General features: G+C 70.0%; 52 protein-coding genes and 1 pseudogene. 22 read left to right on the top strand and 31 right to left on the bottom strand.

Annotated features, from left to right (window positions below):
* Positions 1–24 precede the first annotated feature (24 nt).
* On the bottom strand, positions 25–321 hold the full coding sequence (locus AB0H81_RS18750) for a hypothetical protein (RefSeq protein ID WP_358375896.1): 297 nt from the start codon (positions 319–321) through the stop codon (positions 25–27).
* Positions 322–900: 579 nt separating this feature from the next.
* A complete protein-coding gene (locus AB0H81_RS18755; protein WP_358375898.1) occupies positions 901–1,023 on the bottom strand; it encodes a hypothetical protein in 123 nt (40 codons plus the stop codon).
* Positions 1,024–1,057: 34 nt separating this feature from the next.
* On the opposite strand from AB0H81_RS18755, the gene AB0H81_RS18760 reads away from it, so the two are divergent.
* Genes AB0H81_RS18760 through AB0H81_RS18770 form a run of 3 tightly spaced genes read left to right on the top strand, consistent with a single transcriptional unit; the run spans position 1,058 to position 3,671 of the window.
* Entirely contained in the window at positions 1,058–1,963 is a 906-nt protein-coding gene (locus AB0H81_RS18760; RefSeq protein WP_358375900.1) for a hypothetical protein, read from the top strand.
* Entirely contained in the window at positions 1,960–2,502 is a 543-nt protein-coding gene (locus AB0H81_RS18765) for a GNAT family N-acetyltransferase (RefSeq protein ID WP_358375902.1), read from the top strand. The genes AB0H81_RS18760 and AB0H81_RS18765 overlap by 4 nt, the downstream gene beginning before the upstream one ends.
* A 32-nt stretch (positions 2,503–2,534) precedes the next feature.
* Positions 2,535–3,671: a hypothetical protein gene (locus AB0H81_RS18770; protein WP_358375903.1), complete on the top strand. Its 1,137-nt coding sequence runs from the start codon at positions 2,535–2,537 to the stop codon at positions 3,669–3,671.
* 15 nt (positions 3,672–3,686) lie between these two features.
* Here the strand turns inward: AB0H81_RS18770 and AB0H81_RS18775 are convergent, their stop codons facing one another.
* Positions 3,687–4,694, bottom strand: coding sequence for a LacI family DNA-binding transcriptional regulator (locus tag AB0H81_RS18775; protein ID WP_358375905.1), 1,008 nt, complete (start codon positions 4,692–4,694; stop codon positions 3,687–3,689).
* A gap of 373 nt (positions 4,695–5,067) precedes the next feature.
* Between AB0H81_RS18775 and AB0H81_RS18780 the strand changes: the two genes are divergently transcribed.
* The 5 genes and pseudogenes from AB0H81_RS18780 (at position 5,068) to AB0H81_RS18800 (ending at position 9,480) form a co-directional block, all read left to right on the top strand.
* The gene (locus AB0H81_RS18780) at positions 5,068–7,404 is read left to right on the top strand and encodes a glycoside hydrolase family 3 N-terminal domain-containing protein (protein WP_358375907.1); all 2,337 of its coding nucleotides are present in this window, start codon (positions 5,068–5,070) and stop codon (positions 7,402–7,404) included.
* Positions 7,405–7,609: 205 nt separating this feature from the next.
* The gene (locus tag AB0H81_RS18785) at positions 7,610–7,753 is read left to right on the top strand and encodes a hypothetical protein (protein ID WP_358375909.1); all 144 of its coding nucleotides are present in this window, start codon (positions 7,610–7,612) and stop codon (positions 7,751–7,753) included.
* Between the two features lie 12 nt (positions 7,754–7,765).
* Positions 7,766–7,915 (top strand): annotated as a pseudogene (locus tag AB0H81_RS18790) (hypothetical protein); the annotation flags it as partial.
* An 83-nt stretch (positions 7,916–7,998) separates the two neighbouring features.
* The gene (locus tag AB0H81_RS18795; protein WP_358375910.1) at positions 7,999–8,574 is read left to right on the top strand and encodes an AMP-binding protein; all 576 of its coding nucleotides are present in this window, start codon (positions 7,999–8,001) and stop codon (positions 8,572–8,574) included.
* Positions 8,575–8,655: 81 nt separating this feature from the next.
* Positions 8,656–9,480, top strand: a complete 825-nt coding sequence (locus AB0H81_RS18800) for a PIG-L family deacetylase (RefSeq protein ID WP_358375913.1) — start codon at positions 8,656–8,658, stop codon at positions 9,478–9,480.
* Positions 9,481–9,549: 69 nt separating this feature from the next.
* Here AB0H81_RS18800 and AB0H81_RS18805 read toward each other — a convergent pair whose 3' ends face one another.
* From AB0H81_RS18805 to AB0H81_RS18815, 3 genes are all read right to left on the bottom strand, one after another.
* Complete coding sequence (locus tag AB0H81_RS18805) at positions 9,550–9,720, bottom strand: hypothetical protein (RefSeq protein WP_358375914.1); 171 nt, start codon at positions 9,718–9,720, stop codon at positions 9,550–9,552.
* Between the two features lie 151 nt (positions 9,721–9,871).
* Complete coding sequence (locus AB0H81_RS18810; RefSeq protein WP_358375916.1) at positions 9,872–10,624, bottom strand: DNA-formamidopyrimidine glycosylase family protein; 753 nt, start codon at positions 10,622–10,624, stop codon at positions 9,872–9,874.
* Positions 10,625–10,746: 122 nt separating this feature from the next.
* The gene (locus AB0H81_RS18815) at positions 10,747–11,433 is read right to left on the bottom strand and encodes an SDR family oxidoreductase (protein ID WP_358375918.1); all 687 of its coding nucleotides are present in this window, start codon (positions 11,431–11,433) and stop codon (positions 10,747–10,749) included.
* 81 nt (positions 11,434–11,514) lie between these two features.
* Between AB0H81_RS18815 and AB0H81_RS18820 the strand changes: the two genes are divergently transcribed.
* Positions 11,515–12,183 (top strand): TetR/AcrR family transcriptional regulator, encoded by a 669-nt coding sequence (locus tag AB0H81_RS18820; protein WP_358375920.1) that lies wholly within the window; start codon positions 11,515–11,517, stop codon positions 12,181–12,183.
* A 4-nt stretch (positions 12,184–12,187) separates the two neighbouring features.
* On the opposite strand, the gene AB0H81_RS18825 is transcribed toward AB0H81_RS18820, so the two are convergent.
* The 5 genes from AB0H81_RS18825 to AB0H81_RS18845 all read right to left on the bottom strand — a co-directional run bounded on the left by AB0H81_RS18825 (position 12,188) and on the right by AB0H81_RS18845 (position 16,908).
* Positions 12,188–12,709 carry a hypothetical protein gene (locus AB0H81_RS18825; protein ID WP_358375921.1) on the bottom strand — a complete coding sequence of 174 codons (522 nt, stop codon included), beginning with the start codon at positions 12,707–12,709 and terminating at the stop codon, positions 12,188–12,190.
* 397 nt (positions 12,710–13,106) lie between these two features.
* Entirely contained in the window at positions 13,107–14,120 is a 1,014-nt protein-coding gene (locus AB0H81_RS18830) for a LacI family DNA-binding transcriptional regulator (protein ID WP_358375922.1), read from the bottom strand.
* A gap of 19 nt (positions 14,121–14,139) precedes the next feature.
* Positions 14,140–14,949: an ATP-binding cassette domain-containing protein gene (locus AB0H81_RS18835; RefSeq protein WP_358375923.1), complete on the bottom strand. Its 810-nt coding sequence runs from the start codon at positions 14,947–14,949 to the stop codon at positions 14,140–14,142.
* Entirely contained in the window at positions 14,946–15,908 is a 963-nt protein-coding gene (locus AB0H81_RS18840) for an ABC transporter permease (protein ID WP_358375925.1), read from the bottom strand. The genes AB0H81_RS18835 and AB0H81_RS18840 overlap by 4 nt, the downstream gene beginning before the upstream one ends.
* A 10-nt stretch (positions 15,909–15,918) precedes the next feature.
* A complete protein-coding gene (locus AB0H81_RS18845; protein WP_358375926.1) occupies positions 15,919–16,908 on the bottom strand; it encodes a sugar ABC transporter substrate-binding protein in 990 nt (329 codons plus the stop codon).
* A gap of 203 nt (positions 16,909–17,111) precedes the next feature.
* On the opposite strand from AB0H81_RS18845, the gene AB0H81_RS18850 reads away from it, so the two are divergent.
* Together AB0H81_RS18850 and AB0H81_RS18855 are read left to right on the top strand one after the other, a co-directional pair.
* Positions 17,112–18,092, top strand: coding sequence for a carbohydrate kinase (locus AB0H81_RS18850; protein ID WP_358375928.1), 981 nt, complete (start codon positions 17,112–17,114; stop codon positions 18,090–18,092).
* Positions 18,093–18,186: 94 nt separating this feature from the next.
* A complete protein-coding gene (locus AB0H81_RS18855; protein WP_358375930.1) occupies positions 18,187–18,603 on the top strand; it encodes an SRPBCC family protein in 417 nt (138 codons plus the stop codon).
* A 69-nt stretch (positions 18,604–18,672) separates the two neighbouring features.
* Here the strand turns inward: AB0H81_RS18855 and AB0H81_RS18860 are convergent, their stop codons facing one another.
* From AB0H81_RS18860 to AB0H81_RS18890, 7 genes are all read right to left on the bottom strand, one after another.
* Complete coding sequence (locus tag AB0H81_RS18860; protein ID WP_358375931.1) at positions 18,673–19,041, bottom strand: hypothetical protein; 369 nt, start codon at positions 19,039–19,041, stop codon at positions 18,673–18,675.
* A 235-nt stretch (positions 19,042–19,276) separates the two neighbouring features.
* On the bottom strand, positions 19,277–19,777 hold the full coding sequence (locus tag AB0H81_RS18865) for a DUF6328 family protein (RefSeq protein WP_358375933.1): 501 nt from the start codon (positions 19,775–19,777) through the stop codon (positions 19,277–19,279).
* Between the two features lie 193 nt (positions 19,778–19,970).
* A complete protein-coding gene (locus tag AB0H81_RS18870) occupies positions 19,971–20,582 on the bottom strand; it encodes a hypothetical protein (protein WP_358375935.1) in 612 nt (203 codons plus the stop codon).
* 105 nt (positions 20,583–20,687) lie between these two features.
* Positions 20,688–21,464, bottom strand: a complete 777-nt coding sequence (locus AB0H81_RS18875; protein WP_358375937.1) for a hypothetical protein — start codon at positions 21,462–21,464, stop codon at positions 20,688–20,690.
* Positions 21,461–22,684: a divalent metal cation transporter gene (locus AB0H81_RS18880; protein WP_358375939.1), complete on the bottom strand. Its 1,224-nt coding sequence runs from the start codon at positions 22,682–22,684 to the stop codon at positions 21,461–21,463. Before AB0H81_RS18880 ends, AB0H81_RS18875 begins: the two co-directional genes overlap by 4 nt.
* On the bottom strand, positions 22,681–23,091 hold the full coding sequence (locus AB0H81_RS18885; protein ID WP_358375940.1) for a hypothetical protein: 411 nt from the start codon (positions 23,089–23,091) through the stop codon (positions 22,681–22,683). Before AB0H81_RS18885 ends, AB0H81_RS18880 begins: the two co-directional genes overlap by 4 nt.
* A 337-nt stretch (positions 23,092–23,428) precedes the next feature.
* Positions 23,429–23,605 carry a DUF1508 domain-containing protein gene (locus AB0H81_RS18890; RefSeq protein ID WP_253780095.1) on the bottom strand — a complete coding sequence of 59 codons (177 nt, stop codon included), beginning with the start codon at positions 23,603–23,605 and terminating at the stop codon, positions 23,429–23,431.
* A 312-nt stretch (positions 23,606–23,917) separates the two neighbouring features.
* Between AB0H81_RS18890 and AB0H81_RS18895 the strand changes: the two genes are divergently transcribed.
* The 3 genes from AB0H81_RS18895 to AB0H81_RS18905 are packed head-to-tail and all read left to right on the top strand — an operon-like array spanning position 23,918 to position 26,539.
* The gene (locus AB0H81_RS18895; protein WP_358375942.1) at positions 23,918–24,685 is read left to right on the top strand and encodes an SDR family oxidoreductase; all 768 of its coding nucleotides are present in this window, start codon (positions 23,918–23,920) and stop codon (positions 24,683–24,685) included.
* A gap of 36 nt (positions 24,686–24,721) precedes the next feature.
* A complete protein-coding gene (locus AB0H81_RS18900) occupies positions 24,722–25,855 on the top strand; it encodes a mandelate racemase/muconate lactonizing enzyme family protein (protein WP_358375944.1) in 1,134 nt (377 codons plus the stop codon).
* Positions 25,856–25,858: 3 nt separating this feature from the next.
* Entirely contained in the window at positions 25,859–26,539 is a 681-nt protein-coding gene (locus tag AB0H81_RS18905) for a FadR/GntR family transcriptional regulator (protein ID WP_358375946.1), read from the top strand.
* Positions 26,540–27,021: 482 nt separating this feature from the next.
* On the opposite strand, the gene AB0H81_RS18910 is transcribed toward AB0H81_RS18905, so the two are convergent.
* The 3 genes from AB0H81_RS18910 to vanY-N form a co-directional block, all read right to left on the bottom strand.
* Positions 27,022–27,618 (bottom strand): hypothetical protein, encoded by a 597-nt coding sequence (locus tag AB0H81_RS18910; protein WP_358375948.1) that lies wholly within the window; start codon positions 27,616–27,618, stop codon positions 27,022–27,024.
* A 197-nt stretch (positions 27,619–27,815) separates the two neighbouring features.
* Positions 27,816–28,751, bottom strand: coding sequence for a hypothetical protein (locus tag AB0H81_RS18915; protein WP_358375950.1), 936 nt, complete (start codon positions 28,749–28,751; stop codon positions 27,816–27,818).
* Between the two features lie 258 nt (positions 28,752–29,009).
* Entirely contained in the window at positions 29,010–29,582 is a 573-nt protein-coding gene (gene vanY-N, locus AB0H81_RS18920) for a D,D-peptidase/D,D-carboxypeptidase VanY-N (protein ID WP_358375952.1), read from the bottom strand.
* Positions 29,583–29,772: 190 nt separating this feature from the next.
* Here vanY-N and AB0H81_RS18925 point away from each other — a divergent pair, with 190 nt between their 5' ends.
* Genes AB0H81_RS18925 through AB0H81_RS18935 form a run of 3 tightly spaced genes read left to right on the top strand, consistent with a single transcriptional unit; the run spans position 29,773 to position 32,440 of the window.
* Entirely contained in the window at positions 29,773–30,447 is a 675-nt protein-coding gene (locus tag AB0H81_RS18925) for a response regulator transcription factor (RefSeq protein WP_358375954.1), read from the top strand.
* 8 nt (positions 30,448–30,455) lie between these two features.
* Positions 30,456–31,946: a HAMP domain-containing sensor histidine kinase gene (locus AB0H81_RS18930; RefSeq protein WP_358375955.1), complete on the top strand. Its 1,491-nt coding sequence runs from the start codon at positions 30,456–30,458 to the stop codon at positions 31,944–31,946.
* The gene (locus AB0H81_RS18935; protein WP_358375957.1) at positions 31,943–32,440 is read left to right on the top strand and encodes a hypothetical protein; all 498 of its coding nucleotides are present in this window, start codon (positions 31,943–31,945) and stop codon (positions 32,438–32,440) included. Before AB0H81_RS18930 ends, AB0H81_RS18935 begins: the two co-directional genes overlap by 4 nt.
* Before the next feature lie 107 nt (positions 32,441–32,547).
* Here AB0H81_RS18935 and AB0H81_RS18940 read toward each other — a convergent pair whose 3' ends face one another.
* A complete protein-coding gene (locus AB0H81_RS18940) occupies positions 32,548–32,823 on the bottom strand; it encodes a hypothetical protein (protein ID WP_358375958.1) in 276 nt (91 codons plus the stop codon).
* A 315-nt stretch (positions 32,824–33,138) separates the two neighbouring features.
* Between AB0H81_RS18940 and AB0H81_RS18945 the strand changes: the two genes are divergently transcribed.
* The 3 genes from AB0H81_RS18945 (at position 33,139) to AB0H81_RS18955 (ending at position 36,374) form a co-directional block, all read left to right on the top strand.
* Positions 33,139–34,431, top strand: coding sequence for a sensor histidine kinase (locus AB0H81_RS18945; protein WP_358375960.1), 1,293 nt, complete (start codon positions 33,139–33,141; stop codon positions 34,429–34,431).
* Complete coding sequence (locus tag AB0H81_RS18950; protein WP_358375962.1) at positions 34,428–35,111, top strand: response regulator transcription factor; 684 nt, start codon at positions 34,428–34,430, stop codon at positions 35,109–35,111. The genes AB0H81_RS18945 and AB0H81_RS18950 overlap by 4 nt, the downstream gene beginning before the upstream one ends.
* A gap of 93 nt (positions 35,112–35,204) precedes the next feature.
* Entirely contained in the window at positions 35,205–36,374 is a 1,170-nt protein-coding gene (locus tag AB0H81_RS18955) for a histidine kinase (protein ID WP_358375964.1), read from the top strand.
* Positions 36,375–36,433: 59 nt separating this feature from the next.
* Here AB0H81_RS18955 and AB0H81_RS18960 read toward each other — a convergent pair whose 3' ends face one another.
* The gene (locus AB0H81_RS18960) at positions 36,434–37,621 is read right to left on the bottom strand and encodes a hypothetical protein (protein WP_358375966.1); all 1,188 of its coding nucleotides are present in this window, start codon (positions 37,619–37,621) and stop codon (positions 36,434–36,436) included.
* A 372-nt stretch (positions 37,622–37,993) separates the two neighbouring features.
* On the opposite strand from AB0H81_RS18960, the gene AB0H81_RS18965 reads away from it, so the two are divergent.
* On the top strand, positions 37,994–39,679 hold the full coding sequence (locus AB0H81_RS18965; RefSeq protein WP_358375968.1) for an RICIN domain-containing protein: 1,686 nt from the start codon (positions 37,994–37,996) through the stop codon (positions 39,677–39,679).
* A gap of 138 nt (positions 39,680–39,817) precedes the next feature.
* Here the strand turns inward: AB0H81_RS18965 and AB0H81_RS18970 are convergent, their stop codons facing one another.
* From AB0H81_RS18970 to AB0H81_RS19005, 8 genes are all read right to left on the bottom strand, one after another.
* Positions 39,818–40,234, bottom strand: coding sequence for an NUDIX domain-containing protein (locus AB0H81_RS18970; protein WP_358375970.1), 417 nt, complete (start codon positions 40,232–40,234; stop codon positions 39,818–39,820).
* 164 nt (positions 40,235–40,398) lie between these two features.
* Positions 40,399–42,030 (bottom strand): serine/threonine-protein kinase, encoded by a 1,632-nt coding sequence (locus tag AB0H81_RS18975; protein ID WP_358375972.1) that lies wholly within the window; start codon positions 42,028–42,030, stop codon positions 40,399–40,401.
* Between the two features lie 425 nt (positions 42,031–42,455).
* Positions 42,456–43,217 (bottom strand): class I SAM-dependent methyltransferase, encoded by a 762-nt coding sequence (locus AB0H81_RS18980; protein WP_358375973.1) that lies wholly within the window; start codon positions 43,215–43,217, stop codon positions 42,456–42,458.
* Between the two features lie 351 nt (positions 43,218–43,568).
* Complete coding sequence (locus tag AB0H81_RS18985) at positions 43,569–44,135, bottom strand: helix-turn-helix domain-containing protein (protein ID WP_358375975.1); 567 nt, start codon at positions 44,133–44,135, stop codon at positions 43,569–43,571.
* 480 nt (positions 44,136–44,615) lie between these two features.
* The gene (locus tag AB0H81_RS18990; RefSeq protein ID WP_358375977.1) at positions 44,616–45,068 is read right to left on the bottom strand and encodes a DUF4158 domain-containing protein; all 453 of its coding nucleotides are present in this window, start codon (positions 45,066–45,068) and stop codon (positions 44,616–44,618) included.
* A gap of 317 nt (positions 45,069–45,385) precedes the next feature.
* The gene (locus AB0H81_RS18995) at positions 45,386–45,883 is read right to left on the bottom strand and encodes a hypothetical protein (RefSeq protein WP_358375979.1); all 498 of its coding nucleotides are present in this window, start codon (positions 45,881–45,883) and stop codon (positions 45,386–45,388) included.
* Positions 45,884–45,996: 113 nt separating this feature from the next.
* Complete coding sequence (locus AB0H81_RS19000; protein WP_358375981.1) at positions 45,997–46,725, bottom strand: hypothetical protein; 729 nt, start codon at positions 46,723–46,725, stop codon at positions 45,997–45,999.
* 427 nt (positions 46,726–47,152) lie between these two features.
* Positions 47,153–47,842 (bottom strand): hypothetical protein, encoded by a 690-nt coding sequence (locus AB0H81_RS19005; protein WP_358375983.1) that lies wholly within the window; start codon positions 47,840–47,842, stop codon positions 47,153–47,155.
* Between the two features lie 1,157 nt (positions 47,843–48,999).
* On the opposite strand from AB0H81_RS19005, the gene AB0H81_RS19010 reads away from it, so the two are divergent.
* A partial coding sequence (locus AB0H81_RS19010; RefSeq protein WP_358375985.1) for a TetR family transcriptional regulator occupies positions 49,000–49,276 on the top strand: 277 nt, incomplete at its 3' end.

A 49,276-nucleotide genomic window follows, 5' to 3' on the forward strand; every position in this document is an offset into this window, starting at 1 on the left:
GCGCCCGCCCGGCCGGCCCGCCGCTCAGAGGGGGCCGACGGCGAGCGCGACCTGCGCGATGATCGCCATGGCGGCCAGCGCGCCGAACGCGGTGAGCGCGATCAGCACGAGCAGCACGCGCAGCAGGGTGGACACGACCCGGGACGCCTGGCGGATCAACATGATCATGACCCAGAAGGACACGGCCGCGAGCAGGTAGAGCACGCCGCGCGCGGCGGTGACCCCTTCGGGGCTGGCCATGGTGGCCGTGGTCGCCACCCACGCGAAGGGACCGGCCAGCGCCGTTGCCAGGACGGTGGGGAGGGTTGAGGTTGCAGACATCGAGGTTCCTGAGATGTGACGCGCCGATGGGGGCCTGGACGAGTGCGGGCACTCCTGGTGATCGTTGCGCCGACACGCGGGTGCCTGCCTTCTGGTGAGTGCTCAGCCCGCGCCTGATCCGGCGACTTGGGGGACTTCTCGCACGCATGACTCCTCCGCCAGATTCAGGACTTCAGACCAAGTACAGTGAATCTGCTGAATAAAAGCTTTCCCGCCCCGTCGTCCGGCCAACCGCCGACACTGGCCCGCGTTGCGCCATCTCCGTCCCGCCGGCCAAGCAGATGTCCCGGCGACCTGGAGCTTCGCACGGGAGGCAGACGACTGAGGCCTGCGCTCGCCCCCATTCACGTCTGCCTGTATCGCCCCTTAACTGTGCCCCCCAAACGCGAAAACCTTCGGGAACTTCACCGGAGACCTCCACTCCCCACCCCCCGCGCGAACTGTCTTCGAGGAGTTCATTGAATTCAATGAAGATCGGGTGAAGGATGTCACCGTGGAACCAGAGAAAGATCCTCGCCAGGCCCTTGCGCAACGACTCAGGTCCTTGCGCGGGAGCCTGGGGTCCCACGTCAGGATCACTCAGCCGCTGCTGGCACGCGCCCTGAACGTGAGCGTCCCCCTGATCTCGTCGTGGGAGTCGGCCACCAGCCCTGCCCTGCCTCCCCGAGGGCGCCTGGAGGCGTACGCGACACTCTTCAGCACGAGCCGCTCCCTGCAAGAGGGCACCCTGCGGCTCATGGAGATCTCCGAGCTCACCGAGGACGAGCTTCGCCACCGGAGTGCGCTTCTGCGGGAACTGCTCGATCTGCGCTCCGCCGCCCTGACGAGGGGCTCGCCACCCTCAGTGCGCCCCTACCGGAACCTCTGGGCGTTCGACGACGGAAGACCGATCACCATCGTCAGCGCGCAAGTGCCGGCCGACATGCTCCGGCGCATGCCCTACTCAGACCCCAAGGATCCCGACTATGTGGAGTTGTACAACTACGCCGATCTCGACGCGCTCGTAGAGCTCTACGGCCACATCAGAGCCTGCAATCCGGACACCGAGACGCGGCTGCGCAGAACGAGCACCCTCACCTCCGACGACTACCGGGGGCATCTCATCCTGCTGGGCGGCATCGACTGGAACGAGGAGACACGGAAGCTGCTGTCGGATCCCAGCCTGCCCGTCGAGCAGGTGGCCCACTGGGAGACCGCCCCACAGGGCACCTACTTCGAGATCGACGAGGGCGGGCGGAAAGTCAGACATCATCCGCAACTCTCCACCGAGGAAGACGGAACACAGGTTCTTCAGCAGGACATCGGCCACTTCTATCGCGGCCCCAATCCCTACTTCAGGCGATCCACGATCACCCTGTGCAACGGCATGTACGCTCGCGGGACTCTCGGTGTCGTCAGGGCTCTGACCGACCCAGAGGTGCGCGACGACAACACCGCCTATGTGAACGACCGGTTCGGAAGCTCAGCCACCTACAGCATTCTCAGCCGTGTGGTGATCATCGACGGAAAGATCCTTTCCCCCGACTGGCAGATGCCGGAGAACAGGTTGCACGAGTGGACTCCCCTCGATGACGAGGAGTCGAAGGACGAGCCCCGCGCCGAGGATCATCCCTCACCGCCCGACCGAAGAAACCAACGATGAGCACGAACGACATCGGCATCGATCCGGCCACGCCAGGAGATCTGCCCGACCTTTTGCGAGCTTTCGGGCAAGAGACATACTTTCGCCGGCAGCTCACCCGACAGGCGGAGGCCCGCGGCGTCCTCCTTGTGGCACGCCAGAGCACACGAGTGGTCGGCGATGTCTACCTGTGGCTGGAGCCGAAAGAGGAACCCGAGCTGGAGGAGGCTTTCCCCGGCGTACCGTTGATCACGCACCTGGAGGTCGTGCCCGACCGGCGCCGGCGAGGCATCGGCAGCGCGATCATGGGGCACATCGAATCTCGGCTCACCGAACGCGGCTGCAAACAGGTGGTCCTCGGACTGGACCCGGCCAACGCCATCGCCCGCCGCTTCTACGAGACGCTCGGCTACCTGGAATGGACACAAGGGGCGCTGCAGACTACAAAGGAAATCTTTCTCTCTTCAGGCGGCGTCAGAAGGGAAGAAGAAGTGTGTCACGTGTTCTACAAGGATCTCGTCAGCGCCCGTTTGTCTGTACACGCTGGAGATCGACCATGACCGGACAGACGACGCGCTGATGAGGCAGGGCCATGTCGACAATCGCAGCGGCGGAACACCACGGTTCCCACCGCGATCTGCTGCTCACGTCGACGGGCCCCGTAGCGCGTTCAGCAGTGGACGCCATCGTCGTCCCCACCGTGCGCCGCCACCGCCATCTCCTTCACGCGGTGCGCCTCTCGCATGCACTGCACTGTCCTCTCCTGGTGCTCTGCAGCGGCCCGTACACGGGCACCCGCCGGTTGCGGCCGCTGGCCGGCCTGGGGGCAGAGGTGGTCGTCGTGGACTTCCCCGGGGTCCACGCCTTCAGGATTCCGCGCCTCGAGACGTCCGCCGTTCTCCCGCCGCGTTTCCGGCGCAGGGCCGACACCGCGGCCAAGCGCAATCTCGCCCTGGTGCTGGCACGGATGCTGTCCTGGGAACGCGTGGTCTTCCTCGACGACGACATCGAGGTAGAGGACCCGGACGACCTGCGCCGGGCGGCAGGACTGCTGGGCTCCTTCAGCGCGGTCGGCCTCCATCTCGCGGGTTTTCCCGACAACTCCGTCGTGTGCCACGCTTACCGCGCCGTCGGAGGCGCCCAGGACTCCTTCGTCGGAGGCGGCGCACTCGTCGTCGAGACCGGCCCGGAGGCCGGGTTCTTCCCCGACATCTACAACGAGGACTGGTTCTACCTCCTCGACGGGGAGAGGTTACGGGCCCTGTCCGTGACAGGAACGGTACGGCAGGCGCCTTACGACCCGTTCCGGACGCCTGAGCGCGCTCGGAGCGAGGAACTCGGCGACGTGTTGGCGGAGGGTGTCTTCTGGCTTCTGGACGAGGGCCGGACCATCGATGACGCCCACTACGAGTACTGGAGTGATTTCTTGACTCGGCGGCGGCGCTTCATTCTGGAAGTTCTGCACCGGATTCCGGAAGCCTCCCAGGTGAACATGGCGGACAAGGCCCGCATGACAGAGGCGCTCAGGGCCTCGCTCGGTCGCCTTGCCCTGATCACGCCGGGTCTGTGTCTGGCGTACATGGACGCCTGGCGGGCCGATCGCAAGTCATGGGGTGACTTCGTGCGACTCCTTCCTCCCGCCGTCACGGCGGAAGAGGCACTGCTGAGGCTGACCGCACCAGGACAGAAGCCTCCGTCGATGCTGCGGCTGCCGCCCACAACCGATTGAGATGATCGCGTGAGGTCATACCGGCCTCCCTGTGCTCTCCCGGACGACCAGGGTGGTGGCGAGCTCGATCCTGGTGCCGGTGGACTCGCCGGGGTGGGACAGCTCGTCGGCGACGAGCCGGATGGCCTCGTTCGCCATGTCGCCGAGCGGCTGGCGGACGGTGGTGAGCGGGGGCGACATGGTCTCGCAGAGCGGCGCGTCGTCGAAGCCCACGACCGACAGCTCGCCGGGCACCCGGATGCCGCGCGCGGCCGCCGCCTGGTAGACGCCGGCGGCCTGCAGGTCGGAGCCCGCGAAGACGGCGGTGGGCCGGTCGGGCAGGTCGAGCAGCTCGCCGCCGTGTTCCTTCCCGCCGCTGATGAGGAAGTCGCCGAAGCGGGTCAGGCCGGGGTCGGGTTCGATGCCGAACGTGCGGTGCGCGGCGAGGTAGCCCTCCTGCCGGTCGAGCGTGCACTGGAGGTCGCGGGGCCCGCCGATGAAGCCGATGCGGGTGTGCCCGAGCTCCAGCAGGTGGGTGGCCGCCATGACGCCGCCGGACCAGTTCGTGGCGCCGACCGTCGAGAGCCGGGGGTCGCGCAGGCCGACGGGGTCGAGCAGCACCAGGGGCACGTGCAGCAGCTCCTGGATGGCCGTGACCTCCTCCTGGCCGGCCCGCCACAGCACGAGCACGATGCCGTCGGTGCCGCGTTTGCGCAGGATGCCGAGCCACTGGCGCAGGTCGAAGTCGGGCCGCGCGGACGAGGTGACGACGAGGGAGAACCCCCGGCGCGCCGCGGCCCGCTCGGCGCCGCTGATGAGGAGCTGCGCCCAGGGTGAGCCGAGGCCGTCGATGAGCAGGTCGACCAGGCCGGCCCGGGGCGTGCCGGCCGGGCGGGGCGTCTCGTAGCCGAGGGCCCGGACCGCTTCGAGGACCTTCTCCCGCGTGGCGGGCGAGACGTGCTTCTTGCCGCTGAGCACCTTGGAGACGGTCGGCACCGAGACCTCGGCGGCGGCGGCGACGTCGGCGAGCGTGGCTCGTGGCACGGGACCTCCTGTGACCGTGGCGCGCCGTCCGGCGGTCGCCACCCGAACCGAAATGTTTCGGAAAAGGTTCGTTCGAGCGAGGTCGCCCGCGGATCGGGGGGGTCAGGGCGGGCTGGGGCTCGCAGCGAGTGTTGACACGCTGACGAGCCGGAGCCTAGCGTAACGCCACGGCAATGTCACGATAATGTTTCGGAAAATGGGTCAGAAACTTTCTGACTCCCGTCGTCGTCCGCCCCTCGTCGTCGCCCGCCAATCGCCGCCATCACGGGCCGTTCACCCGCCGGCGCGATGCCTCACGCCACCCCCTTCCCCGCCCGCCGCACGCCTGATCGGAGATGGCCGACCCCATGAGGCCCCATGAGGATGGACGCCGGTGACCCCTGACCCGCAGAGCCCGGACACCCGCCGCTCCCGGCGGGTCGACGACCTGGTGGCCGGCCTGTCGCTGGACGAGAAGCTCGCGCAGCTCGTCGGCGTCTGGCTGAACGTCGACCGCGAGGAGGGCGTCGTCGCCCCGCTCCAGGACACGATGCAGGGCGAGGACGTCGAGTTCGAGGCGTTCGCCCGCCACGGCCTCGGGCACGTCACCCGCCACTTCGGCACCCGGCCCGTCGACCCGGAGTGGGCCGCCGCGCGGCTCGCCGAGCGGCAGCGCTGGCTGATGGAGCGCACCCGGCCGGGGATCCCCGCCCTGGCCCACGAGGAGTGCCTGACCGGCCTGGCCGCCTGGCGGGCCACCACCTACCCCGTGCCCCCCGCGTGGGGGGCGTCGTTCGACCCCGCCCTGGTCGAGCGGATGGCGCGGCGGATCGGCGAGGACATGGCGGCGCTCGGCGTCCACCAGGGCCTCGCCCCGGTGCTCGACGTGATCCGCGACCAGCGCTGGGGCCGGGTCGAGGAGTGCGTCTCGGAGGACCCGTACGCGGTGGCCGCGATCGGCGCGGCGTACGTGCGGGGGCTCCAGTCGGCGGGCGTGATCGCGACGCTCAAGCACTTCGTCGGCTACAGCGCCTCGCGCGCCGGGCGCAACCTCGCGCCGGTCCACGCGGGCCCGCGCGAGGTGGCCGACACGCTGCTGTTCCCGTTCGAGGTGGCGGTGCGGGACGCAGGCGCCGGCTCGGTCATGCACTCCTACGCGGAGATCGACGGTGTGCCGGTCGCGGCCGACCCCACCTACCTGACCGCGCTGCTGCGCGACGCGTGGGGATTCGAGGGGACCGTCGTCGCCGACTACTTCGGGGTGGCGTTCCTGCACACCCTGCACGCCGTGGCGGACGACGCCGAGGACGCGGCCGTCCAGGCGCTCACCGCCGGGATCGACGTGGAGCTGCCCACCGGCGTCGCCTACCTGGAGCCGCTGAAGGCGGCCGTGCTGGCCGGGCGCGTCTCCGAGGACCTGGTGGACCGGGCGCTGCGCCGCGTGCTCACCCAGAAGGCCGCGCTCGGCCTGCTGGACGACGACTACAAGCCGGAGCCGTCCGCGCCCGTGGACCTCGACCCGCCGGCGTCGCGGGAGGTGGCGCGCCGGCTCGCCGAGGAGTCGGTCGTGCTGCTCGTGAACGACGGTGTGCTGCCCCTCGGCGGCGCGGCCGGGCGGCGGGTCGCGCTCGTCGGGCCGAACGCGGACAGCGTCACCGCGCTGTTCGGCTGCTACGCGTTCGTCAACCACGTGCTGCCGCAGTTCCCGGACGTCGCGACCGGCATCGAGGTTCCCACGCTCCTCGACGCGCTGCGCGCGGAGCTGCCGGACGCCGAGATCGCCCACGAGCGGGGCACGGGCGTGGACGACGGCGACCGCACGGGCATCGCCGCCGCCGCCCGGCTGGCCGCCTCCTCCGACGTGGCGATCCTCGTGCTGGGCGACCGGTCCGGGCTGTTCGGCCGGGGCACCTCCGGCGAGGGCTGTGACGTGGAGTCGCTGGACCTGCCCGGCGCCCAGGCGGAGCTGGCCGAGGCCGTCCTCACCACCGGCACCCCGACGGTGGTGGTGCTCCTGACCGGCCGCGCGTACGCGGTGCCGGACCTGCTCGGCCGGGCGGCCGCGGTGGTGCAGGCGTTCTTCCCCGGCGAGGCGGGCGCGGGGGCCGTCGCCCGGGTGCTCAGCGGCGCGGTCAACCCCTCCGGCCGGCTCCCGATGAGCATGCCGCGCTCGGCGGCCGGCCAGCCGTACAGCTATCTGCACCCGCGGCTCGGCGCGGCCAGCTCCGTCAGCAACATCGACCCCGCGCCCGCGCTGCCCTTCGGTCACGGCCTGAGCTACACGGGTTTCGCCTACACCGGCCTGACCGCCGACGAGACCGTGCCCGCAGGCGGCGGGTCGATCCGCTGCGCGGTGACCGTCCGCAACACGGGCGGGCGGCCGGGCGCGGAGGTGGTCCAGGTGTACGCCTCCGACACCGTCGCCTCGGTCACCCGGCCGGTGGCCCAGCTCGTCGGGTTCGCCCGGGTCGAGCTGGAGCCGGGCCAGGCCGCGCGGGTCGGCTTCGACGTGCCGCTGCGGCTGCTCGCGTTCACCGGGCGGCACGGGCGCCGGGTCGTGGAGCCGGGCGCGGTGGTGGTCTCGGTCCGGCGCTCGGCCGCCGACGTGGTCGCCGAGCGGCCGATCACGATCACGGGCCCGGTGTACGAGGTCACCGGCGCCGAACGGCGGCTCACCGACGTCAGCGTTCACCTTCTTCCCCGCCGGAGCACCGCCGAGGAGCAGTCATGATCCCGGACACCGGGCCGGCCCGGATCGCCATCGTCGGCAGCGGCGGCATCGCCGGCGTCGCCTCCGCACAGCCGACAGGGCGGCCCCACCTACTGAACGAGCGCGGCAGAAGTACCGGCGTAACGGCATCACCACAGGAGCACTCAAGTCATGAACCCCCGCATGGACGCCTTCAGGGACCGCGTCGGCGGCGCGGGAGGCGGGCGTGAGTGACCGGTTCGAGGGCGTCCCCGCGTACGTGGAGTGCGCGGTGCGTGCCGACGCCGCGCACGAATACGTCTTCCTGCGGCCGTGGTCCGGCGGCTCCTCGCGGGCTAGGATCACCGAACACCGTTCTGGCCCCATGTGAGGATGTGCGCGGATGACCACTCGCCGGCATGCCATCGGAGACCTCCTGCGGCGCACGGCCGCGCGGCATCCCGCCAAGACCGCGATCGTGTACGGCGAGCTGAGGCAGAGCTACGCCGGCCTCGACCGGGTGGTCAACCGCACCGCCAACGCCCTGGCCGCCCGCGGCGTGGGCAAGGGCGACCGGTTCGCGGTGTTCAGCCACAACAACCACGCGTTCGGGGTGGCTAGACCGAGATGGCGCCGGTGGCCACGATCCTCGGCCCGGACGAGCAGCTCACCCGTCTCGGCTCGGCCGGCCGCCCGGCGCTCAACGTGGAGACGCGCGTCGTGGACGACGAGGACCGGCCGGTGCCGCCGGGGGTGGTCGGCGAGATCGTGCACCGCAGCCCGCACGCGATGCTCGGCTACTGGAACGACCCGGACAAGACCGCCGAGGCGTTCCGCGGCGGCTGGTTCCACAGCGGCGACCTCGGGACCATGGACGCCGACGGCTACCTCACGGTCGTGGACCGCAAGAAGGACGTGATCAAGTCGGGTGGCGAGAACGTGGCCGGCCGCGAGGTCGAGGAGGCCATCTACGGGCACCCCGCGGTGGCGGAGGCGGCCGTGTTCGGGGTGCCGGACGACAGGTGGATCGAGGCGGTGACGGCCGCGGTGGTGCTGCACGAGGGGGCCACGCTGACGGCCGAGGAGCTGATCGCGTTCCTGCGCGAGCGGCTGGCGCCGTTCAAGACCCCGAAGCGGGTGACGTTCGTGGAGGCGCTGCCGAAGAACGCCAGCGGCAAGGTCCTCAAGCGCGAGCTCCGCGCCACCCTCTGACAGTGGCCCGGCCGCGAGTGCCCGCCTCGGCCGCCCGGACTCGGCCGCGGGTTGTCGGTGCCGGGGAGTAGGGTCGCTCCCATGGATCGGCAACTCACCCTCATGGCCGTGCACGCCCACCCCGACGACGAGTGCCTGAGCACCGGCGGCGTCCTCGCCCGCTACACCGACGAAGGCATCCGCACGGTCCTCGTCACCTGCACCAACGGCGAGCAGGGCGACGGCCCGGGCGGCGTCAAGCCGGGCGAGCCCGGCCACGACGACGCCGCGGTGGCCGAGCGGCGGCTGGCGGAGCTGCGCGAGTCGGTGGACCTCCTCGGCATCGACCACCTGGAGCTGCTGGGCTACCGCGACTCCGGCATGGACGGCTGGGAGACCAACCAGCACCCCGAGGCGTTCGCCAACGTCCCGGTCGAGGCCGCCGCGGCCCGGCTGGCCGAGCTGATCGAGCGCTACCGGCCGCAGGTCGTCGTGACCTACGACGAGACCGGCGGCAGCGGCTACAACCACCCCGACCACGTGCAGACCCACCGGGTGGCCGTGGCGGCGGTCGAGGCGACCGGCATCCCCGACAAGCTCTACTACACGGCCATCCCGCGGGCGGCCATCAAGCGCATGTTCGAGCTGATGGCCGAGTCCGGTGTCGACTTCGGCGACTTCCAGCCGTCCGACGACTTCGGCACCCCCGACGAGCTGGTGACGACCGTCGTCGAGGTCACGCCGTGGGTCGAGCGCAAGTTCAAGGCGCTGCAGGCGCACGAGAGCCAGGGCGACAACATCTTCCTGCTCAGCATGCCGGAGGAGACACAGCAGGAGGCGTTCTCGCACGAGTCGTTCACCCGGGTGCGCAGCCGCGTCGACGCCCCCGACCACGAGGACGACCTCTTCGCCGGCCTCCGCCCGTAACTCGTCCGGCAGGCGCGGCGAGCCGGCCGCGGGAGGCGGCGCCCGGCTTGACCGTCGCCGAGGTTGTGCTCAGAAGGCGTGGCGGATCCGGCAGCCGGGGACCTCCTCCGCCTTCGGATGCCGGCCCAGGTTGACTTGGCGCAGCCGGTCGTTGTGGGTGAGGAAGACGACCTCGGCGGTCAGCGACTCCTTGACGCCGAGCACGAGCGCCTCGGTCTTGATCCGCACCCAGCGGGCCACGTTGGCCTCGTGTCGTACAGCTCCTGGATGCGCTGGTGGCTCTCGCCTTCGACGATCTCGGCGCCGGGGAACCGGCCGAGGATCTCACGCCCGCGCGGCAGAGCGGCCGCCTCGGGTTCGACGTGGACGCGCCGGATGTCGAGGAGGCCGGTCAACGGCCCTCCGGCTGTTCCATAGGGCAAGAATATGCGGTCCTGGAAGCGAGTTCCCAGGTCAGGACGGGTGCGCCGCACCTGCGGCAGTGCTCGCGCCTGTACACCCAGCGCTCCGAAGGCGCGTCCGGGTCGCTCACCACCTGCCCGGCGTCCCGGCCGAGGGTGAGGTATGTGACCGCGGCGTCCCAGAGCCGGCGGGCCGCCTCCGGCGAGACACCGCGCGCGTTCGGGTGCAGACCGGCGAGGAAGAGCAACTCGGCCCGCCACGCGTTCCCGATGCCTGACCACACTTTCTGGTCGAGCACGGCCGCGCCCACCGGCCCGCCGAAGGCGGTCAGGCGGGCGACGGCCTGCTCCGGATCGGCGTCCGCGCGCAGCGGGTCGGGCCCGAGCGACCCTCGCAGCGCCGCCACCTGCGCCGCGGACAACGCCTCGCAGCGGGACGGGGCGATGAGGTCGTACGCCACCTCGTCGGTGGCCAGCCGCAACCGCGTCCCGGGACGCGGCGACGTGCCCGGATCGTCGTACCGCAGGAAGATCCCCCGCATGCCCAGGTGCACGTGCACGGTGGGGGTGTCGTCGAAGTGGTACAGCAGGTGCTTGCCGACCGCCTCCACTTCCGTCAGCGCCTGTCCGTCCCACGCTCGCGCGTCGAACCGCCCTTGCGGCCCGGACGCGCGCACCGCCCGCCCGGCCAGGTCCGCGTGCTGTTCGGCGGCATGGCGGTGAACGAGGTGTCCTTCCGGCATGTCCGATGACGTACCCGGTGAGCCGCGAGGCTTACGCGACCGGCACGGTGCGGCGCCGGCGCGGCGCAGTCCGGGCGAGGACGGGCGAGGAGGGGCGAGGAGGGGCGAGGACGGGCGGACGGTCAGGCGACGGTGAAGCCGCCGTCCACCGGCAGGATCGTGCCGGTCACGTACGTCGCGCCGATCAGGTAGCGGATCGCCTCGGCCACGTCGTCCGGACGGCCGACCCGCTTGGCCGGCAGCCCGCTCGCCATCGCCGCGAACTGCTCCCGCCTGGCCTCCTCCGGCAGGAACGACCACCACGGCGTGTCGATCACGCCGGGTGCCACGACGTTGACCCGGACCGGCGCCAGCTCGGCGGCCAGCGGCGGCACCATCCTCTCGATCGCGCCGTTGACGGCGGCCAGCGTCACCGTGCCGGGCAGCGCCGCCCGCGCCGACGCCGCCGAGATGAGCACGATCGACTCCGTCACCCGGGCGTGCCGGATGGCCGACAGATAGGCGAACAGCTTCCCCTCGAACGCCCCTCTCACGTCGTCCGCCCCGGTCTCGGTGACCGGCCGGATGCCGCCACCGCCCGAGCTGAAGGCCAGGACGAGGTGGTCGACGGGCCCGATCCGGCCGAAGAAGGCCGCTACCTGCTCCTCGTCCGTGCCGTCCACCGCCTCGGCCTGGGCCACCCGGTCCTTCACCGCGGCCAGCTTCTCCGGGTCACGGCCGGTGACGATCACCTCGGCGCCGTCCGCCGCCAGCCGCTCCGCCGCGGCCAGGCCGATGCCCGAGGTCCCTCCCATGATCACAACGCGCACAGCGCGCCTCCTTTTCTAGACGCAACGTCTCGATATGTCCCGAGCCTAATCCGAGACGCGACGTCTTGTAAAGTGGGGTCCATGACGGATCCACGCGGCCCGGGACGGCCACGCAGCGAGGCCGCGCGGCAGGCGATCCTCACCGCGGCGATGCTCGACCTGGAGGAACACGGCTACGCGGCGCTGACCATGCAGGGCATCGCCGCGCGCGCCGGCGTGGGCAAGCAGACGGTCTACCGCTGGTGGTCCTCCAAGGCCGACGTCGTGCTCGAAGCGCTGATCGACCGCGCCGAGAGCATCGTCACCGTGCCGGACGAGGGCACGCTGGACGGCGACCTGTCGGCGTTCCTGGACGCGACGTTCCGCGAGCACGGCCTGCGGCGGGTGCTGACCGGGCTCATGGCCCAGGCGCTGCTCGACCCGGAGTTCGCCAAGGCGTTCCGCGACCGGTTCCTGTTCAGCCGCCGCGCCGCGCTGCGGCAGATCCTCGACCGCGCCGCGGCCCGCGGCGAGATCCCGGCGGACGTGGACCGGGAGCTGCTCATCGACGTGGTGTACGGGGTGCTGTGGTACCGGCTCATGCTGGACCACGCCCCCCTGGGAGAGCCGGTCGGCCGGGAGCTCACCGGCCTGCTCCTGCGCGCCCTCTCCGCCCCGCCGCCGTCCGCCGCGCCGTCGTCCGCTCCGCCGTCGTCCGCTCCCGCGCCGGAACGGCAGGGCTCGCGGTCATCCGCGGGGCCGGCCTCCTGACGTCTCAGGTCGAGGCGCGCAGCGAGCGGATGGCCGCCAGCACCTCCTCGCGGTTGCCCGCCGCCTTCATCCAGGCGGGCAGCCGCTCCAGCATCGTCTGCGACCCCGCCGTCGCCGGCCGCTCCCGCAGCGGCGCCGCCACGTACGCCTCCAGCGCGTCCAGATGCGCCAGGTTGTACGCCCACAGCACCCCGTCACGGCACGGCCGCCGCAGCCACAGCGGCAGCCCGAAGTACGGGTCGTCGGGCCCGCCGAGGCGCGGCACCACGTACGGGCCGCCGGAGGTGAAGTACGGGTCGCCCCGGCCGGGCTCCCAGCGGCCGGGCGCCCAGTCGGCGACCCGCCCGCACCCGCCGCAGGTCAGCCGGTGGGGCGCCGTCAGCCACCCGACGGCGTACGCGTGCCTCTCGCGATGGTCCGGATGGACGGCGACGAGCGCCCGCCCGTCGCAGCGCGGGCACCGCACGAGGATCTCGCGCGCGTAGTGCCACAGCTTCCACCCCGGGTCGCGAAACCGCTTCCCCACGTCATCGCCCTCCCCTGCCATCGACCTTCACACCGGCGTCCCCGACCTCATCGAATCCCGCCCCGGCGAATCCGCCCAGGGATTCCACGCCAGAAGGGTCCCAGCCGAAGCTCTCAGGGGATTCCACGTCAGGGGGTGCCGGCTCATGCACCGCGTCTTCACCAGAAGGCGCCGCCCGGGAGGCCGGCTCCCCCGGGTACCCGAGGCGGTCCCCAGGTGGGGCCGCCTCGGGCGGGCTGGTCAGCGAAAAGGCGCCAAGGGATCCCGGCCGAAGGCGCCACGCCGGCGCGCAGCTCGACGCCCGGCTGTGTCGTGCGGCGGCCTCGTCCCTCCCGCCCGCCGGGATCCGAGTTCTGGGGATGCCCGCCCCAGGGCATCCACCTCGGCAGAGCGCACGTCAGCGGGACGGCGGCAGTTCGCCCGACCCCCTGGCGATGAGCCGGGTCGGGATCTGTTCGCGGCGGGCGGCGCGCGACGGGTGGCCGTCGAGGCGCGTGAGCACCAGCTCGGCCGCCGCCGTGCCCAGCGCGGCCGGGTCCTGGGCGACGACCGTGAGCGGCGGCTCGAGCACCTCCGCCAGCGGCAGGTCGTCGAACCCGACCAGCGCCACGTCGCGACGCCCGGCCCGCGCCAGCGCGACGATCGCGCCCATGGAGGCGAAGTTGTTGGCCGCGAACAGCGCCGTCGGCGGGTCGGGCAGGTCGAGCAGCCGGACCACGGCCGCGCTGGCCGCCTCCTGGTCGTGGCCGCTCTCCACGAGCGCCCGGTCGAACGGCAGACCCGCCGCCTCCAGCGCGTCGCGGTAGCCCTGGAAACGCTCGCGCCGGGTGTAGAGGAGCGTGGGCAGGTCGCCGACGAACCCGATGCGGCGGTGGCCGTGGGCGACGAGGTGGGCCACGCCCTCCCGGGCGCCCTCGCGGTTGCCGCTGACGACGTGGTCGGCGGCCATGCCGACGGCGGGCCGGTCGAGGAAGACGATGGGCAGCCCGGCGGCCCGCTCGGCGCGCAGGTAACGGTGGTCACCGGCGGCCGACGGCACGATCATGAGCCCGCTGACCCGGCGGGCCAGGAACGTCGCGACCAGGGAACGCTCCAGCTCGGCCGTCTCGCTGGAGGAGCCGACGATGAGGGTCAGGCCGCGCGGGCGCACGACGCTCTCGACCCCGCCCGCGACGGTGCCGAAGAACGGGTTGCCCATCTCGGGGATGACCAGCCCGATCGCCGCGTCGCGCGCCCCGACCCGCATGTTGCGGGCCATGAGGTTGGGCTGGTAGCCGAGCTTGCGCACCGCCTCCATGACGCGCTCGCGCGTCTCGACCGCGACGGGCCCGTCGTCGTTGAGCACCCGCGACACGGTCTTGGCCGTGACACCGACCTCGCGGGCGACGTCTGCCATCGTGGGTCGCCGCATTCCGACCATGGTAGTGGCGTCAGGAAAGGCCGATGGCCTCCGCGGCGTCCTTGTCCGTGACCACCGCCTTGCCGTCGGAGACCGTCATCGCCCCGGTCATGATGGCCACGACCTCGGCCATGTTGTGGTCGGCCGGCTTGAGCTGGGCGACGCGGCGGCCGAGCCGCTGGACGTGGATGCGGTCGGCGATCTCGAAGACGTGCGGCATGTTGTGGCTGATGAGCACGACGGGCGTGCCGCGGTCACGGACCCGCTTGATCATGTCCAGGACCTGGCCCGACTCCTTGACGCCGAGCGCGGCCGTGGGCTCGTCCATGACGACGACGTGCGAGGCCCAGGCGACCGCGCGGGCGACGGCGACGCCCTGCCGCTGCCCGCCGGACAGCGACTCGACCGGCTGGGTCAGGGAACGCAGCCCGATCTTGAGGTCCTCCATGTGCTTGGCGGACTCCTCCCGCATGCGCTTCTTGTCGAGCATGCGGAACACCGTGCCGAGCGGCCCGCGCCTGCGAACCTCGCGGCCGAGGAACATGTTGGTCGCGATGTCGAGCGAGGCGGCGACCGCGAGGTCCTGGTAGACCGTCTCGATGCCGTGCCTGCGCGCCTCCAGCGGGTCGCGGAAGCGCACCGGCTTGCCGTCGAGGACGATCTCCCCCTCGTCCGGCTGGAGCGCGCCGGTCAGCGCCTTGATGAGGCTGGTCTTGCCGGCGCCGTTGTCGCCGATGACCGCGAGCACCTCGCCGGGCATGAGGTCGAAGTCGGCGCCGTCGAGCGCCGTCACGTGGCCGTAGCGCTTGACCAGGCCGCGCGCCTGGAGCACGGGTGTCATCGGGTCCTCCTGCGGGAGAGCTGGTCGACGGTGACGGCGAGGATCACCAGGATGCCGGTGATGAGGGTCTGATAGATCGACGGTACGCCCATGAGCTGGAGGCCGTTGCGGAAGACCCCCACGATGAGGGCGCCGATCAGCGTGCCGAGCACGGTGCCGCGCCCGCCGAACAGGCTGGTGCCGCCGAGGACGACCGCGGTGATGCTGTCGAGGTTGTCGGTCTGGCCGGCCTGCGGGTCGCCGACACCCGTACGGGACACCAGCAGCAGCGCCGCGATGCCGTAGACGAGGCCGGCCACCGTGTAGACGCCGACGAGCAGCCGGTTGGTGCGGATGCCGGTGAGCCGGGCCACCTCGGCGCTGTTGCCGAGCGCGTACACGTGGCGCCCCCAGGCGGTCTGGCCGAGCAGGTACGCGAACAGCAGGAACAGCAGGATGGTGAGCAGGGAGCCGTAGGTGACGTTGGTGCCGCCGATCCGGAAGGTCTGGCCCAGGAACGTCATCTCCGGCGGCAGGTTCGTCACCGTCTGGTCCTGCGAGTAGATGTGGGTCAGCGCGAACACCACGTTCAGCATGCCGAGCGTGACGATGAACGGCGGCAGATTGATCTTCATCACCAGCAGGCCGTTGGCCAGGCCGAAGGCCGCGCAGACGACCAGGCCGGCCGCGATGGCGAGCAGCGGCGGCAGGCCGCTCTCGACGGCCAGCTTGGTCATCACGATCCCGCCGAACGCCATGATGGCGCCGTTGGACAGGTCGATGCCCGCGGTCAGGATGATGAGGGTCTGGCCGATGGCCAGCGTGCCGACGACCATCACCTGCTGAATGATCAGCGAGAAGTTGCCGCCGGTCAGGAACTGGTCGCTCTTGAACGCGAAGAACACGCACGCCAGCAGCAGGGCCGCCAGCGGACCGGCGGTCGGCGTGGTCAGGATGCGGCGCGGGAGCGTCGCCTGCATGACGGCCATGTCAGCCCCAGCAGTTCGCCAGGCCGAAGGCGGTGTCCTTGGCGTCGACGCCGGGGACTGCCTTGTCGGTGATCAGGGTGACGCCGGTGTCGGTGTAGCCGGAGGGCTTCTTGCCGCTCTTGGCGTACTCGGCGACGGCGTTGACGCCCTGCTCGGCCATCTTCAGCGGGTACTGCTGCGAGGTGGCCGCGATCTGGCCCGCCTGGACGGCCTTGACGCCGGCGCAGCCGCCGTCGACGGAGACGACGAGCACGCTCTTGTCCTTGCCCTCGGCCTTGAGCGCGGTGTGGGCGCCGAGAGCGGCGGGCTCGTTGATGGTGTAGACGACGTTGATGTCGGGCGCCTTCTGCAGGCAGTTCTCCATCGCGGTCTGGCCCTTGGCCTGGTCGCCGCGGGTGTCCTGCGAGCAGACGATCTGCGGGTCGCCCTCGGCGACGCCGAAGCCCTTGAGGAAGCCGTCGTGGCGGAGCTTGCCGACCGTGATGCCGGGAGCCAGGTCCAGGGTGGCGATCTTGGCGGGCTTACCGGCCATCGCGGCCTTGGCGTACTGGCCGATCAGCTCGCCGGCCTTGAAGTTGTCGGTGGCGAACAGGGCGTCGGTGGCGTCCTGCGGCTCGGTCGGCGTGTCGAGCGCGATGACGACGACGCCGGCGTCGCGGGCCTTCTTGATCGCGGGGACGATGGCCTTGGTGTCGCTGGGCGTGATGAGGATGCCCTTGACCCCGGCGGCCACCATGTTCTCGATGGCGGTGATCTGGGTGGCGTTGTCGCCGTCGAACTTGCCGGCCGCCGTCATGAGTTCCATGCCGTCGGCCTTGGCGGCCTTCTCGGCGCCTTCCTTCATCTTCACGAAGAACGGGTTGGTCTCCGTCTTCGTGATGAGTCCGACCTTCGCGGCGCCGGCCTGCTCGCCGCCGCCTCCACTGTTGCCGCCGCATCCGGCTGCCAGCAGAGCGGCAGCCAGGAGACCGGCCGAGAGCCTTGCATTCATGGTGGCTTCCTAACAGAGTGGTCTCGGATTTAATCGTACTATCAGGGAGAACGCGATGTCATCGTTGACACATGTCAACGTTGACATCCGCTGTGTTGTGATGATGAACTCCTGGCCTGGAAACGTCAATGCTTTCGCCCCGTAACGAATCGGCAACAGCGGGAAACCCGGCCGTCGGTCAAGAGGGCGGAAAGGAAGATCCGATGATCGCTGTCCTCGGCGAGTGCGTGGCAGACGCCTTCGCCGAACACGAGCCCGCCACCGGGGCCAGGCCCGCTTCTTCGCCGGGCGGGGCCGGCGCGACGAGCGGCGAGCTGACGCTTCGGGTGCACGCGGGCGGCGGCCCGGCCAACACGGCCGTGGCGCTGGCCCGGCTGGGCACGCCGGCGAGGTTCCTGGGGCGGCTGTCGGGCGACGTGTTCGGGCGGCTGTTCCGCGACCGGCTCGCCTCCTCGGGCGTCGACCTGTCGGCGTGCGTCGAGGCGGCCGAGCCGAGCACGCTCGCGGTCGCCGCGCTCGACGAACGCGGGCAGGCCGCCTACGGCTTCCACGCCGAGGGCGCCGCCGACTGGGCGTGGACGGCCGCCGAGCTGGACTCCCGCGACCTGAGCGGCGCGGCGTGCCTGCACACGGGCTCGCTGGCGCTGGTCAGGGAGCCGGGTCGCGACGCGGTCGAGGCGTTCGCGGCCGCCGCGGCGGAGCGCGCGACGGTGTCGATCGACCCGAACGTGCGGCCCAGCCTGGCGCCGCGCGTGGCCTACGACGTGGCCCGCTGGTGCGCCTTCGCCGACATCCTCAAGCTCAGCGAGGACGACCTCGCCTTCCTCGCCCCGGACGAGCCGGTGGAGCACGTCTGCGACGTCTGGCACGCCGCCGGGGCGCCCCTGGTCATCGTCACCAGGGGCGGGGCCGGCGCCCTCGTCTCGCTGAACGGCGCACGGGCCGAGGTCGCGGCGCCCCGTGTGACGGTCGTCGACACGGTCGGCGCCGGCGACGCGTTCACCGCCGGGCTGCTGCACCGGCTCGACCGGCGGGGCCTGCTGGGCGGGCGGCTGGACGGGCTGGACCTGGAGACCGCCGTCGACGCCGCCGCTTTCGCCGCCCGGGTGGCGGCGCTGACCTGCGCGGTCCCGGGCGCCGACCCGCCGTGGGCGCGCGACCTGGACGACCGGGCCAGCGCATGAAGGCGGCCGGGTAAGGGCACGGCGCGCGGCGGCGGGCGCGTGGTGATCGTTTGTCTCCGGTGGCGGCGGGTAGGGCCGGGCCGGAGGTGAGGAGATGGCCGAGTACGAAGCGACCCGTGAGATGCCCGCGTCCAGCGCGACGGTGTTCGAGGTGGCCTCCGACATGGACCTCGTCAACCAGCGGCTCCCGCACGGGCTGCACGTGCGCGACGAGGGCGAGGGCGTCGTCGAGGCGGCCGGCGACGTGGTGCCGGGCGGCGGCGAGCACGAGGGCCTGTTCGGGGCGTCGCGGGAGCAGCTGCGCGTGGAGTGGGGCGGGCGTGACCACCCCGAGTACGCGGGCTGGCTCCAGGTGGCCGACCGGGCCGACGGGGCGAGCGAGGTGACCGTGCACATCTCGCTGCTCGACGAGCCGGAGGACGAGACGCCGCGGGAGCGCGGCGCGCAGGTGCGGTCCATGCTCGACGAGTCGCTGGACCGGCTGGCCGCCGAGGTCGCGCGGCGCGCCTGACCCCGAGCCCGGCGCGGAGCGCCCGACCACGGGCTCGGCGCGCTCACGCGCGGGACGCGGGCCCCTGGGTCAGGCGTCGTCGCGGTCCGGGTTCTCCAGGCGGAAGAAGTTGCTCTCCTTGCCGTCCTTCGTGTGCTCCTGGTAGAGGAAGTTCAGCTTCCGCTCGTCGAACGTCCTGAACCACTCGTCCCAGGAGATCTCCTGGAGGTCCTGGCCGCCGTAGCCGGGGAAGTCGAACCTGAGCACGCCGGGGTGTCCCTCGTGCTCCGTCCCCGGCACCGTGGCGGGACGCGCCTTGCGGTGCTCGGCCCACTGGCGGATCACGTCGTGGTCGGTGGTGATGAGGCTGCGTCCGGGCCGCTCCTCGTGCTCGTCCGGCGAGCTGATGTGCTGCTGGTACTTGTGCTCGCCCTCGACGGGCCGGTTCTGCTCTGCCACGATTCCCCCGATGCGTTTCCCCTGGTGACATGCGTTCCCGGGTCCGTTACCCCGCAGCCCGTACGGCATGCGCGGAGGGCTGGGGGCCGCCGCCGCGCCGGCCCGGTGCGCGGCGGCGAGACCGCCCTCGGCTCATCTCGCCGCCGGCCGTCGGCGGGCGGGCAAGACGTGTCCTCCCCCTTATACGGTGCCGGGGGCCGTTCGTCACCCCCGGCACGCCCACAGGAGGGACACGTCAGTTCGGGCTGTCGGAACCGGCGCCGTCCTCCGGCGGCCGGTTGCGGTCGAGCGCCGGCTGGCCGAACCACGCCCACGCGGCCACCAGGGCCACGATCCCCGCCGTGACCATTCCGATCGCGCTGTGGAACAGGAAGTCCACGACCAGCATGGTGGCCGCGGTCATCGACACGGCCAGCGCGAGCGCCCCCGCGATGCCGTACCTGTTCGAGCGCCGTACCAGCGTCTCCTTCAGCCCCTGCCGGAACAGCATGCGGTGCTGTGTCGCCGGCGCGATGTAGCAGATGGACGCGAGGGCCGCGCTGACCAGCGCGACGTAGAACAGCCGCCGGTCGCCCTCGCCGAGCCGGTCGAAGCCGGGTGAGAACGGGACCGTCAGCAGGAACGCGAACAGCACCTGAACTCCGGTGACCGCCACACGGGCGCCTTGCAGCAGCTCCACGAAGTTGCGGTCAGCGCGCGCGCCCTCCGTCTCCTCCCTCTTCAACCCCTGATCCACCTGGGCCGCCCTTCCGGCTCTGACGACGATCCGACCCGCTACGACTTTCCGCCCGTCGAGGGTCGAAACCTCGTTCGGTACACGGGTCGCGGGCCGCCGCCCCGGATCACCCGGCCCCGGAACACAGGCCGTCGCCCTGACCACGCGCGTGCCGCATCTGGGCCGCTCACCGTTTCCGGCCTCTGGACCCGCCCTACGACCCCGGCGACCAGAACCAGGGGTCGCGCAGGTCGTGGTAGACAGGCGAGGTCTCGAACAGACCCATCATCTCCTCGAACTCCTCCCGCAACCGGGCCGGCGGCTCCGCGCGCTCGCCCATCCGCGCCTCCGCCTCGGAGGTGAAGTAGACGGTCTCGACGTAGTCCCCGTCGGGGGCCACGGCCGCCAGGCCGCCGATGAGGTCGGGCCGGAATCCGGCGAGGTCGGGTTCGCTGCGGCGCAGCAGCTCGCGCACGCGCGGCGGGTCACCGACCCGGCCCTCGATCACCTGGACGAACCCCGCCGAGTCGGACCCTCCGCGCAGGTACACGTCCACCTGGTCGCAGTCGTGGAAGGTCACCTCGCCGGCGAACAGCTTGGCCGTCTCCATCCACCACTGGGTCTGCTCGGGCCGGTCGGAGTTGCGCCGCGCCTCCTCCCGCGACTCGAAGCGGGCCACGGCCACCAGCGTGCCTCCCTCGGTCACACCGGCGGTCGTGCCGAGCCAGCCGTACGAGCCGGGTGCCAGCTCGCGCGCCCACCGGTCGAGCGCCTCGCGCGCCTCGCCCGCGTCGGCCACCGGCCCCTGGAAGACCTGGACGAACATCGCCGCCTCCCCTCTCCGGGTTGCCCCCTGCAGCTCCCACGCTAGGAGGGTCCGCCGGGCCGGTCGACCGGCCGGTGCCCTCGGGGGGCCCAAGAGTTGGTGAGGCTATCCGCGCCGCGGATCGGGCTCGTACAGGTCGGTGAGCGGGGCCAGCCGGGAGGCCGGGACGTTCAGCCGGAACGCGGGCGGCGCGGGGGTCTCCACCTGGTCCCATGGCACCAGCCTGCCGCCGGCGAACCGGCCGCGGATGATCGCGCTGACCAGCTTCGGGGCCCGGCCTCCGGGGCCGCGCTCGTACCCGAACAGGCGGGAGTGCCAGTGGGGCACCACGATCAGGTCGGCGACGGTGAACGCCTGCTGCACCTCCATCAGCAGCGGGCCGTCCTGGCGCAGCCGGACGTCGGCCACGCTCCCGACGAGCTTCCCCTCCGAGTCGAGCACCGGTTTGCCGAGGTACGCGCCGAGCCGCGCGGCCGGGGCCTGACCGTGGCGGGCGGGCCGTTCCCGCGGCTCCTCCTCGGCGCCGCTGCCGGGGATCTTGGCGACGATGTTCCGCCTGGCCCAGGCCTCCAGCGCGGGCTCCTCCGGATCGCCGCCCACCTCGACGGCGCCGCCCAGCTCGGTGACCAGGTGCATGGGCAGGCGCCAGGGCCGCGGGTGCTCCTGCGGGCTGAGGAGCTCGGCGATCGCGACCATGAGCCGGCCCGGCACGCCGCCGAGGCGGGGGCCGAGCGCGAGCGGGCCGGCGAGGATGGCCGTCACGTGGGGCGGGTCGCCGCTCAGCTCCAGGTCGTCCACCTTGCAGACGAGCCTGCCGGTGGAGGCGCGCACCACCTGCCGGTCGAGCAGGTGCAGCCCGGCGTGGATCTCTCTGGCTCTCATTGCCCCGCCTTCGTCGCGATCATCAGCGGGATCGCCGCCACGGCGACCACCGTCAGGAGCAGCATGTAGAAGGTGCCCAGCGCGTTGGAGAACCTGCCGTTGACGTGGTCGCCCATGTAGTCGGGGTCGTTGGCGATCATCAGGACGGGCAGGTACGTCAGCGGCAGCGCCGCGGCCGAGAACACCAGCGAGTACTCCGTGACCATGATCGGGTCGATGGTGGTGAGGATGAGCGCGGCGGCCAGGACGACCGTCACCAGCAGCACCGTGTGGAACCTGGCGGCCTCGACGGGCCGCACCAGCTTGCCCCACTGCCAGCCGAAGTACTGGCTGAGCGTGTAGCCGCACGACAGCGCGGTCTCCAGGGTGGCGCCGAACGTGGCCGCGAACACGCCGAGGATGACCAGCGCGAGCCCGATCTTCCCGAGGCCCAGGCCGACCGGCAGCATCATCTGGCCCAGCGTCTCGACCTCGGCCTCCACCGGCAGGAACACCGTGGCCGCGCAGGCCGCGATGGCCAGGGACAGCAGGCCGCCGAGGGGGAAGCCGACGAACACGTTGGTCCGCGCTACCGCCAGGTCCTTGCGCGTCCACCGCTCCTCCACGCCGCCGGAGGAGAAGAAGAACACCTCGTACGGCGTCATCGCGGCGCCGAGCAGGGCCACGGCGTAGTACCAGTAGGTCGGCGCGCCCTCCGCCTGCGGCGGGGAGGTGAGCTGGCCCGCCAGCTCACCCCAGTCGGGCCCGAGCGCCCACAGCGCGACCGCGAACACCACGAGCACCAGCCCGAGGAGCCCGAAGACGCGCTCCATGGTCTCGAACTTGACCCGCCACATCACCACCCAGGCCACGAACGCCACGCCCGGCACCCACAGCAGGTAGTTGACGCCGGTGGCCAGCTCCAGGGCGAGCGACGCGCCGCCGATCTCGGCGGCGAGCGTGAGCAGACTGACGAAGAACGACGCGGCGAGGTTGACCACGCCGGCCCTCGGTCCGAGCCGTTCGCGGACGAGGTCGAAGACGGGTCGTCCCGAGACGGCGGCGATGCGGCCCGACATCTCGGCGAACAGGCAGATCCCGATGACCCCGACCACGACCACCCAGGCCAGCGACATGCCGAACCGGGCGCCCACCAGCGCGTTGGCCACGAGGTCGCCGATGTCGACGAATCCGCCGATGGCGGTGAGGATGCCGAGCGTGACGGCGAACGCCTTCTTCACCGCAGCTCCCCGGCCAGCTTCTCCAGCCGCGCGGCCGCCTGCGCCGGTTGCTCGATCCCGCCCCACCGGATCTGGGCGAGCAGGGAGTCGATCTCGTCCTCGGCCTGCTGCACCTTCTCCAGGGTGCTCTCGCGCACCCGGTCGGAGGCGTCGGAGGGCGGCTGCACGCCGCCGAACTGCTGCGCCACGTTGCCGAGGTCCACCGCCGCGTCGGTCAGCACGGTCTTGAGGTACGGCCCGTGGAGGTCACCGGCGTGCTGGACGGCCAGGCGCGTCATCTCGACGATGGAGTGCGCCGTCTTGGTGGTCTCCTGCGCCTTGAGCGCGTAGTCGTGGTCGTCCCAGGCCGGGCTCACGCATCCGCCGAGCGTCACCACCAGCGCGAGGGCGGCCAGTAACGCCCTCATGCCCGCCCGCGCAGCAGGAAGTAGGTCAGCACGCCCAGCAGCGCGAACAGCTGCCCCCAGGCCATGAGCAACACCAGCCCCTCGTCGGTCATAGGGGCAGGCTTCCCTCAGCGGGCGATCATAGTCACTCGCGTCAGTCCAGCCGGGTGGGGAGTGCGGCGGGGGGGCGGGGCGCGCGTCCAAGACCCGGCCTGATGGCTCGGCGCGCCGCTGTTCGAGCGGGACTCCCAGGGCGTGCGGCTGACGCCGGTCGGGGCGGCGCCGCTGCCGCACGCCCGCCGGGTGCGCGCGGCGCGGGACGAGTCGTGGGAGGTGGTGGGGCCAGAACGGCGCCTGATCAGGCCGTCTGGTCCTCGACGGGCGCGCCGGCGTTGGCGCGGACCGACTCGATGCCCTTCAGGGCGTTGGCCTTCGTGGTGTAGGACTCGCTGGTGGCGATGATCTGCCCGTTGGTGGCGACGAGGTTGAAGCGGTAGCCGTTGGACGCCTTCTTCAGCACGTAGCGCGCTGCCATGACTTCCTCCTGTTCGTCGGATTCGATGGGGTTCACGACTTCCCAACGGCATGCCTTCTATGCCTCGGCTTTGCCGTTTGATGACCGGGGCGAGCCGGCCCTCCCGGGGTGTTCACGCTCCTTTCCTCCGGCGGCTACCCGGTGGCCGCGCCATGGCGCGCGTGGACGCCGGGACGCTCGGGCTGCTGTTCGACCTTCCACCGCGTGCCGATCGCCGATCTCTGCGCAGGTGAGCCCGCCCCCATTGTGAAGATCGTTTCAAATTGCCTCGGCGGCCGGGGAAGGCCCGGCCGATCGAGTGAAGGAGCCCCCATGAGCACCGCCACGGGTCTGCGCGGCCGAAGCGTCATCGTCACCGGAGCCGGCTCCGGCATCGGCCGCGCGGCGGCCCTGCGTTTCGCGGCCGAGGGGGCGAACGTGGTGATCGCGGACCTGGACGGCGAGCGGGCCAAGTCCGTGGTGGCCGAGGTCGAGGCGGCCGGGGGCACCGCGGTCAGCGTGGTCGGCGACCTCGGCGACCGGGCGGTCGTGGAGCGGGTGGTGGCGACGGCGGTGGAGGCGTTCGGCGGGATCGACGTGCTGGTGAACAACGCGGGCGTCATGGACCGCATGTCCGCGGCCGGCGACACCGGCGACGAGGAGTGGGAGACGGTGCTGCGGGTCAACCTGACCGCGCCGTTCCTGCTGACGCGGGCGTCCCTGCCGTACCTCATGGCCTCGGGCGCCGGGGCGATCGTCAACACCGCGTCGGAGGCGGCCCTGCGCGGCAGCGCGGCCGGCGCCGCCTACACCGTCTCCAAGCACGGCATCGCCGGGCTGACCAAGTCGCTGGCCGTGATGTACCGGGACAAGGGCGTGCGGGCCAACGCCATCGCCCCCGGCGGCACCGCCACCAACATCCAGGTCGAGATCGACCAGGACGCGCTCGGCCCGTCGGTCGTCATGTCGTACCTGAACAACGCGGGCCGCGTCTGCGACCCCGACGAGCAGGCCGCGGCGATCGTCTTCCTCGCCTCCCCCGCCGCGGCCAACGTCAACGGCGTGGTCCTCGCCGTCGACAACGGGTGGTCCGCCGTCTAGTCGTACGATGACTGCCGAAGTTGTACGATGACTGACATGACCTCTCCCTCCGACCGCATCACGTGGGTGCGGCTGTCGTCCGTCACCCTCCCCCTCGACACTCCCGTCAGCGACGCCAAGGTGCTCACCGGGCGGCAGCGGCCGATGACGGAGATCGCGTTCCTGTTCGCCGAGATCGCGGCGGAGAGCGGTCACCAGGGCTTCGGGTTCGGCTACTCCAAGCGCGCCGGCGGTCCCGGGCAGTACGCCCATGCCCGGGAGATCGCCCCCGAGCTGCTCGGCGAGGACCCCAGCGACATCGCCCGCCTGTGGGACAAGCTCGTCTGGGCCGGGGCGTCCGTCGGCCGCAGCGGCCTGTCCACGCAGGCCATCGCCGCCCTCGACATCGCCCTGTGGGACCTCAAGGCCAGGCGCGCCGGCCTCTCCCTCGCCAAGCTCCTCGGCGCCCACCGCGACTCGGTGCGCTGCTACAACACCTCGGGCGGCTTCCTGCACGCGCCCGTCGAGCAGGTCCTCGACAACGTCACGGCCGCCCTGGAGCGCGGCATCGGCGGCATCAAGATCAAGGTCGGGCACCCGGACGCGCGGGTGGACCTCGCCCGCGTCACCGCCGTGCGCGAGCACCTCGGCGACGCCGTCCCCCTCATGGTGGACGCCAACCAGCAGTGGGACCGCCCCACCGCCCAGCGGCTCGGCCGGGCGCTGGAACCGTACGGGCTGGTCTGGATCGAGGAGCCGCTCGACGCCTACGACAGCGCCGGCCACGCGGCCCTGGCCGCCTCGCTCGACACGCCGATCGCGACCGGCGAGATGCTGACCAGCGTCGCCGAGCACGCCGAGCTCATCCGGGCGGGCGCCGCCGACGTCATCCAGCCCGACGCGCCCCGCATCGGCGGCATCACCCCGTTCCTGCGCCTGGCCGCACTCGCCGAGCACGGCCGGCTCCAGCTCGCCCCGCACTTCGCCATGGAGATCCACGTGCACCTCGCCGCCGCGTACGCGCTGGAGCCGTGGGTGGAGCACTTCGAGTGGCTGGAGCCGCTGTTCGAGGAGCGCCTGGAGATCCGCGACGGCCGCATGCTCGTACCGGCGCGGCCCGGCCTCGGTGTCACCCCGAGCGAGCAGGCCCGCAGGTGGACCACCGACCAGTGCGAGTTCGGCGGCCGGTAACCGATGACGAGCCGCACACAGCGCCTGGTCGAAACCCTGACGGCGCGCATCCGCGAGGGCGTCGTCCGCCCCGGCGAGCGGCTGCCGACCGAGAACAGCCTGGTCGAGACGTACGGCGTGAGCAGGACCGTCGTGCGCGAGGCCATCTCCCGGCTGCAGGCGGCGGGCCTGGTCGAGACGCACCACGGGCGGGGCACCTTCGTCCTCGCCCGCCCCTCCACGACCCGCTTCCCGGCCGGCCCCCAGGGAGAGGTCACGCTGGAGGACGTGACGGGGCTGCTGGAGTTCCGGACGGCGTTCGAGGTGGAGGCCGCCGCCCTGGCCGCCCGCCGCCGCACGGACGCGCACCTGGCCGGCCTGCGCGAGGCCCTCGACGCGTTCGCGGGCGCCGCGGACCACCCGAGCGCGGCGGTCAACGCCGACTACCGCTTCCACCTGCGCGTCGCCCTCGCGACGGGCAACCACCGCTTCGCCGACCTCGTCTCCTCGCTCGGCCCGTCCATGATCGTCGTCCCCCGGGACCGCCTGGCCCCCGGCGATCGCTTCGCGGGGATCGTGGCCGAGCACGAGAACATCTACACGGCGATCGCCCGCGGCGACGCGGACGCGGCCCGCGCCGCCGCCCGCGTCCACCTCGCCAACAGCCGCGCCCGCCTCCTCCATCCGGACCCCGGAGACGCCTGAACACCCGGTGGCGCGGCCTTCCCGGCCCCGGCGAGACTCGTCCGTGCGACGCGAACAGAGATCGCCCGACGGCGCCGTCACGCGCAGGACGCGCGTAGGAGGCGTCGCGGCTGACCGTGTCCTCGTCCGGGCGACTGTTGCCGATCACGGTGGGTGGCCGGCATCGCGAGGTCCTTCGCCAGGTCGCACGCGAAGCGGCTCTCCCTCAGCAGGGCGGACGTCCCGAAGTGGTGCCGGCCGCCCACCGAGGACGTCGCGGTCGCGGGCCCGGTGACCGCTTCGCGGCGCGGGCGTGGACGACGATCGGGCCGGAGTCCGTGGGTCCGCGCGCCGCGGAGACCGGCGCCGCGGGGTTCGCTACTGGGCGGGGAGGGGCGTCCCTGCGGGCAGGGGTTCGACAGGGCCGACGGCCCGTGCGGGCTCCGGCGCGGCCATTCTTTCCGCAACCGCCTCGCGAGGGTGTGAGTGCCGCGTGAGAGAGACTAGGCGAAATCTGGTTCGGGCAGAGGCAGTGCTGAGCAAGGACGGTCCATCACGTCTCGATCCAGCCGGACGCCGCTTTCGAGCTCGACCACGGTCAGGCAGGCCACGAGCATGTCCACCGCGGCCTCGGCCTCCTCGCTGTCGTATCCGGTCGCGAGGAAGCCGGCGTAACCCATCAGCGGACCGAGGTACTCCGTCCACCGGGTGAAGGGCAGGCGGGCCGGCTCGGGGTGCTCGACCCAGCCCTCGTCAGCCCGGTAGCGGACATACATCGAGGTGTTGCCCGCCATGTCCAGAGCCACCAGCCAGTGCCGGAAGCCCTCACCGGCCAGCCGGTCGGTCAACTGTCGCCGCTCCGGCACCGGATTGCTCCAGTCCAGGGTGGCGACGCCGTTGCGGACCTGATGGAGGGAGAGGCTGCCAGAGCTGTGCGGCTGCTTGGGGCCCTGCAGTGCGGTTGGGTCGAGCCCCATGCGGCGCACCGCCTCCTCGATGGTGAGGACGCCCGTATCAGGGATCGTCACCGTATAGGCGATGGTGTCGCCGATGCCCTCGGCCTGCAGGTCGTCGTAGTGAGCGACGATCTCATCGAACACGACCCATCCGCCCCTTCCGCGGCTCCCCGGACAGTCACGTCTTCATCAGGCAAACTACCCGCGCCTGATCGTCGCCCCCTCTCCGCATCGGGTCTCGGAGGCCGGCAGGAGAGCCCCGTCAAGGCCTGTCCGGCGTCACTGAGCATGAGCGTGGAACCTCCCGCTGACCTGGGCCCTGTCATATCAGCACCTCGGCCTCACCGTTCGACCGCCTTGATCACTTCGACCATGTCGTCGAACTCGGGCAGGCCCCCGGCCGGAGCGCGGACCACGCCGACCTGACTCGGCCCGGGTCGCGCGATGGTCGTGGCCGGCCCCCAAGCCTGGATGTCAGTCCTGGCGCCTCCCTCACTGGAAGGCTTCTGCTTTTCCTGAGTGCTCCAGCCCGAGCCGAATTGGAAAGGCAGACCTTGCGCGTCGAAGACGATGGACCACCCTATGGCCGTGTTCGCATAACGGGGGCCAGGTAGCGTCCCGGCCACTTCCCGGAATGTGGGTGACAACGCGTAAAGCTCGGCGAACGTGATGGTTCCTGAATAGAATCCGGTCCGCTTCATGGCCGGGGTTCTGCCGGCGGGGTTCGGCAGGTTGAACTTCCGCTCGTCGGCGTCGGCGATCAGCGCCTTGAGCGTCTTGATCTCGAAGATGTTGATGATCTGGTCACTGAAGGCCGTGGCCCCGGCGCTGCACTTGCCGCGCCGCGCCCAGGTCTTTCCCTGGGGAAGGCCGGCCGTCCACAAGCGTCCCGTGGTGTAGAACGAGCCCTTCGTGTTGACCCAGCGGTGTGCCTGGGTCTGCGCCACCAGGCTTTTCGCGACCAGATCGCCCTCGGCGGCGCGTTCCTTGGCGAGCGGGAGGAGATGGGGGTTGAAGTTCACCCGGCGCGTGAGGCTCGCCGCGACGACTCCACCCCTGCTCAGCTGCAGCGTTCCGTCCTGCAGCGGTTCATAGCGGAACACCCGGGCGGTGTGATTGTCATATTTGTTTCTGGCGCCGAGAGTAACGCTTCCGTACTGCGTGAACTTCACGCTCACCCCCCTGGCGAGCTGGTTCTGCACAGCGCGCACCACATCGGGAACGGCGGCTTCAGCCGTGGCCGGGACGGCGAGCGTCGCCGCCGGGCCGATGAGCACAGCGGATAAGAGAACCGGTAAACGGCGCATCAGGATATGCCTTCTTCAGTGGATCGGACTCGGTACCCGATCGAAGGATCTTCAGGAATTCCCGGAGCGTACCAGTTTCGCGAGCTCGTCGATGTGCTCGAAATATCGGGCCGGATCGCGACAATGGCGGAGGACTCCCGCGCCGGAGCGACGAGGAGATGACGAGCCCTCCCGCGACCGGCGGTGTCCGATGTCAGCGAAACCCCCATGGGCGGCCCCGGACCTCGACTACGTCTGGTCCCCGTTCTCGATGACATGGCCCAAGCCGGGGTGGGGGCGTCGTCGTGGTGGTGTGCCACCGCTGTCCGGGCGGTACTCGAAGTGCCACCACTCGTTGTCGTAGATGCGGTAGAGGTCGTAGCGGGCGCCGTGCTCCTCGAGCCAGCGCGCGCCTTCGTGGGGGCGGACGTCCAGCGCGATGCCCTTGACGTGGTTGGATTCCGCCGGCGGTAGTACGAGCATGCGTGCCGAGGCCGGGGAGCCGGAGCGGCGCACCTCCTCGTCGAACATCCGTTGCTGGACGAGGGGGTCGCGGTATCCCGAGGTGAGGCCGATGAGCTGGCCGTGACGCCAGAGCGCCTCGGTGCGCGCCGCGGTGAACGCCGCCATGGCGCCGCCGGTGAGCCCGGTGAGGTCCTCGGCGGGGAACCGCATCCGTAACGCCCAGCGGCAGGCCAGTTCGCGGGCGCGGCCGGGGTGGCGGACGAACGCCGCGGGCAGCAGGAGAACGGCGAGCACCAGCGTGACCGCGGCGAACAGCCGGTCCCGGGGCCGAGGTGGGATGGCGCGTGGTTCGTTCATGACGATTACGATTGGCGCCGAATATGAGCGCGTTGTCCGCCGCATGTCACCGTTTCTCGACGGCGACCACCGTCGGCGCGACCGTGACGCAACCATGACACGGCGCGGACGAGGCGGGGACACGGCCGGCCGACAGTGGGTGGGGTTGACGGGCGGGCGATTGACGGAGCGTGCTGTGAGACTCGGCGGCGTGTCGCGAGTGTTGTTGATCGAGGATGACCCGGCCGTGCGGGAGGGCCTTGAGCTGGCCCTGACCCGGCACGGGCACCGGGTGCGCGCGGTGGAGTCCGGCGAGCAGGGGCTGGACCGGCTGCGTGCGGACCTTCCGGACGTCGTCGTGCTCGATCTGATGTTGCCCGGCATGGACGGGTTCGAGGTCTGCCGCCGCATCCGGGCCACCGGCGAAATACCGATCATCATGCTGACCGCGCGCGGCGACGACATGGACGTGGTGGCCGGGTTGGAGGCGGGCGCCGACGACTACGTGGTCAAGCCGGTGCAGCCCAGGGTGCTCGAGGCGCGCATCCGCGCGGTGCTCCGGCGCATCGGCCGGGACCAGGCGGAGCTGGAGCGGCACGGGGACCTGACCATCGATCGGGCCGGGCTGGTGGTCTCCCACCGCGGCGTGCCGGTCAGCCTCGCCCCGACCGAGCTGCGCCTGCTGCTCGAGCTCTCCGGCACGCCGGGCCGGGTGCACAGCCGCCAGCAGCTGCTGGAGTCGGTGTGGGAGCACGGGTATTTCGGCGACTCGCGTCTCGTGGACGCGTGCGTGCAGCGGTTACGCGCGAAGATCGAGGACGACTCGGCGGCGCCCGTCTACGTGCAGACGGTACGTGGGTTCGGGTACCGGTTCGGGCCGGTGTGAGCCGCCGGGTGGCGCCTCTGCCGGGCCTGGGGCTGCGTGCCCGGCTGTTGTTCGCGTTCGCGCTGCTGTGTGTGGTCACCGCGGCGGCGGTGGCCGGCGGGATCTATGTCCAGGCCCGCAACGACATCCTGCAGCGGGCCCAGGACGCCGCGGTGCAGGCGATGAGAGACCGCATGGAGGAGCTCTTCCCGCTGCGGAGTGCGACGCCCGGCCTGGACGAGCTCGGCGAGATCGCCGGCACCATGACCGACGGGGACAGCCGAGCGGTCGCCGTCTACCACGAGCTGTACTCGCCGACCGGCCCGCCCGGCCCGCCCGGCCCGGCGCCGGGGCTCTGGAGGCCGGGCGGGGCGGGGCAGATCCTGGAGCCCGGGATGATTCCCCTGCCGCTGCGGCGGACGGTGGCCGACGGCGTCATGGCGTGGCAACGCGTGGTGTGGCAGGGCGAGCCCTACCTGATCATCGGCGCGCCGTTGCTGATCGTCGAGCAGAACCGGACGACGCGGCTGTCCGGCATCGAGGTCTACACCGTGCGCAGCCTGCTTTCCGAACAGCGCAGCATCGACGCGCTCGCCGCACGCGCCTGGCTCACCGGCGGGGCGGCCCTGGCGTTCGCGGTCGTCCTGGCGTTGCTGGCGACCCGTGGCGTGCTGGGTCCGGTGCGTGAGCTCGGCCGGGCGGCACGCCTGCTGGGCGAGGGCGAGTTGCGGACCAGGATCGCGGTCCGCGGCTCCGATGAGCTGGCCGACGTGGCACGCACGTTCAACAACACCGCCGCGGAGCTGGAACGGCACGTCGAGCAGCTGCGCGGGATGGAGGCCGACGCCCGCCGGTTCGTGGCCGACGTGTCCCACGAGCTGCGCACCCCGCTGGCCGCGCTCGCCGCGGTCGCCGACGTCCTCGACGAGGAGGCGGACCGGCTGCCCGAGCCCGCCGGCAGGGCCGCCAGGCTGGTCAGCCAGGAGACGCTCAACCTCACCGGGCTGGTGAACGACCTCATCGAGATCAGCAGGTTCGACTCCGGCGTCGCGGCCCTCGCGCTGAACCAGGTCGACGTGGCCGAGCTGGTGCGCGCCACCCTGCGTACGCGGGGCTGGTCGGAGCAGGTGCATGCCGAGCTTCCCCCCGCGGTGACGGCGCGGCTGGACCCGCGCCGAGTGGACGTCATCCTCGCGAACCTGGTCGGCAACGCCCTGCGGCACGGCGAGCCACCGGTGTCGGTACGGCTTTCCGCCGACCCGCGCTGGATCGCTCTCGAGGTCCGCGACCACGGACCGGGGCTGGACGAAGCGGTGCTGCCGCACGTGTTCGACCGGTTCTACAAGGCCAACGCGGCCAGGGCCAGGTCCGAGGGCAGTGGCCTCGGCCTCGCCATCGCGCGGGAGAACGCGCGCCTGCACCGAGGCGAGCTCACCGTCGCCAACGCCCCGGACGGCGGCGCCGTGTTCACGCTGCGCCTGCCGTGCCGGGAACACGATCCGGACGGAGGCCCCGAGTGAGGATCGGGCCCGCCCGCCGCGTGCTCGCCGCGGGCCTCGTATCGCTCGTCGCCGTGGCCGGCTGCGGCGTGCGACCCAGCGACGCCATCCCCGCCGGCGCCCCGCCGAGCGGAGCCGTCGCACCGCCCACGACGATCACCCTCTACCTGGTGAAGAACGGCCGGCTCAGCGCGGTGACGCGGCCCGGTCGCCGGCTGTCCCAAGCGGACACGCTCGCGCTGCTGGCTGCCGGACCCACCGCGAGGGAACAGGCGCACGGGTTCACCACCGACGTCCCGCCCGAAGCGGGTCCGTTCGCGGTGACCGCCGAGCCGGTAGGCCACTGGGTGGTGACCCTGTCCACTCCGACCGGCGAACTGTCCGCACTGGCCGTCGAGCAGATCGTGTGCACGGCCGCCGCCATGGCGCCGAGAGGTCCGGCTCAGGTCACGGTCATCGGTGCTGGACAGAGCGTCGGCCCCCGGAGCTGCCCGGCGTCACCGTCACGCGAGTGAGTTCCGCCGAGCCCTCGTCGGCGGCAGAACCCATCCCGACGGCGCCGGCGGCCCCACGGTAGCCGCGCTCGCCCGGCTGCCGCTCGTTGTGCGTGCCGGCCGCTGGGTCAGCGGTGTCGCCGGTGCCGCAGACAGACGATCCCGTTGCTGGAGGCGGTGCTGGAGACCAGGTCGAGCCGCATGAGCGACCGCCAGAGGCTGACGCCGCCCCAGACCACGATGTGGCCGTCGCCGTCCAGCCTGAGCTTGTCGATCTCTTCTGTCGTGTCACCGGCGGCGATGGTGGTGTGGGCCCAGTCGGCCGTCTTCAGGGTCCGGGAGAGGACGACCTTGCGCGCGGCGTTCAGGATGTCGGCGAACGGGTGGTCGGTGGCGGTTGTCATGGCCCTGGAGATGGACTCATAGGCGGTGCGGCCCATGAGGTGCGCGTAGGCGCTCTGGAGCCAGTCGAGGTGCGCCGGGTCGTCGGGCTGACAGGGGGCCCCGCATGCGAGGGGACGTGCGTGGCTCGGCGTACGTTGCCTGTCGCCAGTGCTATGGACACCGATGCGGCCCGGAAGTCATCGGTGCCCGGTCCGTTGACTTCGAACACCGCCAGGCGTGTCCGGCGTATCGCCTCCCCCAGCGTGGTCAACCGGCCGCGGTACGGTGCCGCGTGTATACCGCCCAGGTTGTAGCGGCGGTCATCCGCATGAGTGATGAGCGACGCGGCCGGTCGCGGTTACCATGCGCTGATGCGCGCAAAGGTGCTGTCGTCCCTCAGACGGCTCGCCGTGATGAACCCTTTTCTCACCGATCTGCTGTTCGGCGTCGTGGTCGCCGGCGTCACCCTGACGTTCGGTCTCGTCTCGTTCGACGGCTCGGTCGATCCGGGCCATGCGCGGCGCTCGCTGGATGTCGCCGGCGTGGCGTTGACTCTTGTGGCCAACCTCGCGCTGGCCTGGCGCCGGCGTGCCCCGGTCCTCGTGCTGATGATCTCCTGCGCCGCCGCGATCGTCTTCCACGCGGCCGGTTACGATGCCAGGCTCAACGGGGTGGCACCGCTTCTGGCGCTCTACACCGTGGCCGGTCGGCGAGCGCCTGCCGTGTCCGTCCCGTGCGTCCTGCTCCCGGTGGTCTCCTTGTGGCACGCGGCGTTCCTCGGCCCGGACGAGTTCGTCTGGCCGAACCTCGCGCAGACGAGCATCATGGTCGCCGTCGCGTGGACGTTCGGCAACAGCACCCGGATGCTGGTCGAGCGCAACAGGCGGCTCGCCCACCTCAGCGAACGGCTGCGCCAAGAGCAGGAGGACAGGGCGCGGCGGGCCGTGACCGAGGAACGGGTGCGCATCGCCCGCGAACTGCATGACGTGGTCGCCCACCACATGTCGGTCATCGTGATCCAGGCGGGGCTCGCCCGGTACGTCCTCGGCTCGGATCCCGCCACCGCGCGCGGCGCGCTCACCACCATCGCCGACACCGGCAGCGAGGCCATGGGGGAGATGAGACGCCTGCTGTCCGTCCTGCGCATCGACATGGACAACTTGGACAACATGGACGAAGACGTGGACGACTATGCCCCCGCACCCGGCCTGCAACGGCTCGACCAACTGGTGGAACGGCTGCGCTCGGCGGGTCTGCCGGTCGAGGTGTCGATCACCGGCCAGGTACGCCCGCTGGCACCCGGTATCGACCTGTGCGCGTACCGCGTCGTTCAAGAATGCCTCACCAATGTGCTGAAACACGCGGGCCCGGCCACGGCGCGGGTTTCGCTCCATTACGGCGCCTTGCTGGAATTACGCGTCACCGATGACGGGCGTGGAGCGGCCGCCACCCCGCAGGAGAACGGCCACGGCTTGATCGTCATAGGCGAACGCGTCAAGCTCTACAAGGGAACGGTCGCAGCCGGATCGAAGCCGTCAGGCGGATTCGAGGTCGTGGTCACTCTGCCCCTGTCGTCCTCGCACCAGGACGATCAACCTCCTCAGTCACACGGTGGACCGAACACATGATCAAGGTACTTGTCGTCGACGATCAGATCCTCGTCCGCGCGGGCCTGGCGGCGCTGCTCCGCGCGGCCCCCGACCTCGACGTCGTCGCAGAGGCGGCGACCGGCGAGGAAGCCATCGAGCAGGCGGCGTCCACCCGACCCGACGTCGTCCTCATGGACATCAGAATGCCGGGCATGAACGGCGTGACGGCGACCGAGCGCATCCTGTCCACCGACAGCGACCATCGACCCCGGGTGCTCATTCTGACCACCTTCGACCTGGACAAGTACGTCTACAACGCTCTCCGCATCGGTGCCTCGGGATTCCTCCTCAAGGACACCCCGCCGGAACGACTCATCGCCGCCGTCCACACGGTGGCATCGGGCGACATGCTTTTCGCACCCACCGTCACCCGGCGCCTGATCGAGGCCTACACCAGTCAGACGGACCCCTCCCCCGCCCTGCTCTCGCCCGCGCTGCACCTCCTCACCGCCCGCGAGGTCGAGGTGCTCAAACTGGTCGGGCGGGCGCTGTCCAACGCCGAGATCGCCATCCGGCTCCATGTCAGCGAAGCCACCGTCAAAACCCATCTCAACCGCACCATGTCGAAACTCAACCTCACCAGCCGCGCTCAGGTCGTGGCGCTGGCGTACGAATCCGGTCTCATCAGCCCTGGCCGGGAAAGCTCGTCGCACGCCTGACGGCCCGCCGGCATCGTGACCGGAGAGGGGATCTGATCCCCCGGCTTCGGCAGTTCCCTGGCGCGCGTGACGTACCGCCCGTAGCTTTTGATCATGATGCGGCGAGCCCTGGACTGGTGGAGCGAGCATCCTCAGCTCGCCGATGCGCTGCTGGCTGTGGCAGCCTGTACGTTCCTCCTGGTGGAGGTGCCCTACAGCGATCACACCATCGCCAGTCCCGGCAGCCTGCCCGTGACGTTCTGGGGCGACTTGCTGGCCTATGCGAGCCTCGCCGTGCGGCGCAGGTACCCGGTGCAGGTGCTGGCGCTGGCGTGGACGCTGTGGTTCGTCGGTGGCCGGTGGGACGTCTGGGCGGAGTGGAACGCCTCGTGGTCGGAGTTGAGCACGCCGACCGCGCTCATGCTCGTGCTCTACACCGCGGGCCGGTGGTCGTCCTCGCGGTGGGCGGTCGTGTTCCTCGCGGGCACGCTGCTGCCGACGGTCGTGACGGTAGCGCGGATGTGGGCGGGGCCGGTGTTTCCGGAGCCTCCGGACGACCTGTTCGCGGTGTCGTTCGTGACGTGCGCGGCGGCATGGGGGCTGGGCCGGCTGCGGCGGTCGGAGGCCGAGGCGGTGGCGCGCGCCGCGGCCCGCGCCGAGGAGAGCAAGGCCCAGGCCGCGCTGGCCGAGGAACGCATCCGCATCGCCCGCGAACTCCATGACATCGTGGCGCACAACGTGAGCGCCATGGTGATCCAGTCGTCGGGCGCGGGGGTCGCGCTGCTGAACGACGACAAGGCCGGGGTGAGGGCGGCCGTCGAGGCGATCGGGCACGTGGGCCGTACCGCGCTGGCCGAGTTGCGGATGCTGCTCGGCGTGCTGCGGGAGGACCCGACGCTGCCGCGACCGGGGATCGAGGCGATCCAGGAGATGACCGAGTGGTTGCCCATCGACGTACGATTACGCGTCGAGGGCCCGACTCGTCAGGCGCCGCCGGACATCGGCCTGGCCGCGTACCGGATCGTGCAAGAGGCGTTGACCAACACGCTCAAGCACGCCGGGAAGGACGCCGATGCCGAGGTGCTGCTGCGCTATACGGCGGACGGGCTGCACATCCAGGTCACCGACGACGGCATCGGGGGCGCGGAGCGCGGGCCGGCCGGCGCGGGCGGGCACGGCCTGATCGGCATCCACGAGCGCGCCGAGGCACTCGGCGGCACGGCGCACGGGCAACCGCTGCCAGAGGGCGGGTTCAGGGTCGAGGTGACCCTGCCGTGGGCGTGAGGCGTGGCGGCGGCGCGCCGTAGGACCGGCCGACCAGCGGCGGCCGGTCCACGGATCTGTCAGCTCGTCTGCGGCGGCTGGCGGAAGGTCATCCACTGCCGGTTGTTGTAGGCGAAGGAGGGGGCCGTGTTGCCCGCGACGAGGATGTCGCCGATGGGGGCGTCCTGAGTGTAGGCGGCGAGGCCGATCCCCCACCTGACCTTCCCACCGGCGTCCGGGCGGAGCGGGCCCACGGTATTGCCGGTGATCTCCACGGTGGTCAGCGGGTTGACCCCGGAGTTGGCGGCCCGGACGTACACCCCGCCGTGGCAGTTGGTGAGCTGGTTGCCCCGGATGTACACGGCCTCGGTGTTGAACGGCGTGATCCCATCCCAGATGGCGTTGTCGACCACGTTGTTCTCGATCCAGACCCGGGAGTGGCGGACGCCGGGAACAGCGGTGTGGGATCCGGCGAGGGTACCCCAGGGGCCCTGTGATCCGGACTTGTCGCAGGTGTTGCCGATGATGCGGATGTCGGTGCAGGGCGTTCCGTCCTTGGCCCCCGCCCAGGTGTTGGCGCTGCCGGCCAGGTCGAGCTGGACGGCCTCGCCGTGCCACAGCTTGTCCTGGTATTCGGGGGGCACGATCCAGCCCAGGAGGTGGCAGCCTCGTACGGTGGCGTTCCGCACGGCGTTGAGCTCGATGGCGTGCCACCACTTGACGTTGTAGATGGTGATGCCGGCCAGCTCGACGCCGGAGGTGTGCTGCATCGTGATGACGTTCATCGCGGGTGGCGTGGCTCCGTTCTGCAGGTACTGCCAGACCGGGTCCCAGGAGCCGCCGGTGATCGCGATGTTGCCCGGTGCGCTGTATCCGCCGGTCGTCGCGCTGGGGACGTGGTTGAGCACCATCGTCTTGGAGGTGCCCGACGAGACGAAGTTCGCTACGAACCGGGCGTCGGTCGCGTCGAGGTGGGTGTTGCCCGGGATGATCAGGTTGGCCCGCAGCACGTGGCGATGGCCCGCCCTGGCGCGGACGATGATTCGTCCCTGGGCGTCGCGGCCGGCCGGCCCGGCGATGCCGTTGGCGGCGTCGTCCAGCGCGTGACGCAGGGCGACGACAGTGCCGTCCTCACCACCCGGGTAGGGGTTGACGGGCCCGGCCCGCCGGGTCGCGGATGCGGAAGCCTGTTGGGTGACGCTGCCGCCCAGCAAGGTGGCACCAGCGGTGACGGCGAGCCTGAAGGCGTCTCGGCGGCTGTATTCCACGATGGTCTCTCCGATCCTGGATGGCATACGCAATTCGCGGCTGACGGTAACCGTCAGCCGACTTGGCGGTCGTCAACCGCTGAGTGGACCATCGGCTTCCACCAACCGCGGTAGCGCACGTCTGATGTCAACCAGCCGTGGTAACCCGGCATCGGGGTCCCCGGCACCAGCGGTCGGTCAGGGCATACTCGCGGGGAGCGCGTGCTACCGCAGAAGTCGACGGCGAATACGGCGGCAGGCTGACGCCTTCGCCTGCGGCCACCCGTAGCATCGGCCACCTGGCAGAGGCCATGCGCCGTGGGGAGACATCACACGTCCTGGCTGCCATCGACGCGACAGTTCACGAGTGGAGGTTCGATGCGTTCGGCCGGTGTGACTCGCCTCAGACAAGTTCTGCTCGCACTCCTGCTGGTGATGGGCATAGGCGTCGCCGCCCCCGCCGAGGCGAGCGTGGCGCAGGGTACGCCGTTGCTCAGCCCCGGTCAGGCCTGGTATCCGCGGGTCATCCGGCTGCAGCACGCGGACACCGCCCACAACGGCCGCGTGCTCGCCTCCACCAACACCGGCGCCGGCGGGACGATCCACGAGAGCACCGACGGAGGGCTGACCTTCCGTCCCATCAGCGAGATCCGCCCCGACCTCGCCGCCGGCGAGTTCGCGTGCTGCTCGGCGCTGTTCGAGTTCCCTCGTCAGCTCGGCGCCGGCGCGGCGGGCACCCTCATCTGGGCCACGTCGATCAACGCCGTCGGCGGCGGCGAGGATCAACCCGATCCCAACGCGCGGATCGTCGGCTGGACGAGCACCGACCATGGATACACCTGGACGCCACTCCCCGGCCCCATCGCGACCGGCTCCACCGGCCACGGTCTGTGGGAGCCCGAGTTCTCCGAGGCGTCGGGGCGGCTCGTCATGCACTTCTCGGACAAGACCCAGCAACCACGCTACGGTCAGACGCTCGCACGCGTGCGCTCCGACGACGGCGGACAGACGTGGAGCGCCAAGGTCAACACCGTCGCCGTGGACGCCGCCACCGACGTGAACGCCGAGGACAGCCCCGGCATGCCGGTGGTCAGGCGGCTCCCGAACGGGAGCTACCTGATGGTGTACGAGTACTGCGACATCCGGCCGGTCGCCAACGGGCACGGCTGCCGGGTGTACCTGCGTACCTCTCCCGACGGCTGGGACTGGGGGCACCCGGAGGACCGCGGCACCATCGTCCGCACAGCGGACGGCAAGCACCTCGCCCACGCGCCCACCCTGGCATGGGCCCCAGGCGGCGGCCCCGACGGGCGGGTCATGGTGGTGGCCAGACTGGTGCGCACCGGCGGCGACCGCGGAGAGGCCACCGTCCTCCCGGAGAGCGGCCGGACCGTCCTCGTCAACACCGCCAACGGAGCCGGCGCCTGGTACGAGATCGACGCACCCGTCAAGGTCGGCATCGACTCCACCCCACCGAACCCCGACCTGTACCTGCCCTGCCAGAACTACAGTTCGCCGCTCCTGCCCACCCCGGACGGCTCCCGGGTTCTGGAGATCGCGACCGACGTGACCGACGGCACCTGCAAGGCGTACGTCGCCACCGGCTCCGCCGCCGGCACCGGAGACGCGACCGGCGTGTCCACCTCGGCCGTCTACCGCGCCGTCAACCTCGCCAGCCGCCGATGCCTGGACGTCAGCGAAGGATCCGCGCAGAACGGCGCCCGCATTCAGCAGTGGGCCTGCAACGGCGCGCTCGCCCAGCAGTGGCGCCCGGTGCGCCAGTCCGCCGGCGTGTTCTCCTTCGTCAACCCGAAATCGGACAAGTGCCTGGACGTGCCCAACGGCAACATCTCGGTGGATCCCGGCGACAAGGCGCACCTGTGGACGTGCAACGGTACCGGCGCGCAGCAATGGCTGCCGGTCGCGGTCGGCAGATCCGCCTATGTGCTCAAACCCCGCAACAACCAGGCACTGTGCCTGGACGTCGCCAACGGCTCCACGGCGGACGGCGCCGAGGCGCGGGTCACCCCGTGCACGAACGCCGGCACGCAGATCTGGTATCTCGCCCCGAAGGCGTGACCGGATCGAGAGGTGATGGAGCGCTGCGATCAGGTCGCGCAGCTCGCGTTCTCCCTCCGAGCGATCAATCATGAACCGAGCCGGGTGCGCGTGCGCGGATCTGCCGATGAGCGCACATCCCCGGCTCCTGGAGCGACGTCACGTGACGAGCACGGCGGTGAGCATCGAGAGATACGACTCATGGGCGAGACGCAGGCTGTCAAGGTCGGACGTCTCGAACCACGCCACAGCGTCGTGCTCGTCCGGCGCGGCGTTGACGGGTGTTCCGGTCCACCTGTCGACCAACCAGATCCGCATGTCGAACGTCGCGGTCCGGATCTCCTGCATCGGCGGGCCGGACGGCTCCGATGCCGTGATTCCCAACTCTTCTCGAAGCTCGCGGACAAGGCTCTCTTTCGGATCCTCCCCCTCCTCGACATGACCGCCCGGCAGGTCCCACACGTCGGGATACCAACGGCGTCCGGCGCTTCGATGACACAGCAACACCCGATCGCCGTCGCGAAGAACGGCCGTCACGATCCGGACCGGACCGGAGTCGTCAGCGGAGATCGTCATCGGCACATTTTGCCCCATGCGGAACTGCCGCCGACAAGGATCCCAGAACGCCTTGAGGGGGTCGATGGGTCCATCGCGTGGGCGGCGTAGCCTTTCACATGAGCAGGTCCCGCGCGGCCGGCAGGGCCCCGTTCCAGCTTCGTTGCCGGTAGGGGCGGACGTGGTCAGACTATGCGGGTGCAGAGGGTGCGGCCTCGGACCTCCCAGTGGACCCTTCTGCCGCCCGGCGGGCAGGCACCGCTGGTGAACGCGGTGATACGGAGGACGAAGTCGTACTCCCCCGGAGCGGAGCCGTCCCCGCACGGCCACGACGTCATCAGATCCGTGTTGCTGATGGAGACCGAGTTCTCGTTCTCACCCTTTGTGGCCAGGAAGCAGTCACCCGTGCGGAACTGCCGCTGCACGCAGAGGGCGATCTCGTTCGCGTCCTCGCCGTAGCTCCACCACAGTTCCCCGTCCAGATCGGCGCCGTTCCCGATGCACTCGGAGGAGTCGTCGACCACCTTGAGCACCTTCAGGTAGGCGTCGGAGCGGCTGCAGCCGACCGCGCGCGGCCTGCTCCTGCTCCACCCGCCGGACGGACGCTCGTAGGCGTCCAGGCAGTCGCCCGCCGAGATCTTCTCGAACGCCTTGCGGGTGGGATCGGATGTGGGGGTGGGGGTGGGGGTGGCACTGTCGGTGGCGCTCGCGGTCTCGGACGGCTGAGGCGCGGGTGTCGGGGAAGTCGGGGTCTGCTGGGGAGTGGCGATGGCCTTGGAGGTGGCGGGTGCGTTTCCGTCGTCCCCGATGGCCCAGGCGGCGAAGGCGACCAGCAGGACGCCCACGACCGCGGCCACCGGGAGCTTCATTCGTCCGAGCGGCGGAAGCCGCCGGCCGTTCCCCGGCGCGTACTGCGGTGGGGGCGCCAGCACCTCGGTCTCCGCCACCCGCGTGGCGATCATCGTGCTGACGGGCTCCGGCAGCGGAGCGTCCCCGCCCTCGGCGAGCGCGGAGCAACGTTCGAGGAAGGCGTCGAGGCCGGGCCGGTCTTCCGGATCCTTCTCCAGGCCGGATGCGATCAGCGGGAGCAGCGGCTCCGGCACGCCGGTCAAGTCGGGTTCCTCATTGACGACGCGGTAGCCGAGGGCCTCGATCGGGCCCTCGCCGAAGGGCCGCCGGCCGGTGGCGGCGAAGGCCAGCACGGCAGCCAGGCAGAACACATCACTGGCCGGCCCGACCTCGCGGCCCCGAAGCTGCTCGGGCGACATGAACCCGGGCGTGCCGACCACGCTGGTGCGAGTGGTCTGCGAGGTGGCGTCGAGCGCGCGTGCGATGCCGAAGTCGATGATGCGGGGCCCGTCCTGGGCGAGCAGCACGTTGCCGGGCTTGAGGTCCCGGTGGACGACGCCCCGCTCGTGGATCGCCATCAGCCCTTCGGCCAGGCCCGCGCCGAGCCCTGCGACCGCCGCCGCCGAGAACGCGCCGTGCTCGCCGACGGCCTCGTGCAGCGACGGCCCCGCGATGTACTCGGTCACGAGCCAGGGCGGATCGGCGTCGACACGGGCGTCCACCACCTGCACGGTGTGGATGCCCCCGACCCGCCGCACCGCGGCGACCTCCGCCTTGAACCGCCGCCGGAACTGCGGGTCCCCCGCCAGGTACGGGTGGATCACCTTGACCGCGACCGGCCGGCCGCCCTTCGAGCGGCCCAGGTAGACGCGCCCCATCCCGCCGACTCCCAGCCGCGCCAGCAGCCGGTACCCACCGACCTTCTTCGGGTCGCTCGCCTCAAGCGGCTTCAGTTTCTCGCTGGACACCCGCACGTCCTCCCACACCCCGTGGTGATTCAGAACGCACCCTTCCACAGAGGACGACGGGCCGGGGACGCCCCGCTCAGGCCGGCTCGTAGGTGCCGTCGCGGTGTTCGTAGACGGGGTCGAAGTGTTCCATACCTCGTCAGGCCTTCAGCCCACATACGCCCAGAACCCCCATCAGGTGGATCTTGATCCCATGGCGGAGCGACTGACATCTTTGTCTGGAAGCAGCGAAGATGACAGTGAGACTGGCTCCGGACCTGGGCACTGTCAGTTCGACGGATATCGAAGTACCAGCGTTTGCGTCATCGAAGTTGACAGTACGAAGCCGAAGATCAACTGCTGCCTCAAGTATGACTGAGCGCTTCAGCTGGTCGGAATCGCCCGGTGAACGCTCAGTCACCACAACCGATCGTGACGAGATGCTGTTAGCTGGCTTCGAGAACGAAGAACAAGAAGCACAAGAACCTCGTGCGGGTGAGCTCGAACTCGCGGAGCTCCTCGGGGAACACTTCGCGGGCTTCCGGCACGAACGGCGGTTCGCTGATGACGCTGATGCGAAAGCCCGCCGCGCCAAAGGCCTCGGTCATCGCGTGCAGCGGCCGGTTCCAGAACCTCATCTGGACGGTCTGCCCACCCATGACCCATTCTTCGGTCCGGCTGCGCGTCTCGAAGTACTTGGGCCTTTTCCCGGCCATGTGCTGAAAGAGAACGACGCTGAAAGGATGGTCGACCGAGATGAGGAGTCTGCCACCAGGCCTCAGCACGCGTCGCACCTCGGCCAGTGTCGGTCCCCAGTCTTCCAGGTAGTGCAGCACCAGCGACGCGATGACATCGTCAAACGCGTCGTCGGGGAAGGGCAGTGGGCTGGTCAGATCGACCACCCGCAGATCCGCGTCGGCGCCCAGCCGCCGTCGGGCCTGCTCCAGCATCCCGGCGCTCGCGTCGATGCCGGTGACGATGGCGCCTCGATCGCGCAGTTCGGAGAACAGAGGGCCTGAGCCGCAGCCGGCGTCGAGGATGCGCCTTCCGGCCACGTTCCCGGCAAGCTCCAGCATCGCGGGCCGCTCATAGTACGCGTTGAGGAGACTGGTTTCGTTCTCGGCCGCGTAACCCTCAGCCATCCTGTCGTAGTCGTTGAGTGGGGAGGGGTTTGCAGTCTCGACGTGATCTTCGGGCATGGTAGGCATGCGGGCCATTTTGGCCCAGTAGTCTCGGTGGCGCTCGCGTCATCGACATTGACGATAGTCGGCCGAAGATCGTTCTTTTTGGTCCGCACAGGGACCATGCGACGGTCAGATGCCCCAGGCCGGGCAAGCCGGAGCCTCTCAGCGTCAATGGCCCGGCGACCTCAGGAGCATCAGGAAGGTTCGAGGTGGTCGGCGAGGCGGCGGAGGGTGACCGCGAACCGACCGCGGAGGCGTAGAAGAACGCGCTTGCGTGAGTGCGGCGGGATCATGCGTAATCGTTCGGCCTCGGCTTGCTGTTCAGCGAGGTGAGCGCGGCCCCACTCTTCATGCATGAAAGACATGGAAGGCTCCTCAGGGCTCTTCGGGGAACGCGTGGTAGAAGATAAAAACCGGGCGTGTATCCGGTGGAGCCTCGCTTGATTCGACGCGCGATTTGGTCCGCTCGCGCCATGGCTGCAACACGGCGTTGAGCTGCTCGGCGAGCTGCCAGAGTTCATCACTGGTGAGCCGTAGGTGGTGGGCGCCTCCAAAGGAGGCGTCCTGCCATTCCTCGGGAAGTGTCATGTGCGTGCGTTCGAAGTCGCGCAGCCGCTCGAACTGGTCGATCACCCACTGTGAATTCCAGGCCCGCACCGCGGCTCTGGCTTCCGGAGTTTTGAGATCCATCACTACAAACCCGCCCATAGATGCTCGCACCCAGCGTTCCCGGCTGTCCCGGGCGAGCTCCGGCACGTCCTCGATCAACCCATATGGCTCCATTTGCCGCAGGTGATAGCTCACCTGGCCGGGGTCGGCATCCATCCGCCTGGCGAGCTCGCTCACCGTGACCGGGCCGATCCGGAACAGGAGGCTGAAGAGCTTCATCCGGAACCGGTTGGTCATGACCTTGAGCACGTCCACGTCGTCGATCTGGCGCATGGTCACGACGGTAAGACCAGCGGGTAAAGATACTCAAGACACCTACTGGATCTTGAAACCGTGGTCGTGGCGTGCGGAGCTGAAGATCAACTGTTATGCCCGTACTCGCTTCAGGGATGCCCGGACGGCTGCGCTGGTTTGCCAGGGTCGAATGCCTTCGCCGGCCAGGAGCAGCGCGGCCTCGGGCAGGTCCAGGTCTTCGACAGCCTCGGGCGGGTGCAGGTGGTGGGGCGCGCCTGGTTCCCAGAGAGCGAGTGGTTTGAGCAGTACTGGGTGGCGGCGCATCGCCACCTCGAGCACCTCGCGCTCGGCGGCCCACCCGTAGGCCGGGGCGGCGATGAAGGCGCAGAACGCGTGGCAGCTTCCACTCCCTGATCGCAATCCCCACCCGGCGGCAGGCGATGTGTCAGGTGATCGGGGATTCCACCAGCTGTAATAGCGACCACTTGGAGTCTGAGAGCAGAAATCAGCGCTAGATGATCATGATCTGCTATCGCAGACAGTGAGACTGTCTGCGATAGCGTCGGTGCCGCCCCGGGCGAACATGCGGGACAGGCGGCCTGGCAGCAGCGCGTGCAGCCGTTCGTTCTCCGCCCGCCACACCTCGCCGACCAGCCTTACCAGCACGGTGATGCCGGGCAGCAGGATGCGCTCCTTCAGCATGTGCACCCGCGCCCGGTCGAACAACGCCCGCAGCCCCTCCACCGACACCCACACCCGCGCCGCCACGTAGTGCCGTACCTCGCTCTCGCAGGCGCCAAAGTCGCGGTAGCCCAGCAGCCGGCGGATCTCCCACACATGCTCGTAGACCGTCTGCTGGCGGTGACCATAGTCGGCCAGATTCGCCGGATCGAGCCCGACCTGCTCGGCCACGAACGCCACCGCGCCGGGCGGGGCCGCCAGCGGATCCTCGGTCAGAAAGACCCCGAGCATCCGCACCGTCCCCTACTGCGCCGCCCAGCCCAGCCTGGTCGCTGGACGCCGCTGGCCGCCAGAACATTCAGCGCCGCGCGATCGAGTCGGAAGAACTGCTCCAGTTCGGCCGGCGAGGGGCTCCTCGGGGAAGCGCCCGTAGCGGGCGATCTGCTCATCAGAGAGAAATTCGAAAGGCATGGCCCAGGAACGTAGAGCCTGTCACCAGCAGAAACAACGGCCGTCATCGAACCGATACCAAGATCAACTCTGTGTCGCTAATTTCTGCACTCAGACTCCTCGAAGGCCGATCAGCACCCCCGCGGAGGATGAAAGGCTCAGTGATGATCTTCGGGCGACCAGTCGCCCCTGACTGAGTACGTTTCCATGATTGGTGCCCCGGTTGCTCTGAGCTGAACGGCGCTGATTTTACTGAAGGCATTGTCCCCCGTGTCGGGTGACGGGTCCCATGCGTAGTAGACTTCGGCCTCGTCCGATTGCCCTGGGATGTAGCGGTGCATGATCGGGACCACCATGTCCTCCGAATCGGGTCCCGTATAGGGAATCCAACTGATGCGGGTGGCGAGGGTCTGGACGTCATATGTGTTGGCCGACTGATTCATAATCCGGATGTGAGAGCTTTTTCCCACGTGGCCGCTTCCGTAATTCTGCCACCTGATGCATAGTTTCCAGTAGAGTCCGGGAAGTCTGGCCTGGTCAACCTGCTTGGCGCCTCCGCAGGTGTAGCCCGAGGCAGCGGCCTGGGCCGTCGAACCTGTCGAAATGACGGCCGCAACCAGGAATCCCGCGATCAGCAGCAGTCGGCTGTGTTTCATCTGAATTCCCCTGTGATCGTATTACTCGTATGACTGATTGGCGTCTCGGTGACTCTCGCAGAGAGGTTCCGGCCTGTCCTTTGCGGTTTGGCTTCACGTGTGGGCCCTTGGGGTCAGCCGATGGCGTAGAACGGCTCGACAGCCTGTAGGCGGACGTTCACGGTGCAGTCGCCGGCCCCGTTATTGGGATAGGAGTTCATCGTTCCCGTTGTGTCAAGCGTCTTGAGCTGATCCAGGGTAAAGGGCCCCCACCACTGCCAGGTCCGACAGACGTCCTCGTCACTGCTCAGTTCGTCGTAGTCACGGAAGTGGATGTAGGTCTTGACGGATTCACCATGCCTGACCTTGATGCGATGCCTATTGGTTGGCTTCGCATAATTCGTTGCGCAGGACGTGTAGGTGTGAGCGGGGCACATGTAGGCATCCGCGAAGGCATAGGTGTTGTCCTCCAACATGCCGCGCAGGCAACTCTTGTTGTCTTCCCACCAGAAGTAATAGTTGGGGGTGCTGGTCCCCGGGCACACTCCGGGAAGGCCGCTGCCGCCCCACTCGGCAAGGTTCCGAGATGGATAGAGGTCGCTCGCGCCCGAGCTGGATTGAGCGAAGATCGTACCGTACACCTCGGCTCGCTCACAGTTGGATGCCAGTTCCTCGCAATCGTCCACGGAGTTGAGCCGCACGTCGACGAACTCCACCTCGACGATATAACCCATCACGGGGAACGAGTCGGCGACCGCCGTCGCCGACTCTTGCGGCGACATCTCCATAAACAGGACCGCGCCCACCGCGCCCAGACGGAGGATCGTACGCGATGTTCGTTTCAATGGCATGAAAACCTCCATGCATGTTCAAGGTGTGTCATGTTCCGCCTACCGCAGTCAGACGATGGGGCCTGCCCGGCTTCCCGAATATACAGAACCGGTATCCCCATGGTTTCACCGCTAGACGGCTCCGTCCTGTAAAGCCCGACCTGTCGACGGCCGAATGGGTAGAGACGGAATCAGGTGGGCCACGACGAGCCGGTACCAAATTCCGCCCCGCGAAGTGTCAGCAGTGAGCAGCGATCGTCGTTCCGTTCCCGTGCTTCATGCTGCGAGTATCGATCGTCACCTGCTGGCCCGGCTCGGTCTCGTACGCCTGCCGGTCGTGGACGTCAACGGCTCAATGGGGTGTACCAGGGGCGGTGCAGCGGGGCTGCTACAGGCCCCGAGGTGACCACGTTGACTTATCGCGTCTCTGGCCCTCGCCGCGGTGCCGTGATCAGCAGGATCACGACGCGACAGGCTCCTCATAGTGCGCCTTTATGGTCCGCAGCCGGTAAGAGATTATGCATCTCCCGTCGGGGTCGCCTTGGCTGGGGGTGTCCATGCTGGAAGAGTGGTCGAGATCCTTCAGCGTGTCGTGCGTCAGGTTCCCGATCCACGTGCTCACCTGGCAGATATCTTCATCCGCGCTCAGCTGGTCGTAGTCGCGGAAGTGGGCGGCAAGCCTTATCTGGCGTCCCGGGTAGACCTTGAGAACGGCTTTGTTGTTTTTCTTCTGCCACGGAGTATCGCAATGTACATACGTGTCGGAACCGCACATCAGGACATCCCGGAAATAGTAATCAACACTTCCGGAGACGGCCTTGACACATTTCCCTCCCTCTTCGGATTCCCAGCCCACCAGGTCTCCTCCGGCCACGGCGCATCCCGAGGCCGGCTGCCACCAGTAGGCGATATTCCGAACCGCACCCGAGGACGAGCTGCCCTCCCCGTCCGTATGAGTGGATAGAGAACCGTACATTTCGACGGTGTCGCAGGAGTGCTCCACATCGCAGTCGTCGATGTCGTACGGGTCATATCTCTCCCAGGTCACCTCCACAGAGTAGTAGCGAGGTTTGAGAATGGGGCCGGCGGTGGCCGCGCCGGAGAACGAAACAACGGACAGCGCCGTCGTCAGTGTCGCTGCGAGCAGCATACGAGTAGGTTTCATGTCACAGGCCCCTTGTGTATGCGAGTCCGGTAGTAAAGCTTCCTGCTACAGGCATGTTTGCCTGTCTGGCCTCAGTTCCTGCCAGCATGGTGCGCTGTGGCGATCAGCGTCAGGATCTTCTATTGGACGGTGTTCCCCGAGTACCGTCCACGTGGTAGGTGGTCAGCACGGAACGGGTGGCAGATGTGGCGCCGTTGTAGTACTCGACCTTGCCGGTCAGCATCTGAAACTGTCCGCAGCGGGCACGCTGATCCAGGAGGAGACGGAGTAACAGCGCCGATATCCGCCCTTCTTCACTTATCTCAGGACCAGACAATCCCGGACACCGTGGTTCCCGTACTGAAATTCGAGCCGGACCCTCTTGACGTACCTCGCCTTCGTGAGGCTGTTGTTGTACACGATGATCTCCCCGGTGGCGTGGCCGGTGTGTCCCTCGGAGCAGAGATTCAGGGCGAGGTCCTGGTCGACGGAGTGGTACGCGCACGTCCACGGGCTGGAGGCGTGGGCGGGACGGACGTCGCGACGGCGGCGGTTGTCACGGCCAGCGTGCCCGCTCCCGCGACGACGAGGAGCCGGTCGAGGTGCTGATGGAGTTCTTGACGAATGACATTGCGTGCCTCGCTCTCAGAATCATGTCTGCTCGACGCTTTATGAACCGAATATTCATCGTGCATACCTCCATGGCGCGCGCAACGGCCGCGATCACCTGGCGCAGCCCTACGGTGCTACAGAATCATCGATAGGTCCAACAGATATGTTGTGGCTCACCCATAGATGGGATTGATGAATGCCGGATGACGTACGGCTTCGCGTCTTCGTCGCCGTCGCCCGCCGCGGCTCCCTCACGGCGGCTAAGAGCTGCTAACGCAATGAGGCGAGGCGTCGCCAGCACGTCATGCCCGAGCCATAGCCCAGCTCCTGCGGCAGGTGCTCCCAGGCGATCCCAGCCGCCGGGGCCAGACCGCCACCATCTCCTGGGCCGGACCTCCTGCCGTACACGCCCCTACTGCCACCCCCGATGTCGCACTGCCATGTCCGCTTCCATCTGGCGTGACGCACTTCCATCTGCAAGGCCGTCTGACAACTTCAAGAGCGTCAGCGCCACCCTTGACGCAATAAATGAATGATCTTTTAATTCGTTCATGGGGCGCATCCCCGGCGTCACAGCCGCCGAGACACGCGAGCGCCTGCTGCGTGCCGCCGCCGACGTGTTCGCCCGGCGCGGGTACGACGGCACGCGCGTGGCCGACATCGCCGCCGCCGCGGGCGTGAGCAACGGCGCCCTGTACGCGCACTTCCGTTCGAAGGCCGAGTTGCTCGTCGCGGCGCTGCGCGCCCACGGGCGGCGGCTGCTGGCCGACCTGTTCGCCGCCGACCCCGACCGCTCCGTCACGGACCTGCTGCTCGTCGTCGGCCGGT

It is taken from the genome of Nonomuraea sp. NPDC050691 (assembly GCF_040654455.1).
In the GTDB taxonomy this organism is placed as follows: Bacteria; Actinomycetota; Actinomycetes; order Streptosporangiales; family Streptosporangiaceae; genus Nonomuraea.

Bases quoted from the DNA above. Each gene is read 5' to 3' on its own strand.
- AB0H81_RS18995 (WP_358375979.1), bottom strand. From the start codon at position 45,883: ATGAAACACAGCCGACTGCTGCTGATCGCGGGATTCCTGGTTGCGGCC.
- AB0H81_RS18945 (WP_358375960.1), top strand. From the start codon at position 33,139: ATGAGCGACGCGGCCGGTCGCGGTTACCATGCGCTGATGCGCGCAAAG.
- AB0H81_RS18890 (WP_253780095.1), bottom strand. From the start codon at position 23,605: ATGGCAGCGCGCTACGTGCTGAAGAAGGCGTCCAACGGCTACCGCTTC.
- AB0H81_RS18885 (WP_358375940.1), bottom strand. From the start codon at position 23,091: ATGAGGGCGTTACTGGCCGCCCTCGCGCTGGTGGTGACGCTCGGCGGA.
- AB0H81_RS18875 (WP_358375937.1), bottom strand. From the start codon at position 21,464: ATGAGAGCCAGAGAGATCCACGCCGGGCTGCACCTGCTCGACCGGCAG.
- AB0H81_RS18950 (WP_358375962.1), top strand. From the start codon at position 34,428: ATGATCAAGGTACTTGTCGTCGACGATCAGATCCTCGTCCGCGCGGGC.
- AB0H81_RS18845 (WP_358375926.1), bottom strand. From the start codon at position 16,908: ATGAATGCAAGGCTCTCGGCCGGTCTCCTGGCTGCCGCTCTGCTGGCA.
- AB0H81_RS18750 (WP_358375896.1), bottom strand. From the start codon at position 321: ATGTCTGCAACCTCAACCCTCCCCACCGTCCTGGCAACGGCGCTGGCC.
- AB0H81_RS18820 (WP_358375920.1), top strand. From the start codon at position 11,515: ATGACGGATCCACGCGGCCCGGGACGGCCACGCAGCGAGGCCGCGCGG.
- AB0H81_RS19000 (WP_358375981.1), bottom strand. From the start codon at position 46,725: ATGGAGGTTTTCATGCCATTGAAACGAACATCGCGTACGATCCTCCGT.
- AB0H81_RS18980 (WP_358375973.1), bottom strand. From the start codon at position 43,217: ATGCCTACCATGCCCGAAGATCACGTCGAGACTGCAAACCCCTCCCCA.
- AB0H81_RS18990 (WP_358375977.1), bottom strand. From the start codon at position 45,068: ATGCTCGGGGTCTTTCTGACCGAGGATCCGCTGGCGGCCCCGCCCGGC.
- AB0H81_RS18810 (WP_358375916.1), bottom strand. From the start codon at position 10,624: ATGCCGGAAGGACACCTCGTTCACCGCCATGCCGCCGAACAGCACGCG.
- AB0H81_RS18770 (WP_358375903.1), top strand. From the start codon at position 2,535: ATGTCGACAATCGCAGCGGCGGAACACCACGGTTCCCACCGCGATCTG.
- vanY-N (WP_358375952.1), bottom strand. From the start codon at position 29,582: ATGAACGAACCACGCGCCATCCCACCTCGGCCCCGGGACCGGCTGTTC.
- AB0H81_RS18895 (WP_358375942.1), top strand. From the start codon at position 23,918: ATGAGCACCGCCACGGGTCTGCGCGGCCGAAGCGTCATCGTCACCGGA.
- AB0H81_RS18955 (WP_358375964.1), top strand. From the start codon at position 35,205: ATGATGCGGCGAGCCCTGGACTGGTGGAGCGAGCATCCTCAGCTCGCC.
- AB0H81_RS18765 (WP_358375902.1), top strand. From the start codon at position 1,960: ATGAGCACGAACGACATCGGCATCGATCCGGCCACGCCAGGAGATCTG.
- AB0H81_RS18940 (WP_358375958.1), bottom strand. From the start codon at position 32,823: ATGACAACCGCCACCGACCACCCGTTCGCCGACATCCTGAACGCCGCG.
- AB0H81_RS18900 (WP_358375944.1), top strand. From the start codon at position 24,722: ATGACCTCTCCCTCCGACCGCATCACGTGGGTGCGGCTGTCGTCCGTC.
- AB0H81_RS18970 (WP_358375970.1), bottom strand. From the start codon at position 40,234: ATGACGATCTCCGCTGACGACTCCGGTCCGGTCCGGATCGTGACGGCC.
- AB0H81_RS18855 (WP_358375930.1), top strand. From the start codon at position 18,187: ATGGCCGAGTACGAAGCGACCCGTGAGATGCCCGCGTCCAGCGCGACG.
- AB0H81_RS18800 (WP_358375913.1), top strand. From the start codon at position 8,656: ATGGATCGGCAACTCACCCTCATGGCCGTGCACGCCCACCCCGACGAC.
- AB0H81_RS19005 (WP_358375983.1), bottom strand. From the start codon at position 47,842: ATGCTGCTCGCAGCGACACTGACGACGGCGCTGTCCGTTGTTTCGTTC.
- AB0H81_RS18985 (WP_358375975.1), bottom strand. From the start codon at position 44,135: ATGCGCCAGATCGACGACGTGGACGTGCTCAAGGTCATGACCAACCGG.
- AB0H81_RS18850 (WP_358375928.1), top strand. From the start codon at position 17,112: ATGATCGCTGTCCTCGGCGAGTGCGTGGCAGACGCCTTCGCCGAACAC.
- AB0H81_RS18840 (WP_358375925.1), bottom strand. From the start codon at position 15,908: ATGCAGGCGACGCTCCCGCGCCGCATCCTGACCACGCCGACCGCCGGT.
- AB0H81_RS18905 (WP_358375946.1), top strand. From the start codon at position 25,859: ATGACGAGCCGCACACAGCGCCTGGTCGAAACCCTGACGGCGCGCATC.
- AB0H81_RS18760 (WP_358375900.1), top strand. From the start codon at position 1,058: ATGGAGATCTCCGAGCTCACCGAGGACGAGCTTCGCCACCGGAGTGCG.
- AB0H81_RS18835 (WP_358375923.1), bottom strand. From the start codon at position 14,949: ATGACACCCGTGCTCCAGGCGCGCGGCCTGGTCAAGCGCTACGGCCAC.
- AB0H81_RS18870 (WP_358375935.1), bottom strand. From the start codon at position 20,582: ATGTTCGTCCAGGTCTTCCAGGGGCCGGTGGCCGACGCGGGCGAGGCG.
- AB0H81_RS18830 (WP_358375922.1), bottom strand. From the start codon at position 14,120: ATGCGGCGACCCACGATGGCAGACGTCGCCCGCGAGGTCGGTGTCACG.